The sequence below is a fragment of the Microcoleus sp. B9-D4 genome (genome assembly GCF_036705105.1).
Taxonomy (GTDB): Bacteria; Cyanobacteriota; Cyanobacteriia; order Cyanobacteriales; family Microcoleaceae; genus Microcoleus.
Genome location: NZ_JAUBTS010000020.1, coordinates 57,672 through 114,863, shown reverse-complemented (window position 1 = coordinate 114,863; position 57,192 = coordinate 57,672). Strand labels below are relative to the sequence as shown.

At 45.8% G+C, this 57,192-nt stretch carries 55 protein-coding genes and 1 pseudogene (2 of these 56 running past the window's edge); 29 read left to right on the top strand and 27 right to left on the bottom strand.

Annotation, left to right across the window (positions count from 1 at the left end; translation table 11 throughout):
* Both QUB24_RS14775 and QUB24_RS14770 read right to left on the bottom strand, forming a co-directional pair.
* Positions 1-1,766, bottom strand: partial view of an AAA family ATPase gene (locus tag QUB24_RS14775; RefSeq protein ID WP_333153905.1) — the beginning only. It extends 3,814 nt beyond the left edge of the window; the window shows 1,766 of its 5,580 coding nt (coding positions 1-1,766); its start codon is at positions 1,764-1,766; its stop codon lies off the left edge, out of view.
* A 161-nt stretch (positions 1,767-1,927) separates the two neighbouring features.
* Positions 1,928-2,917 carry an AEC family transporter gene (locus QUB24_RS14770; protein WP_333153904.1) on the bottom strand — a complete coding sequence of 330 codons (990 nt, stop codon included), beginning with the start codon at positions 2,915-2,917 and terminating at the stop codon, positions 1,928-1,930.
* Positions 2,918-3,129: 212 nt separating this feature from the next.
* Here QUB24_RS14770 and QUB24_RS14765 point away from each other — a divergent pair, with 212 nt between their 5' ends.
* The gene (locus QUB24_RS14765; protein WP_333153903.1) at positions 3,130-5,661 is read left to right on the top strand and encodes a vWA domain-containing protein; all 2,532 of its coding nucleotides are present in this window, start codon (positions 3,130-3,132) and stop codon (positions 5,659-5,661) included.
* Positions 5,662-5,764: 103 nt separating this feature from the next.
* Positions 5,765-6,109, top strand: coding sequence for a hypothetical protein (locus QUB24_RS14760; protein ID WP_333153902.1), 345 nt, complete (start codon positions 5,765-5,767; stop codon positions 6,107-6,109).
* 75 nt (positions 6,110-6,184) lie between these two features.
* On the opposite strand, the gene QUB24_RS14755 is transcribed toward QUB24_RS14760, so the two are convergent.
* The 3 genes from QUB24_RS14755 to gyrA form a co-directional block, all read right to left on the bottom strand.
* Positions 6,185-7,477 carry a ribonuclease D gene (locus QUB24_RS14755; RefSeq protein ID WP_333153901.1) on the bottom strand — a complete coding sequence of 431 codons (1,293 nt, stop codon included), beginning with the start codon at positions 7,475-7,477 and terminating at the stop codon, positions 6,185-6,187.
* A 248-nt stretch (positions 7,478-7,725) separates the two neighbouring features.
* Positions 7,726-8,382 (bottom strand): Uma2 family endonuclease, encoded by a 657-nt coding sequence (locus QUB24_RS14750; RefSeq protein ID WP_333153900.1) that lies wholly within the window; start codon positions 8,380-8,382, stop codon positions 7,726-7,728.
* A 118-nt stretch (positions 8,383-8,500) separates the two neighbouring features.
* Entirely contained in the window at positions 8,501-11,212 is a 2,712-nt protein-coding gene (gene gyrA / locus QUB24_RS14745; protein ID WP_333153899.1) for a DNA gyrase subunit A, read from the bottom strand.
* A gap of 395 nt (positions 11,213-11,607) precedes the next feature.
* Between gyrA and QUB24_RS14740 the strand changes: the two genes are divergently transcribed.
* The 3 genes from QUB24_RS14740 to QUB24_RS14730 all read left to right on the top strand — a co-directional run bounded on the left by QUB24_RS14740 (position 11,608) and on the right by QUB24_RS14730 (position 14,786).
* Positions 11,608-12,531: a histone deacetylase gene (locus QUB24_RS14740; RefSeq protein WP_333153898.1), complete on the top strand. Its 924-nt coding sequence runs from the start codon at positions 11,608-11,610 to the stop codon at positions 12,529-12,531.
* A gap of 314 nt (positions 12,532-12,845) precedes the next feature.
* Positions 12,846-13,034 (top strand): hypothetical protein, encoded by a 189-nt coding sequence (locus tag QUB24_RS14735; protein ID WP_015175516.1) that lies wholly within the window; start codon positions 12,846-12,848, stop codon positions 13,032-13,034.
* A gap of 729 nt (positions 13,035-13,763) precedes the next feature.
* Positions 13,764-14,786, top strand: coding sequence for an ATP-binding cassette domain-containing protein (locus tag QUB24_RS14730; RefSeq protein WP_333153897.1), 1,023 nt, complete (start codon positions 13,764-13,766; stop codon positions 14,784-14,786).
* Between the two features lie 262 nt (positions 14,787-15,048).
* Here the strand turns inward: QUB24_RS14730 and QUB24_RS14725 are convergent, their stop codons facing one another.
* Both QUB24_RS14725 and QUB24_RS14720 read right to left on the bottom strand, forming a co-directional pair.
* Positions 15,049-15,636 carry a Uma2 family endonuclease gene (locus tag QUB24_RS14725; protein WP_333153896.1) on the bottom strand — a complete coding sequence of 196 codons (588 nt, stop codon included), beginning with the start codon at positions 15,634-15,636 and terminating at the stop codon, positions 15,049-15,051.
* A 178-nt stretch (positions 15,637-15,814) separates the two neighbouring features.
* Entirely contained in the window at positions 15,815-17,221 is a 1,407-nt protein-coding gene (locus QUB24_RS14720) for an NB-ARC domain-containing protein (RefSeq protein WP_333153895.1), read from the bottom strand.
* 374 nt (positions 17,222-17,595) lie between these two features.
* On the opposite strand from QUB24_RS14720, the gene QUB24_RS14715 reads away from it, so the two are divergent.
* Both QUB24_RS14715 and QUB24_RS14710 read left to right on the top strand, forming a co-directional pair.
* On the top strand, positions 17,596-18,096 hold the full coding sequence (locus QUB24_RS14715; RefSeq protein WP_333153894.1) for a hypothetical protein: 501 nt from the start codon (positions 17,596-17,598) through the stop codon (positions 18,094-18,096).
* A 33-nt stretch (positions 18,097-18,129) separates the two neighbouring features.
* Positions 18,130-18,657 (top strand): hypothetical protein, encoded by a 528-nt coding sequence (locus QUB24_RS14710; RefSeq protein WP_333153893.1) that lies wholly within the window; start codon positions 18,130-18,132, stop codon positions 18,655-18,657.
* 90 nt (positions 18,658-18,747) lie between these two features.
* Here the strand turns inward: QUB24_RS14710 and QUB24_RS14705 are convergent, their stop codons facing one another.
* The 4 genes from QUB24_RS14705 to QUB24_RS14690 form a co-directional block, all read right to left on the bottom strand.
* Positions 18,748-19,110: a type II toxin-antitoxin system PemK/MazF family toxin gene (locus QUB24_RS14705; protein ID WP_333153892.1), complete on the bottom strand. Its 363-nt coding sequence runs from the start codon at positions 19,108-19,110 to the stop codon at positions 18,748-18,750.
* Positions 19,100-19,579 carry a DUF433 domain-containing protein gene (locus tag QUB24_RS14700; protein ID WP_333153891.1) on the bottom strand — a complete coding sequence of 160 codons (480 nt, stop codon included), beginning with the start codon at positions 19,577-19,579 and terminating at the stop codon, positions 19,100-19,102. Before QUB24_RS14700 ends, QUB24_RS14705 begins: the two co-directional genes overlap by 11 nt.
* A gap of 132 nt (positions 19,580-19,711) precedes the next feature.
* Positions 19,712-19,948, bottom strand: a complete 237-nt coding sequence (locus tag QUB24_RS14695) for a hypothetical protein (RefSeq protein ID WP_333153890.1) — start codon at positions 19,946-19,948, stop codon at positions 19,712-19,714.
* An 81-nt stretch (positions 19,949-20,029) separates the two neighbouring features.
* Positions 20,030-20,362, bottom strand: a complete 333-nt coding sequence (locus QUB24_RS14690; protein WP_333142489.1) for a Tse2 family ADP-ribosyltransferase toxin — start codon at positions 20,360-20,362, stop codon at positions 20,030-20,032.
* Positions 20,363-20,651: 289 nt separating this feature from the next.
* On the opposite strand from QUB24_RS14690, the gene QUB24_RS14685 reads away from it, so the two are divergent.
* Positions 20,652-21,542, top strand: coding sequence for an ABC transporter permease (locus QUB24_RS14685; protein WP_333153889.1), 891 nt, complete (start codon positions 20,652-20,654; stop codon positions 21,540-21,542).
* A gap of 436 nt (positions 21,543-21,978) precedes the next feature.
* A complete protein-coding gene (locus QUB24_RS14680) occupies positions 21,979-22,362 on the top strand; it encodes a hypothetical protein (protein WP_333153888.1) in 384 nt (127 codons plus the stop codon).
* A 117-nt stretch (positions 22,363-22,479) separates the two neighbouring features.
* Here the strand turns inward: QUB24_RS14680 and QUB24_RS14675 are convergent, their stop codons facing one another.
* Positions 22,480-23,838: an FAD-binding oxidoreductase gene (locus tag QUB24_RS14675; protein ID WP_333153887.1), complete on the bottom strand. Its 1,359-nt coding sequence runs from the start codon at positions 23,836-23,838 to the stop codon at positions 22,480-22,482.
* A 145-nt stretch (positions 23,839-23,983) separates the two neighbouring features.
* Complete coding sequence (locus QUB24_RS14670) at positions 23,984-24,733, bottom strand: class I SAM-dependent methyltransferase (protein WP_333153886.1); 750 nt, start codon at positions 24,731-24,733, stop codon at positions 23,984-23,986.
* Between the two features lie 398 nt (positions 24,734-25,131).
* Here QUB24_RS14670 and QUB24_RS14665 point away from each other — a divergent pair, with 398 nt between their 5' ends.
* From QUB24_RS14665 to QUB24_RS14640, 6 genes are all read left to right on the top strand, one after another.
* On the top strand, positions 25,132-26,601 hold the full coding sequence (locus tag QUB24_RS14665; protein ID WP_333153885.1) for an adenylate/guanylate cyclase domain-containing protein: 1,470 nt from the start codon (positions 25,132-25,134) through the stop codon (positions 26,599-26,601).
* 381 nt (positions 26,602-26,982) lie between these two features.
* Positions 26,983-28,395: an adenylate/guanylate cyclase domain-containing protein gene (locus QUB24_RS14660; RefSeq protein ID WP_333153884.1), complete on the top strand. Its 1,413-nt coding sequence runs from the start codon at positions 26,983-26,985 to the stop codon at positions 28,393-28,395.
* 224 nt (positions 28,396-28,619) lie between these two features.
* Positions 28,620-29,924: an adenosylmethionine--8-amino-7-oxononanoate transaminase gene (gene bioA, locus QUB24_RS14655; RefSeq protein ID WP_333153883.1), complete on the top strand. Its 1,305-nt coding sequence runs from the start codon at positions 28,620-28,622 to the stop codon at positions 29,922-29,924.
* Between the two features lie 17 nt (positions 29,925-29,941).
* Positions 29,942-30,985, top strand: coding sequence for a biotin synthase BioB (gene bioB, locus QUB24_RS14650; protein ID WP_333153882.1), 1,044 nt, complete (start codon positions 29,942-29,944; stop codon positions 30,983-30,985).
* Between the two features lie 332 nt (positions 30,986-31,317).
* Positions 31,318-31,929 carry a class I SAM-dependent methyltransferase gene (locus QUB24_RS14645; protein ID WP_333153881.1) on the top strand — a complete coding sequence of 204 codons (612 nt, stop codon included), beginning with the start codon at positions 31,318-31,320 and terminating at the stop codon, positions 31,927-31,929.
* A 170-nt stretch (positions 31,930-32,099) separates the two neighbouring features.
* Positions 32,100-32,774 (top strand): SDR family oxidoreductase, encoded by a 675-nt coding sequence (locus tag QUB24_RS14640; protein ID WP_333153880.1) that lies wholly within the window; start codon positions 32,100-32,102, stop codon positions 32,772-32,774.
* A 149-nt stretch (positions 32,775-32,923) separates the two neighbouring features.
* Here QUB24_RS14640 and QUB24_RS14635 read toward each other — a convergent pair whose 3' ends face one another.
* The gene (locus QUB24_RS14635; protein ID WP_333153879.1) at positions 32,924-33,442 is read right to left on the bottom strand and encodes a hypothetical protein; all 519 of its coding nucleotides are present in this window, start codon (positions 33,440-33,442) and stop codon (positions 32,924-32,926) included.
* A gap of 82 nt (positions 33,443-33,524) precedes the next feature.
* On the opposite strand from QUB24_RS14635, the gene petN reads away from it, so the two are divergent.
* The 4 genes from petN (at position 33,525) to QUB24_RS14615 (ending at position 35,108) form a co-directional block, all read left to right on the top strand.
* Positions 33,525-33,614, top strand: coding sequence for a cytochrome b6-f complex subunit PetN (gene petN, locus QUB24_RS14630; protein WP_071883976.1), 90 nt, complete (start codon positions 33,525-33,527; stop codon positions 33,612-33,614).
* Between the two features lie 91 nt (positions 33,615-33,705).
* Positions 33,706-34,305, top strand: a complete 600-nt coding sequence (locus tag QUB24_RS14625) for a DJ-1/PfpI family protein (RefSeq protein ID WP_333048100.1) — start codon at positions 33,706-33,708, stop codon at positions 34,303-34,305.
* On the top strand, positions 34,302-34,550 hold the full coding sequence (locus QUB24_RS14620; protein ID WP_333153878.1) for a DUF167 domain-containing protein: 249 nt from the start codon (positions 34,302-34,304) through the stop codon (positions 34,548-34,550). The genes QUB24_RS14625 and QUB24_RS14620 overlap by 4 nt, the downstream gene beginning before the upstream one ends.
* Positions 34,551-34,919: 369 nt before the next feature.
* Positions 34,920-35,108 carry a CsbD family protein gene (locus tag QUB24_RS14615; protein ID WP_333153877.1) on the top strand — a complete coding sequence of 63 codons (189 nt, stop codon included), beginning with the start codon at positions 34,920-34,922 and terminating at the stop codon, positions 35,106-35,108.
* A gap of 137 nt (positions 35,109-35,245) precedes the next feature.
* Here the strand turns inward: QUB24_RS14615 and QUB24_RS14610 are convergent, their stop codons facing one another.
* The 5 genes from QUB24_RS14610 to QUB24_RS14590 all read right to left on the bottom strand — a co-directional run bounded on the left by QUB24_RS14610 (position 35,246) and on the right by QUB24_RS14590 (position 39,799).
* Positions 35,246-35,500: a DUF4926 domain-containing protein gene (locus QUB24_RS14610; RefSeq protein ID WP_333153876.1), complete on the bottom strand. Its 255-nt coding sequence runs from the start codon at positions 35,498-35,500 to the stop codon at positions 35,246-35,248.
* A 10-nt stretch (positions 35,501-35,510) separates the two neighbouring features.
* A complete protein-coding gene (locus QUB24_RS14605; protein WP_333153875.1) occupies positions 35,511-35,846 on the bottom strand; it encodes a DUF6883 domain-containing protein in 336 nt (111 codons plus the stop codon).
* Between the two features lie 370 nt (positions 35,847-36,216).
* Complete coding sequence (locus QUB24_RS14600) at positions 36,217-38,202, bottom strand: calcium-binding protein (RefSeq protein ID WP_333153874.1); 1,986 nt, start codon at positions 38,200-38,202, stop codon at positions 36,217-36,219.
* A gap of 6 nt (positions 38,203-38,208) precedes the next feature.
* Complete coding sequence (locus QUB24_RS14595; RefSeq protein ID WP_333153873.1) at positions 38,209-38,385, bottom strand: hypothetical protein; 177 nt, start codon at positions 38,383-38,385, stop codon at positions 38,209-38,211.
* Between the two features lie 280 nt (positions 38,386-38,665).
* Positions 38,666-39,799, bottom strand: a complete 1,134-nt coding sequence (locus QUB24_RS14590) for a cob(I)yrinic acid a,c-diamide adenosyltransferase (protein WP_333153872.1) — start codon at positions 39,797-39,799, stop codon at positions 38,666-38,668.
* Between the two features lie 227 nt (positions 39,800-40,026).
* On the opposite strand from QUB24_RS14590, the gene fraC reads away from it, so the two are divergent.
* From fraC to larE, 5 genes are all read left to right on the top strand, one after another.
* Positions 40,027-40,545, top strand: a complete 519-nt coding sequence (gene fraC, locus QUB24_RS14585) for a filament integrity protein FraC (RefSeq protein WP_333153871.1) — start codon at positions 40,027-40,029, stop codon at positions 40,543-40,545.
* 5 nt (positions 40,546-40,550) lie between these two features.
* On the top strand, positions 40,551-41,549 hold the full coding sequence (locus tag QUB24_RS14580) for a DUF5357 family protein (protein ID WP_333153870.1): 999 nt from the start codon (positions 40,551-40,553) through the stop codon (positions 41,547-41,549).
* A gap of 212 nt (positions 41,550-41,761) precedes the next feature.
* Positions 41,762-42,535, top strand: a complete 774-nt coding sequence (locus QUB24_RS14575; RefSeq protein ID WP_333153869.1) for an ABC transporter permease — start codon at positions 41,762-41,764, stop codon at positions 42,533-42,535.
* A 162-nt stretch (positions 42,536-42,697) separates the two neighbouring features.
* Entirely contained in the window at positions 42,698-43,519 is an 822-nt protein-coding gene (locus tag QUB24_RS14570) for a Uma2 family endonuclease (RefSeq protein WP_333153868.1), read from the top strand.
* A 136-nt stretch (positions 43,520-43,655) separates the two neighbouring features.
* Positions 43,656-44,483 (top strand): ATP-dependent sacrificial sulfur transferase LarE, encoded by an 828-nt coding sequence (larE, locus tag QUB24_RS14565; RefSeq protein ID WP_333153867.1) that lies wholly within the window; start codon positions 43,656-43,658, stop codon positions 44,481-44,483.
* A 202-nt stretch (positions 44,484-44,685) separates the two neighbouring features.
* On the opposite strand, the gene QUB24_RS14560 is transcribed toward larE, so the two are convergent.
* Positions 44,686-46,530: a polysaccharide biosynthesis/export family protein gene (locus tag QUB24_RS14560; protein ID WP_333153866.1), complete on the bottom strand. Its 1,845-nt coding sequence runs from the start codon at positions 46,528-46,530 to the stop codon at positions 44,686-44,688.
* Positions 46,531-46,995: 465 nt separating this feature from the next.
* Between QUB24_RS14560 and QUB24_RS14555 the strand changes: the two genes are divergently transcribed.
* Positions 46,996-47,685 (top strand): class I SAM-dependent methyltransferase, encoded by a 690-nt coding sequence (locus tag QUB24_RS14555; protein WP_333153865.1) that lies wholly within the window; start codon positions 46,996-46,998, stop codon positions 47,683-47,685.
* A 71-nt stretch (positions 47,686-47,756) separates the two neighbouring features.
* Here the strand turns inward: QUB24_RS14555 and QUB24_RS14550 are convergent, their stop codons facing one another.
* From QUB24_RS14550 to QUB24_RS14535, 4 genes are all read right to left on the bottom strand, one after another.
* The gene (locus tag QUB24_RS14550) at positions 47,757-48,092 is read right to left on the bottom strand and encodes a type II toxin-antitoxin system RelE/ParE family toxin (RefSeq protein ID WP_333153864.1); all 336 of its coding nucleotides are present in this window, start codon (positions 48,090-48,092) and stop codon (positions 47,757-47,759) included.
* Complete coding sequence (locus tag QUB24_RS14545; protein WP_333153863.1) at positions 48,092-48,346, bottom strand: hypothetical protein; 255 nt, start codon at positions 48,344-48,346, stop codon at positions 48,092-48,094. Before QUB24_RS14545 ends, QUB24_RS14550 begins: the two co-directional genes overlap by 1 nt.
* A gap of 91 nt (positions 48,347-48,437) precedes the next feature.
* Entirely contained in the window at positions 48,438-48,722 is a 285-nt protein-coding gene (locus QUB24_RS14540; protein WP_333153862.1) for a hypothetical protein, read from the bottom strand.
* A gap of 182 nt (positions 48,723-48,904) precedes the next feature.
* Complete coding sequence (locus QUB24_RS14535) at positions 48,905-49,093, bottom strand: hypothetical protein (RefSeq protein WP_333153861.1); 189 nt, start codon at positions 49,091-49,093, stop codon at positions 48,905-48,907.
* Positions 49,094-49,319: 226 nt separating this feature from the next.
* On the opposite strand from QUB24_RS14535, the gene QUB24_RS14530 reads away from it, so the two are divergent.
* The 4 genes and pseudogenes from QUB24_RS14530 to QUB24_RS14515 form a co-directional block, all read left to right on the top strand.
* Complete coding sequence (locus tag QUB24_RS14530) at positions 49,320-49,958, top strand: histidine phosphatase family protein (RefSeq protein ID WP_333153860.1); 639 nt, start codon at positions 49,320-49,322, stop codon at positions 49,956-49,958.
* A gap of 149 nt (positions 49,959-50,107) precedes the next feature.
* A complete protein-coding gene (locus tag QUB24_RS14525) occupies positions 50,108-50,875 on the top strand; it encodes a YebC/PmpR family DNA-binding transcriptional regulator (RefSeq protein WP_333153859.1) in 768 nt (255 codons plus the stop codon).
* Between the two features lie 125 nt (positions 50,876-51,000).
* Positions 51,001-52,602 carry a hypothetical protein gene (locus QUB24_RS14520; RefSeq protein ID WP_333153858.1) on the top strand — a complete coding sequence of 534 codons (1,602 nt, stop codon included), beginning with the start codon at positions 51,001-51,003 and terminating at the stop codon, positions 52,600-52,602.
* 242 nt (positions 52,603-52,844) lie between these two features.
* Positions 52,845-53,039, top strand: a pseudogene (locus QUB24_RS14515) (YebC/PmpR family DNA-binding transcriptional regulator); the annotation flags it as partial.
* Between the two features lie 9 nt (positions 53,040-53,048).
* On the opposite strand, the gene QUB24_RS14510 reads toward QUB24_RS14515, so the two are convergent.
* From QUB24_RS14510 to QUB24_RS14500, 3 genes are all read right to left on the bottom strand, one after another.
* The gene (locus QUB24_RS14510; protein WP_333153857.1) at positions 53,049-53,651 is read right to left on the bottom strand and encodes a Uma2 family endonuclease; all 603 of its coding nucleotides are present in this window, start codon (positions 53,649-53,651) and stop codon (positions 53,049-53,051) included.
* Between the two features lie 120 nt (positions 53,652-53,771).
* Entirely contained in the window at positions 53,772-55,646 is a 1,875-nt protein-coding gene (locus QUB24_RS14505) for an adenylate/guanylate cyclase domain-containing protein (RefSeq protein WP_333153856.1), read from the bottom strand.
* Between the two features lie 159 nt (positions 55,647-55,805).
* Positions 55,806-57,192: the end of a PAS domain S-box protein gene (locus tag QUB24_RS14500; RefSeq protein WP_333153855.1), read on the bottom strand. It continues 1,922 nt past the right edge of the window; the window shows 1,387 of its 3,309 coding nt (coding positions 1,923-3,309); the start codon falls outside the window, past its right edge — the gene reads right to left on this strand; its stop codon occupies positions 55,806-55,808.

Here is a 57,192-nt window from a genome sequence, read left to right as displayed (position 1 = left end):
TGCCAATAACCAGCAAGTCGGTCAAACTCAATCAGCCCATCCTGATGCAGTGCTTTGAGAAACTGCGTTGCAAAAAAGGGATTTCCCTGGGTTTTTTGTGTCACCAAATCCGCCAACGGTCTTGCCGAATGTGGATCACAATTGAGCGTATCAGCAACCAAATGATTTAGACTTTCTGAACTCAACGGTTCCAGCGTAATAGTATTCACTGTTGCCCCAGCTTTGACCGCTGCATCCAGTGTCAGCATCAACGGGTGCGCTGCAAATACTTCATTATCTCGGTAGGCACCAATTACTAATAAATAGCCGGTTGCTGACTCGGAAACCAGCAGTTGCATTAACCGCAGGGAGGCGGAATCGGCCCACTGCAAGTCATCCAAAAACATCACCAGGGGATGTTCTGGTTTTGTGAACACCTTAATAAAATTTTGAAACAGCAAATCCCACCGATTTTGGGCCGCCGTTCCTGATAATTCTAGTGCGGGTGATTGTTGGCCAATAATTTTTTCGAGTTCCGGAATTACTTCAATAATGACTTGTCCGTTATCGCCCAGTGCTTGCAATATTTGAGTTTGCCATTTTTGCAACTGCTCGTCACTTTCGCTCAACAATTGTCCCATTAAGTCTCGAAATGCTTGCACAAAAGCTGAGAAAGGAATGTTGCGGTTAAATTGGTCAAATTTACCTTTGATAAAATAGCCGCGCTGGCGGACAATTGGTTTGTGAACTTCATTCACAATTGCAGTTTTCCCAATCCCAGAAAAACCAGCTACTAGCATCATTTCAGTTGTGCCACTACTCGCGCGATCGAAGGCTTCGAGTAGGGTTTCTACTTCTGTTTCGCGACCGTAGAGTTTTTCGGGTATAATGAATCGATCGCCCACATCCCTCTGGGCGATCGTAAAACTCTCTATCTTACCCTTTTCTTCAAGTTGCTCCAAACAACATTCTAAATCGAATTTCAGCCCCAACGCACTCTGATAGCGGTCTTCGGCATTTTTACCCATTAATTTGCTGACAATCTCCGAAAGTACGGGCGGGATTTCAGGATTGATTTGATGCAGTGATGGTGGTTGCTTGGCAATATGACAGTGTACTAATTCCATCACATCGTTGGATTGAAACGGCAATCGTCCCGCCAGCAATTCGTAAAAAGTTACGCCCAAAGAGTAAAAGTCACTGCGGTAGTCTATGCCGCGATTCATCCTTCCCGTTTGTTCGGGAGACAAATAGCCGAGTGTCCCTTCCAGCAGGTTAGGATTCATCAGGGTTTGAGTTTCCCTTGGTAGCAAAGATGCAATACTAAAGTCAATGAGTTTGACTTGTTTTGTTTGGGGATGAATTAAAATATTGGCGGGTTTAATGTCTTTGTGAATTATCCGGTGGCGGTAGAGTATATCTAATATATTGCTCAGGTCGATTCCCACTTGCAAAAACTCATTCAGAGTCGGCCCCGTTTCTCCTTGTTCCCTCCATTCCTTCAGAGAAATTCCCCCAAAGTCTTCCATTACCAACGCATAGCTGTTTTGGTAGGTTTCCAAGCTGTAGGTTTCGATGATTCCGGGCAAGTTGAGGTTTTTGGCGATGGTGTACTGATTGCGAAAATCCACCAGTTCGCTGAAGCTGGGATACTGACTCCGCAAGACTTTGATGGCGACTGGCTGTTTGTCGCCTATACGGAAAGCTCGATAAACTAGGGTGCGAGTTCCTGAGTAAATGCGATCGAGAATTTGATAACCTGTCAATGTAAAATTTATACTTGCCATACTTTTATTATTTCCGTCCTCAGCGGGCTATTTCCACATTAGCAGAAGCCAATACAGTTTCCCAGTCCAGTGATTGTTAAATTAATGTGGCATAGAGCGCTCAACCTTTGTGATGGGCATCACTGAAATAATACACTTTTTAAACTAACCTAATCCTATTTTTATGAAAAATTAAATAGCCTCATCCATATTGGAATAGTGAATAATAAACTAACGCAGCCGAGGCCGATCGCAGTTACTGCTAATTCGCGATCGAGATTGAAAGCTTCGGCCAACAACGTAGTACCAAAAGCAGGAGGCATCGCCATTTGCAGCACTAGCACAAGTCGCGGCACGCCCGCGATCCCCAAAAATGTTAATCCCGTGCCAATTACCAAGGGAACTAACAGCATTTTAATCACGAGACAAGCCAAAACTTGTTTGAGGTTGTGCAAGGAATTCAACTTGCTCAACTGCATCCCGATCGTAATTAAAGATAAAGTAATTACAGTCCAAGCGCCTGTTGTTAACAATTCTGCGATTTGTGGCGACAGCGGCAAGCTGCGCGAGACAAATCCTAAACCAAAAGCCCACAGTGCCGGATTCTGAAAAATTGCCCGCAGGGGAATTAACCAACTCTGACGCTGCCGGCTTTTACCGCAGTGAGAAGCAATAGCAACTCCCAGTATATTGATTCCCATGGCAGTGCCTAGCAAGTCGTAAAACAACGCCCAGGCAAAGTGTTCCGAGCCTAATAAGGACAAGGTGACGGGAATGCCTAAAAAACCCGTATTACCCACCATCGTTGCCAATAAGAAGCTGCCTTGAGTGGGCAAACTCCAAGCGCTGGTGTACTCCGGGCTATTTTGGGGGCTCCGATTAAGAGTCTTAAAACGTTCCTCACCGACAACAAAAGTTATCAAAATCCAAGCGAGTCCTCCACCTGCTAGAATTGCCGCCCAAGCTGTCAGCGGCGCAATCAAAATAGCGGCAGATAAATTAGCGCTACGGATGAAAGCAACAATGCTCAATGGCGTACCAAAGAAGAAAAGAAACTTGGCTAAATATGTAGAATAGCTTCTCGGTAACAGGTGGCCGAGAAAAAATCCGAACGCCACCCATCCGATCAGATTTAGATAAAGTTTGAGCAGCGGATTTTCTAAATAAAGCATGATTGGCTAAATCTTTACTAAATATTTACGCAGATCCACTACTTTTGCCAAAACTACCCACCTTTACCCTACCGCCGCAGTTTTCCCTGGCACCACGGCGCTAAATATAAATGGTTATTCACCCTCCCAGATAATTTTTCAGACAGGCCTTGACATCCACAGAAGCGCGTGTAATCATAAAGTTGAGGAATAAATCAACATAGGTGACAACTATGGCACGGCAAGCAAAACAATCATCTCAAGTTAAAAGTTCCAGCAGCCAAGCAGCCTCCAATACTCGCACCAAATTTACCCTCTACAATTTTGCCGGAAACGCAAAAGCTTTCTATTTAGTCGATCGCATTAATTTAGAAAGAAAGCCCGGTGATCTCCCAGAAAAATCCGTCGCTCACAGCATCATCATCATCGACCGTTCCGGCTCAATGTATTATGACTTAGAACCGCTGAAAGAAACCCTAATCAAGCTTTTGACCTTAGACGAATACAACAATTACCAGCTAATTGTCAGCCTGATTTCCTATGCTGACAAGGGGGATGTAATTTGTCACTTCCAGCGAATTCCTATTCAAGAAGTGCTGAAGTTTGACTCTCAATACATCAAAGAAATTCAAAAAATCCACACGGCTGGCTATACCTGCATATCGCAGTCGATGGAACTCGCTAAATCTCTGGTTAAAGCGGGAGAAATGACAGCGATCAATTTGCACACAGACGGCTATGCAAATGACCCAAGTGCTAATTCCGAAGCTGCCAAACTAGGGGAAATTTGCGAAGAACTCAAAGACATGGATGTGTTTGCCAACACCATATCCTATGCCTCTGCTGACTTCAAACTTCTCTCCAAAATCGCCAACACATTATCGGGAAATTGCATCCGCGCTGGCGAAGTCAAAATGGTTTATGATGCTCTTTACGACAGCACAAAACTGTTAGGCAGTTCCGTTGCACCTCCGCTGGAAGAACCGTTAATTAAGGAATATGATTATCAAGTTTTTGTTTCCAAAAGTGGCAAGAAAATCAACGGTTCATCGAGCACGCTGAAAATCTGCGGGCTGAAAGCAGAGGATCGGGGACTGTTTTACAAATATCAGAAAGTCGCCAAAGATGAGTATGACAAATTAAATGTTCCCGTTGCTCAAACTGATGAGTCGGTGTTGGCTTTTGCGAAAGCTAACCTCGCTGACGGCAATTTAAATACGGCTAAGTATGCGCTGGCGAGCACCTTCGACGCTACTTTGACTGAAAAACACGCGAAAGCTTTGACAAATGCCCAAATAGCGGAGTTTACGGAAGATTTGGAACAGGCTGTTTTTGCGCCTGATGTGTTGAAAAATCATGAAATTGGCGATCGGGTAAAAGTCAGCGATAAAATTTCCCTGCTGGAGTTAATCAAGATATTGGAGGAAAACAGCAACAGCATCATCATCAACTTGAAACACTTGCAAGAAAATTATCAGCGAAAAGGTTTGAAGCGAATTGAGGGAAAGCGAGACGAAAACGGCAACCTTGTCAAGCCTTGGCTGAAAACTGAATTCTTAGATGGTGGCGAATACGTGCAAATGGGTTCATTTGCCATCAATCAAAATACCGCTACCATCAATATGCTGATTACCCGAAAAGCTAAGCTGGTAAAAGTTGAGGATGAAACTTTAATCGCAGAAGTGGCGGGAATTCTAGTTACAGACCTCAATACTTTCAACAATTATACCATTGTCAGCGACGGCGAAGTTAATATTAAGTCGCTGCGAACCAAAATCAGCAGCAAACCAGTGTTTGATTTGCTCAACAAATGCGGTATCCTGGAAAAAGACGGTTCGCCTGTGCAAGAATTCGAATTCCGTTCAGAGTACGATATTAAGTTAGAGACTTTGCCCCTAGTGCCTTTTGACGGGCGTTACGGCAGCCTTGACGGAGTGTTTGAAGAACTCGCAAACATTAAAATTCTCTCCAGCATTCTCTCGGCTCATTTGAAGGAGGAGTCCGAGGCTTACACTGCGGAACAATTGGAAGAATTGAAACAGCATTATCTGTCAAAAAGCCTTTACATCAACTTTCCGACGACGACGGAATACACAGATTTAAAAAGTGCGATCGCCAACGGTTCAGTAGATTCGCGAGTCAGCTACAAAATCGACATCGGCAGCAAAAACATTCTCAACTTCGGCAAATTGCACTCGGCCAACAAATTTCTCGATCGCCTTTATGAAGTTTACCACAAAAACACGGGCGAAAAGCTAGCAAAACCGACATTTGACATCACCTTAGATGAGCCTGTTGTCTTCGCACACAAAACGCTGTCATCCCGAACAAAAATCACCAAAGTTGACGACTTGATGAAACTGATTTTCGATGAATTTCTGGGATTAGAAAATAACGGAATTGTTAGCGCTACTTTAGCAAAAGTGGGTGCAGATAGTCTGCTGCGGCTTTTGCAAGCGAAATGGCAGGAAGAAGATGTCAAGCGAGAGGAGTTTGTCGCTGCTTTAGCTAATGCGAATGATCGACTGGAAGCTTATGCCGAAAAAGTGTATCGCGAAAAAGTTTCACCGCTGGTTTTCTATATCGGTTCTACCGGACTTATCCCGGATGAAATGGAGGCAAAAGCGGCGACTGCTGAGGAAATTAATTCTAAATACGGCAACTTGCAATTTTCTAAAGATGAGCAAGAGGGGATGTTTTTTGAAGTGGGAGACTGCATTATTAGCGTGTATGCTAAGAATGAGTATTTCACGGTAGGGAAGTAGGAATTCGGGTGGGCAAAAGCCCACCTTGGTTAAATAGTTAAATATGGTTGATTGAAATGAACTGCAAAGGCGCAGCCGATAGTAACAAATCAGGTCAAAAAATATGGATACACCACCACTCCCACAACCAAAACTCGATCGCACACCGATCACTTTCGATCAATATGCAGCCTACACCCCCGAAAAGCTAGAACTGCGGCATGGTTTCTATGGCTATGGAGGGCAAGACTTGACAGGTTTTTATCTTGCAGTATTGGCAAATATGGGGTTACGGGAAGCTGTTCGCCAGGTACCGCTTTCACTATGGCTAGAAGCAATTCAAGAGTTAGCTTTCCAAAATCCTAAACTCAACTTTGATACTGAAACTGGGGAAGCTATGCTTAACAGCTTGAACCGAGGATTGGAAGATTTGCAAGCAGTTGCAGAGTATTTGGAAGAACAAGCTTAGTTGCGGTACACACAGCAAAAATGAAACGCGATTCGTTTATACTGTAAGGGCGGTATCCCGGTACCCGCCCTCTACTTAAAACGGAATTTCCTCATCTTCATCTTCCACAGTCTTAGCCGTCATCCGCCAACTCGTAATATACTCAATTTGGACATCAATTTTGTTAATCGCTTCCCCTAACCGCTTTTGGATGTATTGAGTCAGCGTCACCATAAAATCTAACTCAACCCCTACAGATAGCGCAAGTTTTGCCAACCTAGCAAAATCTACCTTCAAAATCGAGGAACTGGATAACTTAAAATCGGGAGTATTTTCCTTATCTTGCACCAACATTGCTTTTTTAATGCGCTCTTTCAGATGCTCAACTTCTGAATCCAGCAACTTCCATTCAGGCAAAATTTCTTTGTACCTTTCCCCCAATGCTGTTAAATCCTCACTCTCCGGTTCCAGCGCAATTTTCTTAGTGGATTTCCGGCGTTGCTGTACATTAGAATTCAACCGCCAACTAGCAATATCTTCCACTTCCAAAGATGGATCAGCGATGAGGTTGCCTAACTGTTTTTGAATTTCTTTCGTCAGCGTTACCGGAAAATTCAACTCAATTCCCTCAGTTTGCGTCAGTCTCGCCAGTGTCATAAAATCAACTTTCATCGTTATCGAACTGGAAAGCTCAAAATAAGAACTATCTTTGAGATTTTGCGCCAGCATCCCTGCTTTAATGCGTTCTTTCACTTCAGCAATTTCTGAATCTAGCGGCTTCCACCGAGATTCTATTTCCTGATATTTTTCGCCCAATGCTGTCAAGTTTTCCGTTGCGGGTTCGGGGTAACATTGGGCAAGGATTTCTAGCAGGCGGCGATGCACTCCAGCTAAATAAACGGCGTCCATCTTGGCATATTCTAGCTGCTTCTGGGTGAGGGGACGCTTTGCCCAATCGCCGCTTTGTTCTGTTTTATCTACATAAGCAATGCCACAAAGTGTTTCTATTAAAGTTTTGAGTTGTCGGTTAGGTAATGGCAGAATGTAATCTGGAATCTTTCTCGCCATTTTGAATGTGCAAGTGACATTTTGAGCGTCGTCATTGCCTAGAAATCGGATGTCATAGCTGGCGTTGTGCAAGACTTTTTCAATATCGGGATTTACCATGATTTGGTTGATGAAATCTTTGGCCAATTCTGGTTGATCCAAGACATCTAGTAGAAAAGTACCATCTCCCGTGGAATCTGTGGAGTCAGCTAACACCTGAATCAGAGATAATCTGGGGTTGGATTTATAGTCTGCTATTTCTGTATCAACCCACAGGATTTTAGTTTGGGCAAATTTAGCGATGAGTGCTGTGATGTCGTTTGCGGCTGTTAAATAAGGCATTTTTACCGACTTTTGCTATTAACTTTTTGATTCTATTATGCTATAGCAATTATCGGCTCGATTGTCAACGATTCAAGCGCCGGACATGGCTTTTCCGTGTCCTGGACACGCGCAGAAACCCGGTTTCTTACTCGTACCCAGGCTCTGCCTGGGGACGCATATCAGGAGGCTCTGCCTCCAATTTTCCTGGTCACAAGCGCAACCGGGTTTTTAGCCTTCAGTTTAACAAAAGAATGCAGTCGATCGCACTATTGACGATTCTCGCGAACTTCTTCTAAAAACCAGTTGCCTACTTCTGTATTGTCCTTCTGGCGACTGCGGCGCAAACCTTCCTCTAATAAAGCAACTTTTAGCCCCGGCAAAACTTGAGATTCCGTCAGACGTTCGCTTCCCCGGTTAGCAATTATTTTGAAAGCAATAACTTGCGCTTTTTGTACGTCTACTACCCAATATTCAGACACTCCTAATTCTTCATAAATCATTCTTTTTGTCCCCAAATCGTCAACGAGAGAACTGTCGGCAATTTCAATCGCTAAATCTGGGGAAACTAGGCTATCCAAATTCACTACCGAACTGCCGCGAGGTGCCGTTTGTACCCGGTCTCCGATGTAGTAAGAAGCATCAGGTTGAGCGCCTCGGACACCCGTTTTGGCGTAGCTACAGTTGACCAGCAGTCTCATTTTTATACCTTTAGCAATACCAAATAAATTGATTAAGATGACGATAATTCCGTTGTCATCAGCATGATCAGCCCCGACTGCTGCCATTTCAATCCTCAACTGTCCATTGTAGTAGTAGCATTTTGCTCGATCGTACTCCGGCTGTTTAATAATTTCTATATATTCATCCCAAGTCGCTGTAACCCAGGTATCAGTTAGTAGTTGGGTTTGGAGTTGACTCATCATTACCTCACCGGAAAAAATCTTTGACTTTTGAGGGAAAACTTCAGAGTAGGGGCGATCGCATTTTTACCATTCAGCAGTAAGGTACGCAGCGCGCACCTTACAAACTATTAACCTATGACTATTCTGCCACTTCCTCAGATTCCGATTCTTCCGCCGATTCTTCACCAGCAGGCGGCACTAAAGCCACAGCTACGATCGAATCATCCTCATCTAACCGCTGCACCCGCACACCCGTTGCTGTGCGCGATTGGGTAGAAATTGCACTCACAGCCTGACGGATAATAATACCTCGGTTGGTAATGATCATCAATTCGTCATCTTCGTTGACAATTCGCAGCGCAGCTACCTGATCCTTACCCTTTTTCGACTTGAATTTAGTAGCCGTCAATCCCTTGCCAGCCCGTCTTTGTAGGCGGAATTGAGAAACTGGAACCCGCTTGCCATAGCCGTTGGTGGTGATTACCAACACTGAAGGAACTTCGCTGCTAACTGTCGAAATTTCTTCGGTTTCTTCGCCTTCAATTTCCTCGGCTTGCAGTTCTAATTCTTCATCTTCCACCTCCGCATCTTCAGTGTCCAATTCAGCAATTTCTGCCCCTTCAAATTCCGAGTCGCCAGTTTCTAATTGAGCAATATTAGCTGCCTCAAATTCGGAGTCTTCAGTTTCCAATTCAGCAATTTCGGCAACAATTGAACTCGGCAAAATGTCCATGCTAATCAACTCATCGCCCGATCGCAATTTCATCGATTTTACACCCCGCGTCGCGCGGCCGACTGGGCGCAACTGTTCGTGATTGGTGCGGAAATGAATTGCCATGCCTTGGCGCGTACCGATGATGATGCTGTCACCCACTTTTGCTCTCCGTACCCAGCGCAGTTGGTCGCCTTCTTCTAGAGAAATCGCGATTAATCCATTAGTGCGGATGTTGCCAAAAGCGGAAAGTGCGGTTTTCTTAATGTAGCCGCCGCGAGTCAGCATGACCAAGTATTCTTCGCTGGTGAATTCTGTGACTGACACCATAGAAGTGATTTTTTCTTCTATAGGAATCGGCAGCAGTTGCACCACGGGAGTGCCGCGGGCAGTCCGGGAACAGACGGGGATTTGATAAGCTTTGACAGAGTAAACTACGCCCCTGTCGCTGAAGAACAAAACGCTATCGTGATCGCAGCAGGAAAGAAAATGTTCTACTCCGTCGTCTTCTTTCATTTTCGCGCCTGCTTTGCCACGAGTAGCGCGACTTTGGGCCTCGAAAGTGCTGACAGGCATCCGCTTGATGTAGCCTTGCTCTGTGATCAGAATAATTGCTTGTTCGTTGGCAATTAAATCTCTTTCATCGATTTCTCCTTCGGCGTGTTCGATGACGCTGCGTCTAGGAGTGGCGATTTTGGTTTGGATTTCTACTGCTTCAAATTCGGCGATTTCTAAGATGCGTTCCCGGCGCGCTAAGATATCTTCCAAATCGGCGATTTTAGTTCGCAGTTCTTCGTGTTCTTGCTGGATTTTTTGCGCTTCTAATGCTGTCAAACGCCGGAGCTGCATTTGCAGAATTGCGTCTGATTGCTGTTCGGAAAGACCGTAATTATCCATCAATTCTTGTTTGGCTGCTGCAGAGTCGGCAGCAGCGCGAATTAGGTGAATAATTGCATCTAAGTTGTCTAGGGCAATTAATAAGCCTTGCAGAAGGTGGTCGCGTTCTTCTGCTTTGCGGAGCTCATATTGAGTCCGGCGAGTAATTGTCTCAATGCGGAAGTCTAGGAAGACATTGAGGAATTGGGAGAGCGTAAGTAGTTGGGGTTCCCCATTTACTAGCGCTAACATATTGGCTCCAAAGTTGGCTTGGAGGGGTGTTTGTTTATAGAGGTTGTTGAGGACGACGCGGGGATAGGCGTCGCGCTTGAGCTCGATCACGATCCGCATTCCGTCTCTATCGCTTTCGTCGCGAATGTCGGAAATTCCATCTAATCTTTTGTCGTTGACAAGTTCGGCAATTTTCTCAATTAGCGCTGCCTTGTTTGTTTGGTAAGGCAATTCGGTGATAATAATTGCTTCTTTGTCGGGGCGGCCGGGATGTTCGATGGTTTCAATGCCGGCGACTCCGCGCATTGTAATCGAACCGCGCCCGGTGGTGTAAGCATCGCGAATGCCGCTTCTTCCCAGAATTTGCCCTCCGGTGGGAAAGTCCGGGCCGGGGATGTACTGCATCAATTCCAGATCAGTAATTGCTGGATTGTGAATTAGTGCTACTAAACCGTCAATTATTTCGCCTAAATTGTGCGGCGGAATGTTGGTGGCCATCCCTACAGCAATCCCGGAGGAACCGTTGAGCAAAATTTGGGGGATGCGTGCCGGGAGTACGAGGGGTTCTTGCTGGGAACCGTCGAAGTTGTCGCCGAAATCAACTGTTTCCGAGTCGATGTCGCGCAGCATGGAGTCGCTAGTCAAGGCTGTGAGGCGACATTCGGTGTACCGCATGGCAGCGGGCGGGTCGTTGTCAACGGAGCCGAAGTTGCCGTGGCCGTTGATCAGGCGTTCCCGCATGGAGAAATCCTGAGCCATCCGCACCAGGGCGTCGTAAACCGCTGTATCTCCGTGCGGGTGATACTTGCCCAGCACCTCCCCCACGACGCGGGCGCATTTGCGGAAAGGTCGATCGGGAGTCAAGCCCAATTCGTTCATGGCGTACAGAATGCGTCGGTGAACGGGCTTGAGACCGTCCCTGGCATCTGGGAGCGCCCGACCGACAATTACGCTCATGGCGTATTCCAAGTACGATCGGGACATCTCATTACCCAGATCCGTCGGGATTATCCGCGACTCAGAGGTGCTCATAGGTTGAAAAACTCCGTTAAAAATTTAAATTTGACCGCTATAAATCTCAAAAATGCGATAAAATCGGTTTGGATTCAGTAGAGCTGCCAAATATTGCCAATTACTCCTGAAATTATATCACAATTTGCCTTGGACTTTATGGGAAAGTTGCCAGAAAAATTAAGGGACGAAACAAGCACAATTGATAATTTGTCAGTTGGTGATTTTGTCAGGAGTTGGCAAAAGCTAAAAAGGTTTTTTTAGGCTGAACGCTTTGATGGTTTGGTGAGTTTTTTGACGGCCATATAAGAAATTAAAATGGTGACTCGATCGAAATTTTAATTTCACAAAACCGAAGGCCTTCTTAAAGCCAACTAAAAATCTAAAATCTAAAATCTAAAATCTAAAATCAGCCGATGCTACCCGTCATCTACTCCGAAGATTTCTTGCTGCACAAGACTGGAATGCTTCACCCAGAGCGACCAGAACGTTTAACGGCGATCGTCAATGCTCTGAAAGCTGCTCCCTGGGCGGATCAAATTGAATGGCAACTGCCCACCCCAGTGGCGCAGCGCGAACAACAACTGTTCTCGGCTATCAAAAAAGTTCACTCGCAAAGATACATCAAAGAAATCGAACATTTGGCTCATCGGGGAGGCGGCTACCTCGACGGTGATACGCCGATTTCTGCTGAAAGTTACGATGTAGCGCTGCTAGCGGCGAGTGCTTGGCTCGATGGGGTCGATCGAGTGGTGGCTGCGGGGGAACCGGCTTTTGTGCTGGCTAGGCCGCCGGGACACCACGCCGAAAACGCCCGCGCGATGGGTTTTTGCTTGTTTTCCAATGCTGCGATCGCCGCTCACTACGCCTTGGAACAGCCGGGAATCAATCGTGTCGCCATCCTCGACTGGGACGTGCACCACGGCAACGGCACTCAATCTTTGGTGGAAAGCTGCCGGCAAATTGCCTACTGTTCCCTGCATCAATCTCCGTGCTATCCGGGAACGGGGGATGCCGAGGAGCGCGGTGCCTACGACAACGTGCTGAACATTCCCCTCTATCCGGGCGGTGGCATAGCTGAATACCTGAGCGCCTTTGAATCTCTTGTCGTGCCTTTTTTGTCCAAATTTGAACCGGATTTGTTGATTGTCAGCGCTGGTTATGACGCTACTGCGTCCGATCCGCTGGCGAGCATGACTCTGATGCCGTCCGATTTCGGTACTTTCACCGGATACTGCCTGGAACTCACCCGCCGTATAGCTTTTGGTTTGGAGGGGGGTTACGCGCTGAAAGAGTTGGCCGAGTCGGTTGTGGCGACTATTGACCGATGCCTCAATTAGCTGGAAAATTGGCATAGGGGAAAATAAGGTTGAGAAGCCATGAGGACGAGATGGAGAGTTTTTGAGGGCGATCGCGCTGCAAGGGCCTTTTTCCCTCTGACTTCTGACTTTTCCCCTCTGACTTTAGTGACAAGCATCACAAATTTAAGAGATCCAAGTCACTGCCGATCCAAGTCTCGGTCACAGATTTTTAACCGAAAAATCACACCGTGTCAATGTTTTCGATCGCCTGTGAAGTCGCTCCCAGAGTGCATAATACAAATACAACAAGCCTGTTAAAATTTTATCTGTCTCAATCAACTAGGAGGTTTATCATGTCAGTATCCCAAATGACACTCGAAGAGTTATTTGGTCAGGTCATGTTCTCCAGCGTCGTGACTCGCCACGACCGGAGACAGCTCAGATCTGCACTCTTAGAAAGAACACTGAATGAAGATGAGTATGCCATCATCAACCGACTGCTGTACAACGTTCGCCGCGGTTGGGTAAAAATTGTCGATTAAAGACATGGCAGCCACTCTCTGTAAAGGAGTTAATACCATTTTCGATTTGCGATTTGCGATTTGCGATTAAAGAATTGGTGATGACTGATAACTATCGGGGTTGAGAGCACGGGCCTACAGTTACATTTTTTGGGAACTCGTTACAAGTAGAACTTGCCAATTCGGGAAGTTTTTTGTGTTTGATAGTTGGCTCGAAAGTGTGATGTGTTTGACCAGTGTGTTAATTATCAAAATCTCGCTACACATCAGCCTATAGGTAGAGATAATTATAAAATAACAGGTTTCGGGTGCATCTCTACTTGTTGAACAATTGTGAGTTTTGAGTTGTTAACTGCAAAGTTAGAATTAACTCAAAACTCATAATTTTTTGGATTTGATATCATGTCGGATCGATTGACCGCGATTAAAGGCCAGGGCGGGTTTACAGATTTTCCCGTTTCTATTCAATATCTTGGCTCACGGGCCCCTACAGGAATCATGGTTAATTGACCGGACATGATTTGAGATGGGAGATTAAATAGTGGGAAAACTGATGAATATCAGGGTTGAGAACCGCTATAAAGTTAATATTTTATAAACGGGTATTAAAAATCAAAACTAGAATCTGTTTCCGGTTGAGGAGGATTGTGCGATCGTACAAGCACACCGAGTCGCATTGGCGATCGACCCTTCCGGCAATTTGAGCTCAGAAGTGTCAAAATATTAACAACCAGTTCATCCCCAAAATATATGGCTCCCGCCGTTTTAATTGAAAATCTTCAGAAACGCTACGGCACTGTAGAAGCCGTTAAAGATGTTTCCTTCAAGGTAGAACCGGGGGAAATATTTGGTTTGCTAGGCCCCAACGGTGCAGGCAAAACCACAACCCTGCGGGTACTTTGTACTTTGAGTGCGCCCGATAGCGGACGCATTGAAGTGTCTGGCATTTCTGCTGTCAGCCAGCCGAGAATTGCTAGACAAAGACTAGGCTATGTCGCCCAAGAAGTGGCTCTCGATAAGGTGCTGACGGGGCGAGAACTCTTGCAACTGCAAGCAGCGCTTTACCATTTGCCGCGCCCTAGGATTAAAGGGCGGATTGACGAAATGGTGAAACTCCTGGGTTTGGAGGAGTGGGAAAATAAAAAGACGGGTACTTATTCCGGCGGTATCCGCAAACGCCTCGACTTAGCTGCTGGGTTGCTTCACCAGCCGGATGTTTTGGTGTTAGACGAACCGACTGTCGGGCTGGATATTGAAAGCCGGGTGGTGGTGTGGGATTTCCTGCGCCGCTTGCGGGAGGAAGGTACGACGGTTTTGATTACGAGTCACTATCTCGAAGAAGTTGACGCTTTGGCCGATCGCGTGGCGATTATTGACAAGGGTACGGTGATTGCTGAGGGTACGCCGGAGGAGTTGAAAAATCGGGTTGGGGGCGATCGGGTGACTTTGCGGATTCGGGAGTTTTCGCCGATGGAAGAAGCCGAAAAAGCCAAAACTTTAATGCAATCTTTGCCTTTTGTGCAGGAAGTAATTGTCAACGCGGCTCAAGGAAATTCTCTCAATTTAGTAGTAACACCGCAAAGCGATGCGCTGGTGACTATTCAGCAAGCTTTAAAAAATGCGGGATTGCCTACTTTTGGGATTGCTCAATCTCGGCCGAGTTTGGATGATGTGTATTTGGCTGCGACTGGTAAGACGCTGTTGGATGCGGAGTTGGCTGCTGCTAGCAACCGCGATTTGAAGGCGGAGCAAAAACAGGCGATGCGATCGTAGTTTAGTTTAATAAACCTGTCCAATAATTATTGTGGAACAGGCATCTTGCCTGTTCGAGACGCTCTTTCCCTGAGCCCGTCAGGGGTTGAAACCCCTGCCTCAAAGCTAAAGTCCTCTCAAGAGGACTGAAGAAATCATTACTCATTAGTCCTCTTTAGAGGACTTTAGCTATTAGCCAGGGAATTAATTCCCTGGCGGTCTTTCGGTTGAAGCGAAAACCAATGAGCAATGCTTTATCCTTATCTTTTCGGCAGATTTGATATCATACATCCAACACTTGCTCTGCTGTCAATGCTAATTCGGGGAAAGTTCGAGATATAATTCGCTCAGTTCCTCGGTAAGCAGTCATTTGATAAACCCCATTTTCATCGAGCAGGTAAACAAAAACAGTCGGTTCTTTCGGGTTGCCCAAATAGTTTCGGCTACCCAAAGCTAAATAATCGACAATCCAATATTCAGAAATTCCCAGCCGCTGATATTCATCCAGCTTGTCGATATAATCATCTTCCCAATTTGTTGAGACAACTTCTACAACTAATTGTGGTGGTTCAGTTAGGGCTGAATAGGCGAAGGGCTGCGATTCCCAGAGGGTTTTGTCTACTACTGTAACATCAGGATGCCGGCCTTGTTCTTTACCATTGGGGGTTAATGTCCTGACTACAATTCTGCCAGATATTCTGTAATTAAGGTTGAGTCGTTTTACTTCGTCGTAGAACGTATTTTCAATAAAATCAGCTACATTTTCGTGGAGTCTGATTGTTGGTAATATTTTGAGAATTTCTCCATTAGCCAGTTCATAGCGTCCGTCTTCATCTGGAAGTTGCTTGATGAATCGATCGAAAGTGAGCATTAGTTTAGGTTGGGTTTGAGTTGCGATCGTGGTTGGCTCTCATTTAACTAGATTAGGACTTACGCATGGTGGCCCAGAAACCGGGTTTTTTTACGAAATACTTAGTTACATACCGTAAATTAGTTAAAAAACCCGGTTTCTTTAATCGGAGCGCGTCCAGGACTATAGATATTTAAGACTATTCTGCAACCATTTTAACATACTGTTTTAACACAGGTGGAATCGTGAAAACGGTTTCTGTTTCACCGCTCAATTTTTTTATAATTCCCCGTCTGGTTAAAGATAGAATAGCTTTACATAATTCGCCCTGCGAACCTTGACCTTTTGACATGAATTGAGTAAACGAAACAGGTTCTATTTCATTACTAAGTTGCGAAATCGCCTGTTTTTCTATTTCGGACAACCGCTGATAGTGCTGCTGCAATATCGGTGTCAATTCATCGCTTAAAAATACTGGTTGATAGCTTAAATATTGAGAGACTCTACCGCCAAATAAGTTGTTAATGGTTTGAGAGACTAATTTTAACCACAGGGGATTACCTTGATAAAGGTTAATCAATTCTGGCCATGTTTCTTCATCCAACAAACACTTTTGTCTAAGAATTTCGGTTGCTGCTTCACCTAAACCGGTTAACTGCAATAAACGTACTGCTGAATTATCGTCGGTGAATGTGATGATGTCTGAGGGAGGTTCCCAACTATTGAGGATTAAGCAGCTATTATGGGGAATTTCGCCGATGAGTTTAAATAGGGTTCCGTAGTTTTCATATCCGGGTTTGTAATTTCCTGCAAGTTGCCCGCTGCTGAGAATTTGCTGCACGTCATCGAGGATGATTAGACAGCGATTGTCTCGCAATGTTTCTATTAGGATTGACAACTGAGCATCGATGTTGGCGGAAAAGTTAATATCTGTTCTATCTGATAGAAATTGAATAAGATTTTTAAGAGTTGTTTCGAGGGGTGGGGAGGTGCGGAGACTGAGCCAGATGATGCGATCGAATTGAGTTTGAATTTGGGGGATGAGGTGACGGGCGATCGCACTTTTGCCGGTGCCTGCCATGCCTGTGATGGTGAGGAGGCGGCAGTTTTGCTCTAGAATCCAGGTTTCGAGGGCGGTGAGGGGTGAGTTGGGGTAGTTGTAAAAGGTTTTGATCTCCGGTGCATCTCTTAAATCGAGTCGGGGTTTCTGTTGGGTGTTGTCTTCATTTGAGGTTTGTGTAGGGGGTGAGTGTTGTGGAGCTTTTGGAGGGTGTGAGGTTTCTGTGCAAACGTTGATGTTACCTTTGTTTTGTACAAAATTAAAATCACCAAAATTTGAAACTTTAGAAAATTCATACCTCTCCATTGTGGAGCGCAAATTTGATTTCATTACATCTTCATCTAATATTTCTGAAAGAGTTTGCCATAACTTTGAGGCAATATTTCTGACATGGCGTTCAGTACAATGAACCTCTTTAGAAATTTCGGAGTATCTTTTACCTTGCCACGTTCCCCGTACTACTGCCTGTTGCAGATCGTCCAATCGTTTGCCGGTCTTAGCGAACACCAAGCCATCGGCCAACCTTAAGAGTTCTTGAACATCCATTTATTGGGTAAATGTAGGAGGTTTTATCTATTGTATCAGACTTTTTCTGACGTTTTATGGCTAAGAAGGACAAAATATGACTTTTAACGGCTAGCTAATTTTATTAACTCCTGGCAAATTGTGACATTCTCCTACTTTCCAATACATAAAAATTAAATTAAAATTTAATAACGGGCTTGAAAACAATCTTAGGCAACCTAAAAGATTTTAACAATGTAAATCTGACTGGCGCAACTATGCCAGATAGCACCGTCCATCCCTAACGGTTCAAAAAGTTGCTCAAAATGTGGCTGCATCGGTGAGCAATGTCTAGGGGATTTTCGCCTCGTGAAATGTTCGTAAAAATTTGGTAATTTCCACCAGGATAAAAAATTATGTCTAGTGCATTATCCCTACCGCAAGCTAATTTAAAAATGGCTCTCTGGCAAGTCGATGCTGATGCAATGAGTAGCAGCGACTTGTATGTGTGGTTAAATGATATCGGCTTGCCGCATGAAGTCTCGATGCGGCTGCATGAACTCGCCACATACACGAAAAAAGCTGCTAACAAAGTTTTACTTATCGGCAAAATTCTCCTGATTAAAATTATAGAATTTGTCAAAGCGCATCCCAATTTAGTTATAGGGGTTGCTGTTGGTGTCGCTGTAAGAATTTTGGCAAGTTCGATACCATTTGTCGGCCCGTTATTAGAACCTTTGGCAACAGCGCTGGGTATCCCAATTGGTGCAATAGCAGGCCACCGACTCGATCGAGGCAAAGAGGTGTCTGATGGAATTATTGGAATTGTTCAAGAGATTATTGAGATTGCTAAAGCATTTTTTCAATTAATGATAGACGTTTTCAATACAATTTTCTGCAACGTCATCACTGCTTAACTGCCTAAATTAGCAAAAAGATTGAGGTCTAATATGTCGGCAAATAAAACGCCAACCAAAGAGCAAATTCTGAAGTCAATAGAGCAACTGAAAAAAAATCCACATGATAAATTAGGGATTTTAGCAGATATTGGCATTGGTGTGGTGGGGGCTGCCGGTGCTGGTGCGGCGGTGGCAGCTTTCGGTGGTGTACCAGTTCTATTTGGGTTGTGGGTCGTTGCACCTCCCGTAGGATTAGTTGTTGGCGGTGCAGCTTTAGGTGCTGCTGCTCTTGTAGGGATAAAACGAATATTTGATGGTAATTTTGACCAGGGAAAACAAGAAGAAATACTTAAAAACTTAGAAAAACAGCTAACAGATATTGAAGACAAAGAAAGAGCCTATAACCTGAAAGACAGCGATAAAACTAAATTTATTGTTTCCTTGAAAGAACCCGTCAGGCTCGATTTAATTAGCCCGAAAGACGCTCAGGATTTAATTAGGGCCGTAGAAAGCGGTCAAATAGCAATCAAAGAGGCGATTAAAATGGTTGAGGATGTGGTTAAAGCTGCTAAACCATAACTGCCTTCTGACTGCGTAACCTGGGAATGCTAAGTTGTAAGTCTGCGATCGCCCTTACTTAAGCTAAGTGCGATCGCTCTTGATAAATAACTACTGATACTCTACTACAGCCGCGATCGCCCTGACAATTTCCTCCATATCAGTAGTCGAAAGTTCTCCTATTTTACGAATGAATCTTTGTACATCCATACCTCGCAATTGCAATACGTCCACTGCCGAAACTTTCGTTAAACCATTAGCAATATCTGGCTCAATCTTAACGTGCCAGATATTACCAGCATAATATTCTTTCCAATCTGTGATAGGTGCAGCCAGTTTCACTGGTAACTTACCAACATTATCAGAACTTACCACTACAGCCGGACGAATTTTTTTGATTTCGGCTCCCAGTGTTGGGTCAAAATTAGCCAACCAAATATCACCCCGTTTAGGAGAAGGAGAGTTAGTAGTCAATTAAATCTCCTGCTTCTAATTCTTGCCATTCTCTATCTTCCTGGTAATGTTGCAACATTGCCTCAGCTTGTCTTTCTAAAATCCTTCCCCTCTCTTCCAGCGGTAATTTCATAAATTCTCTGCGACTGGGATAGCTGGCTACTGTTGGTATTTCCAAAGCTATATCCGTCGGCTGCTTTTGAATCTTACGCTGAGAATTCAATGCTTCTATTCGATCGCCCTCAGCTTCCTCCGCTGCAATGTCAGCATCAATTTCCTCTCGGTTAGCATGGTAATAAGTCAAAGCTGCATAGACTTGGGTGAGAGTTAAATGCCCGATGCGATCGGCAATTTCTTCTGCACTCAAACTTTGCTTGTACCAAATAGCAATGCGCCGGACTGTAACACCCGTTCCGGCAATAATTGGACAGCCACCATGTATATCAGACTGACGGCTAATTAAAGTTCCTATATCGGTGATAGTTGACAAGATTCTTTCCTCCCTATTCCGATCGCTCTCTTATCTAGCATAGCACTGTCACAGCAAGAGCGATCGCGCTTCCCATCCCCCTATCGCAAAAAAGTGCGTGAAGCGGAGCTATCCCGAAGGGAAGCACCCTCATTAACTTCTTACCTCTTGATACAAACCGTCTGAAGATTCGGCTATTTTCGGCAGACTACCATCCTTAATAGCTTTCATCAAATCTTCGCGCAACGCTTCTAAAAAATAGCGATCGTTGCCGATATCTGATGCTTCATCCTCATCCAATTCTTCATCCTTCAAACGTTCTCGGTATGCCTCGATCCGAAACTCAAGAGCTTCGATAATAAATTGTACATCCTTAAAAGATAGAATCATCTGAAATCTCTTTTTAATCTTTACGCTTACTTGCCACTATGCTAACCTACTCTGTGTCAAAGCTGCTAAAGCTGAAAATCGTTAACTCACTTTGTAGAAAGATGCACTTATCAGTCGAAGAGACTCCTTGTACTCCTCTATCGGCATAATATGACTCGGTTTCCACAACCAATGATCGTTGTGGTCATTAACTAAATCAAGGGCGGCAGGAATTTCACTCTCCGCATCTAACTTCCACCAGTTTTTGTCGCTTCTTTGAGTAGCAAATGTCGAAATCCCACCTCCTAAAGTAGGATCTACCCAGATGCGACCATTTTCTTCATAAGTAGCAACATCTTTGTTCGGTCGGACATTATCCATTCTAGGTGAATTAGCGTTGCCTTGTCGATATAGAGCGATCGGTGTTTCTGCCATGTCTCGATCGAAGATTCCCAGCTATGTAGAATTTATCATAATGACTATACAACCTAATCTGCTGGCTTGTGACGATCGCCCGCCCAACACCACCAATACCTCCAGACTTGCTACTGTAAAGAGAGTTAGATTTAACTCACCCAAGAGCAGCATTCTCAAGAACAGGCAAGATGCCTGTTCCACAAAGAGTCAATTTTCTTCTTGTGGGGTGGGCTTCTAGCCCGCCCTAAAGGGATGATTGCAACTGGTGCAATATCTCAGATTTAATCAAAATCAACAACAAGCAATTATGAGCGGTACTGTTACATCCCCCAACAACCTCAACCAGCAGCGGCCACTCTCCACGGCATCCGCCGACACTTCCACTTCCCTGCTGGCCGACTTCATCCAAGAAACACTCGCCTTAACCAAGCGCCTGTTTATTCAATTGCAGCGTCGCCCCTCCACGCTAGTTGCAGGCATTATTCAGCCGCTGATGTGGTTGGTTTTGTTCGGAGCTCTGTTTGAAAATGCACCCGCAGGCTTGTTCGGCGAAAGCCAGAATTACGGACAATTTCTCGGCGCTGGTGTAATCGTTTTTACTGCTTTTGCCGGGGCGCTGAATGCTGGTTTGCCGATTATGTTCGATCGCGAGTTCGGATTTCTCAACCGCTTATTAGTCGCGCCGTTGGCTTCGAGATTTTCGATCGTCCTCGCTTCGGCTATTTTTATCGTCACCCTCAGCTTTATCCAAACCGGCACAATCGTTACAGCGGGAGCGTTTTTGGGCGCAGGATTCCCCGGAATTGCCGGACTGGGGGCGATCGCCCTGATCGTCCTACTATTAGTTTTGGGCGTCACCGGCTTGAGTCTGGGTTTAGCCTTCGCTCTCCCCGGCCACGTAGAATTAATTGCGGTAATTTTTGTTACTAACCTGCCACTGTTATTTGCCAGCACAGCCCTCGCGCCGCTGTCATTTATGCCAGAGTGGCTGCAAGTTGTGGTGACTCTCAATCCTCTGAGTTACGCGATCGAACCCATCCGCTACCTGTACCTGCACAGCGATTGGTCCCTAGCCAGTGTGGTGATGCAGGCTCCTTGGGGTAATGTTACCTTTGGAGGAGCCCTATTAGTGCTGCTGGCGTTTGATTTGGTGGCGCTGCTGAGCATTCAACCGCTGCTGAGACGCAGGTTTGCTTAGGGCGATCGTTTCACCTGCACCGTCAATTCTAGGATGCCTTTCGTCCTGTCAACTTAAGCTAAAACCGATAGTCAGTCAGGGGTTGAAACAAGACTCTCAAAGCCAAAGTCCTCTTGCATAGGACTAATGACTTCTTCAGTCCTCTTTCAGAGGACTTTAGCTATGAGACAGGGAATTCATTCCCTGGCGGACTGCCGGGTCAGCGGGAGGACTAATGACTTCTTCAGTCCTCTTTCAGAGGACTTTAGCTATGAGACAGGGAATTCATTCCCTGGCGGACTACCGGGTAAGCGAGAGGACTGGCGGACTAAAAGCTTAAGTTGAAACCAATGGGCATTGCCCTATCCTGAGCCCCAGCGAAGTAATATAATATTTAGTCACAAGTCAGAATATTGTTGAGATAGAATTGTTTTTTTGAAGATTCAACTAATAAATTATGAACACCAAAACTTCTAAATCCGGCAAATTGATGATGGGGATTGCTGCAAGCGCGATCGCATCCTGTGCTCTGTTCTCCCCTCAAGCAAGCTTCGCTCAAGCCAGCGGTTTAAATAATGCCCAACCGCTGCAAGACTTTCAAACTCAAGACAATACCGACCCCTTTTCCGGCCGCAGCAGCGGCAGCGGAATATTTGATTTAATTCACCGATCCAAATTGGGAGGCGGCCGCAGCATGGAAGAATTTACTACCGAACAGCGCCAAAATTTAAACGATGCGGCCGCCGAATTTCGGAACAAACAGCGCCTACTACTGGAAAAGCAAGCAGTACCTACACCAGGGGCGATCGCACCTGCAGAAATTACCGCCCCCGTCCCTTAAATTTACCACTGCTGTTTGCTCATTTCTCAGTCCGCGTGAGCGAAGCCAGCGCTTAGGCGGACTTCGTTTGTCTAGCAGCAATTTCAAGATCCGAATCTTATCTAAAAACCATCACCCTTAATCCCGTTCCAACCACGCCCGCATTTTACCCGGATTAAGCAAACCGTAAGGATCGACCAACTCTTTAAACTGCAACTGTTCCACATTAATACTTTTCATCCCTCCATCTTCCAATATATAAGTGTGAGGATTAGCAATCAGTGCGCCTTGCTCTTCGTGATAGCGAATAATTTCATTGAGCCGTGATTCCGTAGTGTAGCGAACTATTTGCAAAGCCGCGGCGATCGCCCTGCCATTCATCCGCAAAAACTCCAAGTGCATCATCACCTCATCCCCATAATAATTATACAGTTCCTCAATCAATTTCAAACCTTTATCTGCGGGAAAAAGCGTCTGCAAATAAGTCAGAGACGGGTCAGCGCTGCGAGCGTGTAGAGTTGTATGATTCCAAGTAAATTCAGCAATTGCTGCACCTTTGCTCGCTGCTTGCGCGTTTTTTTGATAGCAAATTGTGCCGCCATATTCGCGCACCAAATCTTGTAGCGGTTCCAGACAAGATTCAGCTACCATTAACAAAGCGCAGTGCTTACCTTCAGGAATCTCCTCGCGGAAAGCAGCAAAATAAGCAGGAATCGGCCAAGCACAAACACAAATTAGTTTTTTGATAATTCCGTCAGCATCGCCCAAAGCTTGACCGAAGTTGGCCGAGGTCATAAAATCGTCAAAAGCGACGATGATTTCCGCCCAAGGATAAGCAGGGGCGAGGGGAATTTCTAACTCAGTAATAATCCCATTTGTGCCGTAAGCGTGATTGACTTTCTGCACTTCATCGCCGCGCAATTCGATGACGCGGGGATCGTCTTCCATTGTAACGACTCGAACGGCATGAAGATTTCCCCGATCGCGCAATTGCCCGTAAGTTATCGAACCAATTCCCCCGCTACCGCCGCCGATAAATCCCCCAATCGTTGCGGTGCGGTAGGTTGAGGGAACCATCCGCAATTCCCAACCAGTTTCTCGCGCTTGTTTGTCGAAAACCGACATTTTCACCCCTGGTTCTACGCAAGCTAAACCCGGTTTTATCCAGCGGATACTGTTCATTTTGCTGGTATCTAAAATGACGCCGCCCTTGAGGGGAATGCACTGCCCGTAATTGCCCGTTCCTGCACCTCTGACTGTTAGCGGAATTTTGAATTTGACGCAGGCAGCAGCAATCCGCAAAACTTCGGCTTCGCTGGCGGGACGAACTACTAAATCTCCTGTTTTATCACTTAAGAGAGGTTGCAAAACAGGACTGAAGTGATAATAGTCTTGAGATAGCTTGACAACTTGCGCGCGATCGCTAATTATTTCAATTCCCGATAGTTCCGAAGAAAAAGCATCCCAGTCAATACTTTGAATCGCAGTTGCAGTCATTTTGTTTACTCCATGCTGGCAGTATTATATATTTTATCAAGCAGAACTTAGTAACATAAAATACTAACAGCAATGTTTCTTTAAGCAGTAAGGTGCTTATTCGTGCACCCTACACATAGAAGTTCTGCCTGCAAGACTGCTTTTTTCAATTAACAAATCCCCCAAACACTGCCATACCGTAGTATTTCCAAGGAACTGCAACAGTCTTAAACTCAGATGAGGCCAGCATTTCCAACTGTGCCGAAAGTGTAGCTAGGCGATCGGGATTAGAATACCCGTAAGAGACACTCGTTCCCACATTTGCGCGAATTTGTGCTAAGGTTTCTCCCTGATTTAGCGCCCAATCTTCTCGCGCCGCTTGATAAATATCTTTCATTGCTGCTGATTCTGCTACAAGAGGATCGGCATTCCAAAAACAGCCACCAGCATTTAAACTTTCGCGAATGCGTTGAAACAATTTCAACTTCATCTCATCCTCAAGATGGTGAATTGCCAGAGATGAAATGCAAGCATTGAATTTATCGCCCAAGCCTGAGAAATTTGGATTGTTAGCCCATTCTCCAAAATCCATTTCTATGCCAGTCCACCGGGTTGCGTATCCTGCCGACTCTATTTTGGCGCGGGCAAAATCAAGCATTCGTGGCGAGTAATCGACAGCCACTATTTCCGCAGACGGGTAGCGTTGGAGAACTTTTAAAGTGAGTTCCCCCGTACCGCAGCCGAGTTCTAAAATGCGGTGGTTTGCGTTAGCAATGCAGCCTGCTAATACATCCAACATTTCGTCATATTTAGGTAAAAGTCGCCGAATGCCGGTATCAAAATTGGCAGTATTGACGAAAACTTCTCCCGGAAAAATTTCGTGGCGCGCAGGTGAGGCAGTAGAGTCAGAATTCACGATCGCCAACCATAGACTACAATTGCTATCCTAACCGATATAAAGCAAAAATTGCATGAAGTAGGGAGAGGGCACGGCGCCGTGTCCTTACCCGATCATCTGTACTTCACTCAACAGAAAACCACTATAAAGTTATGCGTATTCTTACGGATAAGCGAAACCCTCGCGGTAAACAATAATTAACCGAAAGCATCCACGATACAAGCCCCCGGATTCATCCGTGGGGTCAATACTTCAAATCTAAAATCTAAAATCTAAAATCTAAAATCGATTGACCCTCCGTTACACCCAGAGAGTCTTGCTTTACCCCGGACGCCAGCAAAACAGTCTGAAAAAGCAGTGTTATGTTAGTAGTGCATAAATTCCAATCAAGATTAAACCTCACACTTGAGGATACCATGCGCCAGTTGATTTCTAAAATTCGGGCTGCCATCAGCCAATTAATTTACAAGCGAATTCTGCTTGCGGTGACAATTTTATTTTGTGTAGGTGTAGGAGTAGCAATGGCAAATATGTCTCGTCTTTCCTCCACCCTAATCGAATCGCAAGCCCTCCAAAATGCCACCCTCTATGCCCAAGCAGTTAAAGAAGCCCGCACCCTTTACAGTTCCGATGTTATCAATCCTCTCAACGCCGCTAAAGCAATTAACTTTACCCACGACTACAACCCGACAAAAGTAACAATTCCGGTACCGGCCACTTTCTTAATAGAACTCGGAAAAAATATCACCAAGAAAAATCCCGAAGTATCGCTTCGTCTCTACAGCGACTACCCGTTTCCCTGGCGGCGAGAAGAAGGCGGAGTCCGAGACGATTTTGAACGGCAAGCTATTACGTATTTGACGCAAAATCCGACACAAAAGTTTTTCCGAGTTGATAATTTTCGCGGCAAGCCAGCCTTTCGATATGCCGAGGCAGATATTCTAAGTTCTACCTGCCTTAACTGTCACAATACTCACCGCGACAGTCCTAAAAGTGATTGGAAAGTAGGAGATGTGCGGGGGATATTAGAAATTACTCAACCTCTCGATACCATCACTCAAACTACTCAAAGTGAACTTAAAAACCTGTTTTTACTGTTAGTAGGACTTTCAGCTTTAGGGGTGACAGGATTAACTTTATCTATCAGCAGGTTGCGCCAAAATGCTAAACAATTAGAACAGCGGGTCAGGGAACGGACGGCACAATTGCAAGAAACTAATGTAGAATTGGTAAAAGAACAGGAAAAGTGCGATCGCCTGCTGCTCAATATTTTACCCGAATCCATTGCTGCTAAGCTAAAAAACGGTCAAAGCAGTATTGCTGACGGCTTCGCAGAAGTCACTATTTTGTTTGCAGATATCGTAGGCTTTACCGTGCTTTCAGCACAAATATCTCCCGAAGAATTGCTCAAGTTTCTCAACGAAATTTTTTCAGCCTTCGATGGTTTAACGGAAAAGTATGGGTTGGAAAAAATCAAAACAATTGGAGATGCTTACATGGTAGTCGGAGGTTTGCCCAATCCCAGCACCAACCACGCCGAAAGCATTGCGGAAATGGCTTTAGATATGCAGGAGGAATTAGCAAAATTTAATGCCAAACATCATGCAGGAATTAACATTCGCATCGGTATCAATACCGGGCCTGCAATTGCGGGGGTTATTGGCACTAAAAAATTCATTTACGATCTCTGGGGCGATGCCGTCAATACAGCATCCCGCATGGAATCCCACGGGATTGCCGGCGCGATTCAAGTCACACAATCAACTTACGATATCTTGAGAAATAAGTATCTGTTTGAAGACAGAGGAATTATCCACATCAAAGGCAAGGGCGATATGAATACTTATCTGCTTGCAGGCAGGCTAGTCAGCGCAGTTTCGGTTTAATTTGTTTATTATATTATTAAGGGGTCTGCTAGTTAGTCGAGAGTCATCAGTCATTATATCATGTCCGGTCGATCGACCGCGATTTTCGTAGGTGCCCGTGAGCCAACAATACCTGCCAATAATTGACAATCTGAAAAACCCGCCCCGACCGCGATATTATGGTTAATCAATCGGACATGATATTAGTCAGCAACAAGCAGCCAAAAAGTAACAGTTAATGGCTGCTGGCTGCTGAGTGCTGACAATTACAGGAATTACACAGGGGATGCGAAAAACCCGGTTTCTGCGCGCTTGCTTCGTTGACAAACCCAAAATTGATTACCAGAAACCCGGTTTTTTTTCTTATGTCCTACATTAGCCATTTGCAAAATAGTAAATTTTATGCGATCGCGGATTTTATCATTCTTGAAATTTTTCCAATCTCGCTTGTCTAGGCAAATAGCTTTGTGGGTATTTGCTAGCATTCTTGTCATAGAGGGAATTATTTTAGTTCCCTCTTATTTTCGGCGAGAAAGTGAACTTTTAACTCAACTGGAACAGGTATCTCGGGCGACTGTTGATTCCCTAGAGTTTTTGCTCCAACAAGATATTTCCGATCGCACTTTCTTGCAAGAAGAAGTTAAAAACATTATTAAGGATTCTCAAGTAGTGTTAGGACTGTCTATTTACCAAGCTAACGGTGAGCTAATATATACACTTGGCGAACCGCCAGAAATCCGTTTCGAGCAACTAAAAAAATCTCGTATAGTTCACAATCACAATTTCGATGACAAGAGGTACGATATTGCTTGGACGGAGAGACATTTGGGAGGCGATTATATCTTAATTGTTCGCCACGATGCTTCCACGGTTCAGCCAGAACTATACGCATTTATCGCACGGGTTGCTGTTCTAGTCATCATTATATCAGCCTTTGTCACTTCTGTGACTATGTTCTTTTTAGGGGTGACAGTAATTGCACCTATCTTGAGATTGCGCGATGACTTGATCGCTGCTGGAGACGCTTTGAGCAAAGATCGAAAACAACCTGATTTCTACTCTCTGTCTGTCAAGCGGGATGACGAGTTGGGAGAACTTATGGTCGCATTCAATCAAATGTTTCACCGAGTATACAAGGAAATCGCACAGCGGAAACAAGCTGAAGAAGTATTGCGCGCCGAACAAGAAAAGTCGGAACGTTTATTACTAAATATATTACCGGTAATGATTGCCGATCGCCTAAAACAAGGCCAGATAAATATTGCGGACGGATTTGCCGAGGTTACGGTTTTGTTTGCTGATATTGTGGGCTTTACCGAAATATCTTCGCGCACATCTCCTGAAGAATTAGTGGAGTTGCTTAACAAAATATTTTCATCTTTCGATCGCTTAAGCGAACAATACGGCTTAGAAAAAATTAAGACTATCGGCGACAATTATATGGTAGCAGGCGGTTTGCCGCTTCCCTGTACAAATCACGCCGAATCTATTGCCGAAATGGCTCTGGAAATGCAGCAAGAAATTATGAAATTCCGCGACGAATGCGGTCAACCTCTCAATATCCGCATTGGCATTAATACTGGGCCTGTTGTAGCAGGTGTCATCGGCACTAAAAAGTTTATTTACGATTTGTGGGGAGATGCTGTGAATACAGCAAGCCGCATGGAATCTCAGGGACTTCCGGGTAAAATTCAAGTTAGTAACTCCACTTATGAGTTGCTGTGCGATAAGTATTTGTTGGAAAAACGCGGTAAAATTAATGTTAAAGGCAAAGGATCTATGACAACTTATTTGCTGAAAGGTCGAAAATTGTAACTGACAATTTTAACCATCGCCCGCGAATAAGTGAGATGGCGGCAGACGTTACAGCGCAGCCGCCCTCGACACCAAACTAGATTTTTTTTGAACGAACCGCGAAGACGCGAAGGACACGAAGGACACGAAGGAAGAGAATAAGAAAGAAGACAAAATAAAAAGTTCACATGGGAGTTATTATTGCTATATTAAAAGGCAGGTTAATATTAGTAATCGGGGCAAAAATGACTGCGAATCAGGAACAGAATTATTCAACTTCACCGATTTGGCAGCCCTTCACGCAAATGAAAACGGCGGCCCCGCCGCTGAAGGTAATTCGCGGCAAAGGATCGGTGCTGGAATTAGCAGACGGGCGGCAAATTCTCGACTGCATTTCTAGTTGGTGGGTGACTGTTCACGGGCACAGCCATCCGGTTCTGGCCGAGGCTCTTTACGAACAAGCTCAAAATTTAGAACACGTAATCTTTGCCGGATTTACTCACGAACCGGCCCAGAAACTTGCGAGTAAATTGCTAACTCATACGCCTGCTTCTTTAACGCGTATTTTCTTTTCTGATAACGGCTCGACTGCTGTTGAAGTTGCTCTGAAAATGGCATTTCAATATTGGCAAAATATCGGAGAAACTAATCGCACTAGCTTTATTAGTTTTGAGGGAGGTTATCACGGCGATACTGTGGGCGCGATGTCGGCTGGCAGAAGTTCGCTGTGGTGGGAATCTTTTGCACCTTTAATGTTTGCTGGGGATGTTGTTCCTTTTCCGGCGACTTTTGACGGCGATGATGAGGTGGAAAGCAAGGAGGCGGCGAGTTTAGAGAAATTGGAGTTTTTGTTAAAGCAGGGCAGCTATGCGGGAATTTTTATCGAACCTTTGGTGCAAGGTTCTGGGGGGATGCGAATGTGCCGCCCTGAGTTTTTGCGGGCGATCGCACAACTTGCGGGCCAGTTTAATGTATTGTTGATTTACGATGAAGTAATGACGGGTTTTGGGCGCACGGGTGAACTGTTTGCCTCGGTTAAATCTGGAACTTCACCGGATATCCTGTGTTTGTCTAAAGGATTGTCTGGTGGCTGTTTGCCAATTGCTGTCACAATGGCGTCAGAGGATATTTATCAAGCTTTCTGGCGAGATGAATGGGACAAAGCTTTTTTTCACGGTCATTCTTACACCGGAAATCCCTTAGCTTGTGCGGTGAGTGTAGCATCGATGGAGCTTTTGGAGCAAAACCCAAATGTTTATCAAGGGATGGAAAAACTGCACCGCCAATATCTGAATCAATGGCTGAGAAATCATCCTAAACTAGAACGGATTCGGACTTGTGGCACCATCGCAGCAATGGAGGTGAAAACCGAAAGCGTTTCCGGTTATTTTAATGACATCGGTTCTGTATTGAAAGCCAGATTTCTCGAAGCGGGGTTTTTGCTCCGCCCCTTGGGAAATACGCTTTACTTGATGCCTCCCTACTGCATTTCTCCTGATGAACTAGAATCGATTTATCGGGTAATTCGTCAGGTTTTGGATACTCTGTAAACCCTTTAATTTTAGTAATGAATTTACCCAATTGGAACGATTTGGCTGACGACGCGCTGGCGGGCAAATGTCTCTCTCGCGAGCAATCTTTAGCCGTATTGCGCGCACCGGATGAGGTTTTGCTGGAACAACTAAACGCAGCTTATCGGGTGCGCCGCCACTACTGGGGAAACCGAGTCAGGTTGCACTATTTGTTAAATGCTCAAAGTGGCCTTTGTCCTGAAGATTGCCATTATTGTTCTCAGTCAAAAATTTCGACTGCGGAAATTGAGAAATATCCGCTTTTAGCTAAGGAGAAAATTCTGGATGCCGCCCAACGCGCAGCAGATTTAAAAGCTGGTACGTTTTGTTTGGTGATTTCGGGCCGCCAACCTAGCGCATCTACTTTCGATCGCGTTTTGGATGCTGTCGAGACTGTGAAGGCAAATTATAACCTGAAAATTTGCGCTTGTTTGGGATTGTTGAGCCAGGAGCAAACTCATCGGCTGGCTAAAGCTGGAGTCGATCGCGTAAATCACAATCTCAATACTTCCGAATCATATCACACGGACATTTGCACCACTCACACTTTTGGCGATCGGGTTGAAACCGTCGAACACGTAAAAGCAGCGGGAATCACAACTTGTTCCGGCGGAATTTTGGGGATGGGCGAATCGGATGATGATGCGATCGATTTAGCCCTTTCGCTTCGCAAGTTGGGCGTTACTAGCGTGCCGGTTAACTTTTTTATTCCGATTCCTGGCACGCCATTTGCAGATGTGAACAGGTTAACTCCCCGCCAATGTTTGCGAATTCTTTGTTTGTTCCGATTTTTGCTTCCCAGTCAAGAAATTCGGATTGCTGGGGGACGGGAGGTGCATTTGCGATCGCTGCAACCTCTCGGCCTTTACCCTGCTAATTCTATCTTTGTTGGCGATTATCTGACAACTCCCGGACAAGCTGCCCATCAAGATTGGGACATGATTCGAGATGCGGGATTTGCGATCGAATCCCCCGAAGGTTCTCTCTTAGAAGTTGATTCAGCAGTTACCAAATCCGAACAAAAAACCCTGGTTGTGTAACTCTTATAGCAGTTTTCAATCGGATGAAATAGAGTAGGACACGGCAATGCCCAAAGCGTGTCAAATTAGTACCATCCTGCTGTTTGACTATTAGGGTTCGATCCCCCCTAGCCCCCCTTAAGAAGGGGGGGACAAGAGTTTGATCAAAGTCAACCCCTACTCCCCTTCTTAAGGGGGATTTAGGGGGTTCTAGACTATGGTAAAACCGATATTTATCAATGGTTTTAGCATTAAGTTGATACCAATGGGATCTTGGAGTGTCCCTACGGTTAACATTCTTCAATCTAAAATCTAAAATCTAAAATCTAAAATCATACAAGGGGGGGGAAATTGTGGACAAACGCGAAGAAATTACGATCGCAGAATACCAGCTAACTGCCGAATCTTTCCGATCGGGAACTTGGCATCACGACGTATCCCAAAATCGATCCGCACTGACCGCTGCCATGCCCCGCAATCCCGGTAAAATTCTCGATATAGGATGCGGGCCGGGACGAGATTTAGTAGCCTTCAAGAGCCAAGGACACACAGTTGTAGGCTTAGATGCAACTCCAGCTTTTGTAGAAATAGCAAAAGAGTTGTCAGGATGCGAAGTTTGGCAACAATCTTTTCTGAATCTAGACTTGCCAGAGGCAGAATTTGACGGTATTTTTGCCAATGCTTCCCTGATTCACGTTCCCAGCGACGAGATGGTAAAAGTGCTGCAAAATTTGCACAAAGCCTTAGTTGTTAGCGGTGCAATTGTCATGTCAATGTGCCGGGGAAATTGGGAAGGATACGACGAGAGACCAACGGGAAAACGCTATACAGCCGGATGGGAATATCATACTTTAGCGCCTTGTTTAGAACAAGCGGGATTTGCAATTGTCAATCACTACTATCGCCCCCCCGGCTTACCCCGCGAAGCTCAATCTTGGGTAGTAATAGTGGGCAAAAAACTCTAACGTAAATGGGAAATTGGGAATCGGGAATTGCGAATCTTTCCCCTCTCTTCCTCTGCGCCCTCTGCGCCCTCTGCGGTTAAAAAAACTAATTGAAAAATTTACAGAGGATTGTTGTATAATTATATCCAGTCAAATAAACCACTTTCTGCACCAATTAAATCCCAATTAATATGACAGAGAAATTCCACATTTTTTTAGCAGGTGCTAGTCGAGGAGTCGGCTTAGAAATCGCCAAATGTCTGACAGCACAAAAGATGCAAGTAACTGCACTTTTGCGATCGCCCGCAACCAGCACCGAATTAGAAGCAATGGGCATCAAAGTCGTGACTGGCGATGCTTTGGATGCAGCAGCTATGGAAGCGGCGATGGCTGGCGGTGAGCCAATTCATGCCGTAATCAGCACAATTGGCGGCTTGCCCAAAGATGTAGAATTATCCGATTATTTGGGCAACAAAAACTTGATTGATGCGGCTGTCAAAGCAGGCGTGCAAAAATTTATTTTAGTTTCATCAATCGGCAGCGGTAATAGTGTCGGCGCTTTGCCGCCCCAAGCTTTAGAAACTTTGCGCCCGGTTTTAATTGAGAAAGAAAAAGCCGAAAATCATTTGATAGAAAGCGGGATGATTTATACAGTGATTCGTCCGGGCGGACTCAAATCGGAACCTGCCACAGGCAACGGTATTTTAACAGAAGATTTTCGAGTTTCTGGAACGATTCACCGGGCGGATGTAGCGCTGCTAGTTTGTCAGTGTTTAGTTTCTGAGGCTGCTAACAATAAAGTTTTCTCGGCTGTAGATAAACAAATGCTTTACGGCAATCCAAAATTTGAGGTATTAAATCTTTAGGGGCGGGTTTAGCGCAAAATAAGCTGTCTCGCATCTAAATTTTATTTTTTGGGCGGGCTAGAAGCCCAACCCCTACTCCCCACAAGAAAATTGAACTTTTGTGGAACAGGCATCTTGCCTGTTCCTAAAAATGGTGCAAGATTTTACACTCAAGAATCGAAAGGCTTAATCCACGATCGCCCGATCGCGAAGCCCTCGAAGAAGATCGCCCAATCCAACACAAAACCCGCGATCGCAAACAATACCACACTCTCGACACCGCCAACAGCAAACGGCAATAAGTCTTGTAGTGCGGGCATCTTGCCCGCCTCAAAAGAAAGTCCCGCATCAAAAGACAATCCAGCATCCAACTGTCCAAAAGCCCGCACCAACCCAAAAGCCAACACCACACCAGATTTAAGCTGCGGATTAGTATCGCGACGGATAGCGTAGCGGTAAGTCACGCCGAACAAAAAACCGCCCAAAAGTGTGATCGCCCCTCTGAAGGCAAAATTTAGGTCAATTTCCCTTACCTGCAAACTCGCCAGAGAATCCAACCTATCCGCTAGAATTAAGCTATTACCAAGGGCGATCGCCCCAAAAGCCAGCAAACAAGACAAAGCAGCAACACTCCCTGCCTTCAAAGATTCTACCCGTTCATCCGCACTAAAATTTGACGAGTCCTTCACAGCGCCCTCCTTTCAAAAATGGCTCAAATTGACTTATCATAAGGTTTGGAGTCACTTTGTACAGTTTGTTCAATAAATAGCTATGGATATTTTGTCACTCGGTTGGGTTTCGGTGCTAGTTCTGTTCTCCTTCTCAATTTCAATGGTCATTTGGGGACGCAACGGTTTCTAGATTCCAGAATAGCTTGCGGGGCAAGCTTTTTAACTGCCCCGCATTTTTTTAAATCCTATTTAACCAAATCAAAATAACAGGAGTTGGAAACATGACAGCCAAAAAAATATTAATGTTAGTCGGCGACTTTGTAGAAGACTACGAAGTAATGGTTCCCTTCCAAGCACTGCAAATGGTAGGTCACACCGTCCACGCCATCTGCCCGGACAAAGCCGCGGGTCAAACAATTCGCACTGCAATTCACGACTTTGAAGGCGATCAAACCTACAGCGAAAAACCCGGTCACAACTTCACTTTAAACGCGACTTTTGACGAAATCAACCCGGCAGACTACGACGCTTTGATTATCCCCGGAGGACGCGCCCCAGAATACATCCGCCTCAACGAACAAGTGCTGCAAATTACCCGCTACTTTGCCAACAGCAAAAAGCCGATCGCATCTATTTGTCACGGCTTACAAGTCCTAACTGCCGCCGGCGTACTCGAAGGCAAACGGTGTACCGCATACCCCGCTTGCAGCCCTGACGTACTCCGGGCCGGCGGCAAATATACAGAAGTTCCAGTTACCGAAGCCGTAGTCGATGGCAATTTAGTCACCGCCCCCGCGTGGCCAGCACATCCTAACTGGCTGGCTGAATTTCTGAAAGTTTTGGGAACGAAGATCGAACATTCAGAGAAAGTCGAAGTATGACTATTTTCACAGTCAAAGTTAAACCGAATTCCAAACAGCAAAGCATCGCTGAACAACCCGACGGCACCCTCACAATACATCTCAAGTCGCCGCCTGTGGAGGGTAAAGCCAATCAAGAATTAATCATGCTGTTGGCGAAAAAGTTTAAAGTGCCGAAATCTGCGATCGGCATTAAATCCGGTCTTTCCTCCCGAAATAAACTTGTGGAAATTCCAATGGAACCTGCAACTTATATTTCTCCATAGGGACACGGCAGTGCCTTTCGTCGTGTCAACTTAAGACTAAAACCCTTGAGAAATCTCGCTTATAGTCGAGTCTAGATCCCCCTAAATCCCCCTGATTGTTGGGGAGTAGGGGTTGACTTAAAGAGGCTTCGTGTCCCCCCCCTTCGTAGGGGCGGTGCTAAGAGTGCCCGCCCTAGGCGCCAGGGGATCTGGCCTTAATAGTCAAACAGCAATCTTTAACTGGGTTTGAGCTTAAGTTGACACGAAGAAGGGCACGGTGCCGTCTCCCTACCGGATATCTATAAAGTTAATAACAAATCTATCTAAAGAGAGATACAGACTCAACTTGAAAATCATATATTAAGAGTTGTAGAGTTAGAATAAAAAATTATGAACATTGAAAATAGAGTCGAAGCCACAGCGAAGAATATTGAAGGCAAAATCCAAGAAGCTGTTAGCGAAGTTACAGGCAATCAGAAAGATAAATTAGAAGGTCAAGCCAAGCAGGATGAAGCATCAGCAATTCACCTGAAAGAAGACATCAAAGATAAAGCAAAAGAGATTGTAGACCGAGCTTAGTAATAGTATTCCCTACAAGTTTCCTGCCTACTAAATCCCGCCAACGATATGTTGGCGGGATTTTTTATCATGATCCTAAATTATTTGTATCAATATCTAGGGGCGGGTTTATAAAGATTATTGGTGCGTGGCAAAATTCATCGGCGAACCGCCCCTACAGATTCTAGTAATTCATAATGCAAAAGCATTAATTTTGTGGCCGGAATGGTTTCCATTGCATAAGTTCTACCATCTTGATGAGAAAATTCTACCTCAAAAGCACTGCCATCAAATTCCATCACAACTGTTCCTACTTGTCCTTTATATAATTTAATGATTTGTTTTGTTTCAAAATGGGTGGCTTCTAAATCTTCAGTTAAAGCAACAATATCTAGGTCTTTAATTGTTTTCATTGTTTTTACCTCACTTTTTGACGGGATAACAACTTGTTAATCTGGGGAAACTTTCACCTAAGCGGACGATCCAAGCTGCTAGAATCAGAGATTCACCTACTTCGGTTTTCAGCAAGAATTTCATGTTGTAATGTGTTCCGTATTCATTGTTTTTTTGAATAACAACATCTTCGTTGATAGCAGCTTCTTTTAAAGCCTGTTTGAGCATTTCAGCATTTTTTAGGCTAATGCCTAACTTACTGGCAAACAAAACAGCTTTATTTTTTCCTTCTTGATGATTCGGATTTAGAGAATATTCTTCTATTTTATTGCCTAAATCTGCTAAATGACCATTGGGCAGTTTCACTATTAATAACTGTTTTTGAAGGACAAAAGAGAATATTAGTCGCCTACAATAATCGACTTTTACTCATATGTCAATTATATCGTCTTTGAGTTGGGGGGCGGGTTTATCAAAATTATTGAGGGGTGGCAAAATTCATGGGTGAACCCGCACCTACAGATTCTACTTTTCGACCAGATCCCTCCGCTACCCAGGGCGAAGATGCTGTTTGGCGAAGATGCTTTTTGGCCGATTCCCTGTTTGGCCGATGCCCAATTCCCAATGCCCACAAAAAAGCCGGGGATGGATATCCCCAGCTCGAAACATAGCACAATTAGTTTTGAGAGTTGGTAGGGCGATGTTTCAGAATCGACCCCACCCACTTTGGCCCAAATTAAATCAGGATAATGTCAGTCACCGTCAAGCCTGGTCTGCCGTTGAAGTTTGCCAGTGTAACGGCTGCCTGGGATCCCGAACCGTCAGGATCGAACAACAAGCGACCCGTGTTATCGTTTACGTTCAGTCGATTTTCATAAATAAGGACTGCTTGTCCCGGAGCTTGCGCATTCCCCTGACCATTGTACGTCCCGGTGTCAAGCACTAAGAACTGTGTGGAACCCGGTCGGCTTGGCCCATTCACTTTACCTAAGCCGAAGGCACTGCTATTCAAGAGTATCTTGTCTTGGCCGACCGTAAAATCGCCGATTTGGTCTGGGTTAGTACCAAATGTCCCATCGGCATTGATGGTGACGCCCTCGCCGAAGTTCTGGTAGTAGAAGCTGTCATTACCCGATCCGCCAATCAGGGTGTCAGCATCAGGCCCGCCGCCGAGAGAGTCGTTACCCTCGCCGCCGATCAAATAGTCGTTACCAAACCCGCCCAGGAGCGTGTCGTTTCCGGCGCCGGAATTTAAGGTATCGTCCCCCAATGTTGCGTTGGATGAGTCGCCGAACAGGATGTCATCTCCGCTACCAGTAGTGATGACATCAGTGCCGTTGCCACCAGTAATGAAGTTGCTGCCTAAGGTATCGCTAATCAAGTTTGGCGCTGTAAGACCGGCAAAGTCGACGCCGCTAGCGTAGGAGATGAAGTCGTTACCCGCAACGTTGCCAATCACGCGATCGCGCTCGCTGCCAAAGATGATGCTGTCACTTCCCTCGCCACCGTTCATAAGGTTGGTGACGGTGAAGCTGCTGCCAGTAGGATTGGTGTAGCCAATTAACAGATCGCCGCCGAGTCCGCCTTCGAGAGTAATCAAAGCAGTACCAGTACCAGCAAAAAAGGCCTGGGTAGCATTGATAGTATCGTTGCCATCTCCACCGCCTGCATTAGTAAAGGTACCGCTCAGGCTGTCGTTGCCTTCACCACCGATCATTGTATCAGTCGCAAAAGCTGCAACGATCGTGTCATTGCCTACTCCACCGTCGAGCGAGTTGCGACCCGCGAAGCCGGGAAATGAACTGGAGGCGCCTACGCTCGAAATTACATTCGGCACCGACGCCGAGACGATGAAGTCGTCGCCTGCACCTCCCAAAGCGGTATCCTGCGTGGCAAAAACCGTGATCGTGTCGTTACCGTCGCCGCCCTCAAAGAAGTTTCTGCCGCCGCCAAACTCCCCGATACCGCCGGTGAGAGAATCGTTGCCGCCACCGCCAATCAAGCTGGTTCTCTCAATGCCGATCGTGATGACGGAGGAAGTAAATGGGCTGCTTTGCGTACTGTTGGTAATGACTAAGATGTCGTCGTCAAGATCGCCCGACAGGTAGCTGTTGCTGGCCACACCTTTTAGGGTGTCGTTGCCTTTACCGCCAAAGAGAGTGTCTCTTACATTGATACCTACAACCAAGTCGTCGCCCAAATCACCCAGCAAGTAGTTGCTGCCTTCATTCCCAGCGAAGCCAATACCCAAACCACCCTCTAAAGAGAGGTTGTTGCCACCGCCTGCGATGAAGAAGCCGATCGCGTCATTGTCCTTACCGCCGTAGAGGGAATCTCCTCTCTGCGCCCCTCCCAGCATCGTATCTGCGCCCTCATTACCAAACATGAGGTTAGCTTCGACAGTACCTTGGAGGAAGTCTTCTCCCTCATCGCCGTATATGGTAGCGCGGGCTTCAGCGACTATGGTGTCATTGCCGGAGTCGCCAAACAGCAAAGCCGGAGTCCGCTGGGATCTGATTGAGTCTTCGTCCTCGCCGCCGTACAGTGTATCGTTCGGGCCAACTGAAATCAGAGTATCGTTATCGGCTTGGCCAAATATTAAGCTGCCGCCCAGGGTGGAAGTTCTAACGAAATCCGCCCCGCCTCCGGCGAAGATTGTATCCGGGCCCAGTCCCGGAAGGTTTAAATCTAGTTGATTAGAATCGTCATTTAACGTTGTCATAAAGCTTCACTCCTCTACTTGTTGGTCATCGCTGGTGCGACTACAGACACTGCCTAGAACACCGAATGTTTGGATTCCGCTGTAGTTTAACCTGTTTGCCAGCCGCAAGTCTAGCCTACTGGCGTTAACCCTGTCTAGACTTTCTCCCTCGCGGTTTTTTTGCTTGTAAGCTTTTATTTTCAAAGTCTTCACCCTTTAATAATCCTGGTGCACTGTCTCAGGTGCTCACGCTCTATAAGACGCGGCTCATATTCTTAATGTTCCATTCTGGATTAGCGGTCGGGGATCGCGTCCGGGGGAGGAAATTAAAGATTAAAAAAGGCAGATCTGGGTGATCGGGAAGACGAGGGAAATTGGGAGATTCGTTACTTGCTAACAAGGCTTTGTGGCAATTTCCGGTTTTCCAGGCAGGGCCGTCATTTAATAATTCTGACCCGGATTGAACCGAGTACCGCTCCGGGCTTTAAAAGTCTACGCCCCGCTTTAGTTCTACGCCCCGATCGCCGTAGTGTTTGTGACAGTATACCTCGGAGTGTACGCTTGCCAAGTCAAAGTAAGCGTGGGGTTTGTGGCAGCGCCCGGTGATAATAATTTCTGTATCCCGCGGCTTGCGTAGCAGGGCTTCGACGATCGGCTCTACCGGCAGCAGTTCTAAGTCTACTGTGGGATTGAGTTCGTCGAGAATAATCGTTTTATACCAGCCGCTGGCGATCGCACATTTGGCGATTTCCCAGCCGCGTTCTGCTTCGATGCAGTCTAGCTCTTGCTGTTGCCCCCGCCAAACTATAGCATCTCGGCCGCACCGCTGGTGATCTACTAGCTGCGGGTAGCTTTGCCGCAAAGCTGCGATCGCCGCATCTTCTGTATAACCGGTGCCTCCTTTGAGCCATTGCACGATTAACACCCGGTGAGATTGGTCTTGACTGATACCCCTACCTATTGCCTGCAAAGCTTTGCCCAAAGCGCTCGTAGACTTGCCTTTCCCCGCTCCCGTGTATATTTCGATACCGGAAATATGATGATCTGCCGCAGCCGGGTGATAGTGGGGCTTCATTTCTGAGTGTAAGTCGGCAATCTCCAGCAAAGCTTCGGGTGCCGCTCGGCCTGTGGCGATGACTTCTAAATATTCTGGTTTGTTTTTGAGGGTTTGGACTACTTCGTCAACAGGCAGCAAACCCAAGTCCAATACGGGGTTTAGTTCGTCTAGTACCACGACGGAATAGAGCGAGCTTGCGATCGCTCCTTTGGCGATATCCCAGCCTCGCTGAGCTTCTGCGCGATCGAAGCGGGTGATTGCTTCGGCCCCAAAATATTCGGCTCTGCCGGTACGCACTTGGTCGATCAAGTGCGGAAATGCCCGTTGCAAGGCTTCTATTGCCCCGTCTTCGTCGTAGGAGCGGCCGGGGCCTTTGAGAAAGCGCAGCAACAAGACTCGCGTGGGCGAGTCAGAATTGATACCCAGCCCGATCGAGCGCAACACTACTCCCAAAGCTGCCTGAGACTTGCCTTTACCAGCGCCGTCGTAGACGTGAATCTGACCCGCGGCGCGTTCCGAGCGGGATGAGGCTGTCCGAATACCAATGCCATTCCTTACCATAATCAGCAGTTGTTTGAGTCTGTATCGGGGTGGGTATTCGATCGCGCGCCTTGAATGTTTAATTTTTCCATTCTGTTGGCGGATCTCAACAGATTATACGATAAGTCCTAACCCCCAATCTTTTAAGCAGCGATCTAACGCAATCAGGTGCTCACACCTTCGGTTAAGATTATTCCGTTTGTGCTGTACAATTAAAATTTAACACGGACTGATATACCTAAAGGCTTATGATTGCGAGTGTTTTCCCATTTCGGACTGTTTTGGTGCAAATTTTAATTATGTTTTTGGCGATCGCGATCGAATCGTGGTTTTTGCAAAAACTACTTAAACTAGGCCCCAAAACCAGCATTGAATATACAGCCATCCTCAATCTCTCTTGCACTTGCGTAGGCTGGTTAGTTTTCTTCGGCATTGAAAGCGTTCTTAGCAAAGAATTGCGGGAACAGCTTATCGGTTATATTTTATTAGGACGTGGGGATAATGTTTACGCTCCAATAACTATGATAGCACTCTCCGTATTAGCAGTAACTTTTCTAGCTAAATGGCAGGGATTAGAATTCATAGACAACATGGTTTCCGGCAATAAAAAAGCTTCTAAACCTCAGTTTTTAGGGCCGCCCACCCTCACCCGCCGTCCTCCCAAAAAAACTTTTCAAGTAACTACCCAGTTTGGGGGAATTTTAATCGCCCACACTGTTAGCAATCTCGTTATTTTAACCGTGTTGTTTTTGCAAAGCGTCTATTGAAATTTATGATGAAGCAATTCTTTGATGCCACTCAGCAACTCACTAAGCTGACAAACAACCTTTGGGAAACCAATAAAAAAATCCAAAAGGCGATGATTCCGCCTAAAGTTGTTCACTGGAAGACTCCTTTACTACTCAGCATCTTTTTAGCTTTGCTGACAGTGGCAGCCGTAACTGACTGGCGGACGAGAACTCTGCTTTTTGATATGAGCTGGTTATTATTTACACTTTCAATGGGTTTGCTGACCAGCCAGCAACCTTTTGTGATTAAAGGAGTAAGTCTGAGTCCGTGGGTGACAAGCATCTTAATTGGCTTGTGGTTACTGATAAGATTGCCGTCGGATAGGAAGGAAATAGCATGGATAGCTGGCCCACTTATAGCAGTAGTAATTCTGGCGACAATAGAGATTTGGAATAGTGAGTCAAAACGGGAAGGTATCAGGTCGTTGGTGCGCCCTCAGTTTTTGATGATTACTCTAGTTCACCTGCTGTTTTCCTGTTGGTTTGCTTTTCACTTTTTAATTCAAGGTTGGATACAACAGTATCCCAGCGTTTTATCTCAGGATTTAAGGCAAAGCGATTATGTGGTGACATTTCAACGGCCAACTATTAATCGATCCCGAGGAGTTGTCATCCTCAATGCAATGGAGGGATACCTGCAAAATGAAGCCCGCACAAAACCGTGGGCGCAAGTAGAGCAAATGTTAATAGATATTGACAACGAGCGATTTTTTCTGCGGAATCAAGCCTTAAAAACAACTGGGGTAGTCCCAGAAGATGGGAGGTGGGATGTCAAAACTTCGATCGTCCAAGGAGAGTCTCGCTATCAGTTAGAGATGGAGGCAACTTGGCTGGGAGTGGTTTTTAGACCGGAAATATATTCGTTTACCAAATCTTGCGAGGTGTTCCAGATAGCCAATAGGGCGACTGTAACCTGCGATGCGATAAAACGCTCTCAACCCGGACAGAAAAAAGATGGAACGGCGGGGGACAGTCAAGTTTGATTCTGTCTCTGTTAACTAATTGCGATCGGTATAGCGGGAGAGTGGGAGAGTCTGAGAGTGGGAGATGGAAAAAATCCTCTTTCTTCCTTCTTCTCTCTTTCTTCCGTCTTCCCTCTTCCGTCTTCCCTCTTCCTTCTTCCTTCTTCCTTCTTCCTTCTTCCTTCTTCCTTATACTAAAGTATGGCGAAAGTTTCCAGCGGGTTAATAACTAGATGAATTTGAGAAGAATCTTGACAGTCGCGACCAATGTATTTTGGGAAGTAATTCGCGATCGCATCCTTTACTTAATTATTATTTTTGCTCTGTTGATGGGCGCCTCGGTACGGTTGATACCGGAATTGGCAGCGACAACCGAAAATAAAATTATCTTAGATGTCGGTTTGGCTGCTATGAGCATTCTCGGTCTAATTGCCACAGTCTTTGTCGCTACCGGACTGGTCAACAAAGAAATTGAAAAGCGGACTGTTTATCTGTTAGTGGCCAAGCCGATAAGTCGGGCTGAGTTAATTGTGGGCAAGCACTTAGGGCTGTCGGCGGTGCTGGCGGTGCTTGTAGCAGCAATGACTGTTATCTATCTGGCTATTCTGAGTTTGAGCCGGATTCCTTTCCCTTTGGAAAGCATTTTAATCGCTTCGTTGTTTGTCTGGTTTGAGCTCTGTCTCATGGCCAGTGTCGGGATTTTATTTGGGGTGTTCAGCAGTTCGCTGTTGGCAACTTTACTGACATTGGGCGTTTATTTAATGGGACATTCGACGCGGGATTTAGTGGCTTTGGGCAAGTTAACTAAAAATCCTGGTCTTGAACAATTGATGATGGGACTTTATCTGGTTTTGCCGGATTTAGCCAGATTCAATTTGAGAAACGATGCTGTTTACGGACAAGTTCCTTACTTGGCAGGTTTGATTACAGATGCTGGCTACGGTTTGCTGTATGTGGTGCTGCTGTTGTCAATTGCGATCGCCATATTTTCCCGCCGGGAATTTTAAAAGCCGCCTTCCGTAACTTCAGGCTAATTGTTTGTAGTGAGGACTAAAGTCCTTACTACAAACCAATTTTATTATCGACTTAGCGCGCTAAGATATAGAGAAGGTTATCGATCGCCAATCTTGACTAAAACTCAAACTTTTATTGGTAAAATGAGGTGACTTATGACTACTATAATTCACAAACCGATATCGCAGATCAAGATTACTTGGCCTCTGCTACCCGATGATTTCATCCTACCAGACGACCCGGTGGATGATATAGAACATCCTTTAATCTCTAACGGTTTGCGCCAGTCTGTAGTGGATTCCCCGGAACTAATGCAAGACGCACTCATAGTTTCTAATTTTGCTTTGTGCGCTGCTGTGGACGATCGCACTATTTGCAAAGCCCCAGACTGGATGTACGTGCAGCCGGTTCAAAAGAGGCCTCACAACTATCCCCGCCGCAGTTACACGCCTCATACCGAAGGAACAGTGCCTTTTGTAGTGATGGAATTTCTATCAGCTACTTACGGCGACGAATACTCTGTCGAACACACAGAAGAAATCGGCAAGTGGTTTTTTTACGAACAAGTAATCAAAGTTCCTCGCTATGTCATTTTTCGGCCCCATACAGGCAGAATAGAAGTTTATGCGCTTGAATCCGAGCGTTATGACAATCAAAATCCTGATGAAAACGGCTGTTATTTAATACCTGGATTAAATCTATTTTTGGGAGTTTGGCCGGGAAGTCGCGAAGGTAGAACCGGATATTGGCTGCGCTGGTGGACGGAGGGCGGGGAACCGCTTTTGTGGCCGGAAGAAAGGGCAGAAAATGAACGCCAGCGGGCAGAAGATGAACGCCAGCGAGCCGAAAATGAACGCCAGCGAGCCGATCGCCAACAGCAAGACCAAGAGTTAGCCGAGACGCTGCTGGAACAGGAAAGACAGCGAAATCAAGAACTTTTGGCTCGATTGGCAGCCCTCGGTATCGATCCCGAATAGCATTAGAAGTCCGATGGAAGTCGGAAGAAAGAATAGGTTCGAGGGAAAAAGAGAACCCGATCGAGATATGCTTTCTTCATCCTTCTTTCTTGAGTTGGCTTTCTTACTTATATGTTGGTAAAAAAAAGGTGAAATTATGTTAACAGAAAAACTTGAAGAATTAAAAAATATTTTTGCACAAATGGAACGGGCTTTGATTGCCTACTCCGGCGGAATTGACAGCACTTTGGTGGCAAAAATCGCTTTTGATGTATTGGGCGATCGCGCTTTGGCAGTGACGGCAGTTTCCCCGTCTTTACTGCCAGAAGATTTAGAAGATGCGCGGATTCAAGCAGCAGAAATTGGCATTGCCCACGAGGAAGTAGAAACTCAGGAAATGGCAAATCCCAATTATACTTCTAACCCAATTAACCGCTGCTATTTCTGCAAAAGCGAACTGCACGATACTTTGAAACCCCTAGCACTAGCAAAGGGTTATCCTTATGTGGTTGATGGGGTTAATGGTGACGATTTAAAGGATTACCGTCCGGGGATTCAGGCTGCGAAGGAACGCGGCGCGCGATCGCCCTTAGCAGAAGTAGGAATCACTAAATTTGAAGTGCGGCAATTGGCAAAAGAATTGGGTTTGCCTTGGTGGGACAAACCGGCTCAACCTTGTTTGAGTTCGCGCTTTCCTTACGGCGAAGAAATCACCGTTGGAAAGTTGCAAAGAGTGGGGCGCGCTGAACGGTATTTGCGGCAGTTGGGACTGAAAAATCTGCGAGTGCGATCGGACGGAGATACGGCGCGCATTGAGTTACCGGCAGAGGAGATCCAGGAGTTTGTGCTAAATACGGATTTGCCTGCATTGGTGGCGGTGTTTCAGGAGTTTGGTTTTGTGTACGCGACTTTGGATTTGGAGGGGTTTCGCAGCGGCAAATTAAATCAGGTTTTGCAGCCGGAATTGTTGGGAAGGAAAGGTTGATTAATTGGCGTTGCTGATTTACGGTATGAAACGCCTAGGATGTTTGCCTTACATTTGGGATGTGCCATGTAATAGCAAATCCGGTTTTAATACCCCCTTTATTTCTTAGCCCCCCTTTGCTCGGACGAAAGTTTGACTCTATGCAGCGGTTTCAACCGCCGATTCATAAAGAGGGTGGCTAACTTTCAACGCCCGAGTCTTATCAAGGAGTAGTTGGCTGAATTTGCTGTGGCTGCATTTGCTGCTGCTGATTTTGCTGCTGAAGTTGCTGCTGCTGAATCAGAAGCTGCTGATTCTCAAGATCTATTTGCCGCTGTCTGTCTTCGAGTTGCAAGCGTCTGTCTTCAAGTTGCAGCAATCTGTCTTCAGCTTGCCGCTGTCTGTCTTCACGTTGTAGCTCTCTGTCTAGCAGTCTGTCTTCACGTTGTTCGCGAAGCTGTCTGATCTGATTTCGCCGCTGGAAATCCCCTCCCAAAAATAAGTTTTCAAAAGCGTTGATAGTTGCTTGAAACCCAGTAAAAACGCCGCTAACAGCGCTTATCCCAGTGGCCACTCCGGTGATCGGCTGCAAGAATCTGTTGATATTGTCTGCTACCCTAGCATAGCCCGATCGCGCTACCAGAATCACATCGTTGTTGCGGAGAGTTGGGTTATTATTAGGATTCAACCCTTGAGCAAAATCCACCTCGATCGTGCGACGAGAAACAGTACCGTTGGGGTTCAATCGCAATAGTTCTACCTTGTCTTTTTTAGCCCGCAATTGATTGAAACTGCCTGCTGTCAGTAAAGCTTGGTGCAGGGATGTACTCGGCCGCACCTGCAAAGCCCCGGGCCTAATTACTTCTCCTACAATATTGATGCTAATCGCGTTCGGAGAAAAACTGCTAGTTGCGACTTGAGAAACTTCAGCCAAGTCTACAGTAGCTGCTGTCGGGATAATTACGCTATCTCCTTCTTGCAGCAAAATATCTTGAGTTGCGTCGCCTTTTTGCAGCAAATCCCACAGATTTACCATGATAGTTTGTTCATTGCCACCTCTGACTCGGCGGCGGATTTGCACTCGGCGAATGTCAGCTTCTGTAGTGATACCACCAGCAATTTTCAATGCTCTAGTTATCGTTGGTAAGCCCACAACTGCTCCTTGCTGTTGGTCGATAGATACAAAAGCCAAGTCTGTTTGTTGGTTGCTCGATCGCACATCCGAAGCAAATACAGTATAAGGCCCCGGCCGGTTTACTTCCCCGACAATTACCACGCCAATTGGTTTAGTAATATCAGCGGAAAAATTAGCACTGGCTCTTTGACGAACTTCTTGAGTATTAAGGGCCCTTGCTGTCGGTACAAAAATTGTATCTCCATCTCGAATGGTAACGTCTTGACGCAAATTTCCTGTGTCTAAAAAATCCTGCAAATCAACATTAGTAACTTGCTCCTGCCCGCCTCTGCGGGGACGACGAATTTGGACATTTCGCATATCTCCTGCTGATGTCACCCCTTGTGCAAGTTGCAGCATTTCCATCAAAGTCGGGAATTTTACTCCTCCTCCTTCTCTAGTGGGATTAATCTTGTAGGAACCCGGGCGAGTAACTTCACCTGCAAGACCTATATTTAGGGGGCGAGCGACGATCAGAGTTACGGTAACAACGGGAACATTGATGAAGGGTTCGTATCGCTGGGTAATCACATTAGCAGCTTGTTGCAGCGTCAACCCTTGAATTGAGACGCTGCGAATGATTGGCAAATTGAGCGTCCCGTCAACTAACACTTGATATTCTCTGCTGAATTCAGGGACGCCGAATATCTCTAAAGCAATGCGATCGCCCGATCCTAAAGTATAAGCTGCTTCTTGTGTCAGCGAACCAGAATTTCCGCTCCCCGGCAAACTCGAACCCGGAGGTGGTGGCGGCGGTACTCTCGGCCTGTTTGGGTTAGGAGTGCCTGCAGGAGTTCTGACGGCAGGCAACTGAGCTATACTGGGCAGCGAACTCAATAGCACCAGGAGTGCTGACAAACTCAGACTTGTAGCGGTTTGAATGGTATGTTTCATCTTTCTTTCCTGGTGGCAGCCTGCCATTGAACAAGAGCAATTTAGCTAGTGGATTTTAGTTTATTTTCCCTGCTGTCCAGTGTAGCCTCGCTTCGCTCCAAAATCCACAGGTGCAAGCATAAAAATTGTGCGATCGCACTTAACTATTTTGCCCCTTTTTTGTAAAGAAAGTGTAAAGCCCGCCAACTGTTTTCAGGATTAGGTTCTCGTTTGAGCAAAATTCTTCATATAGCAATCCTCGCATCATTTGTGTAATTCTTGTAGGGGCAAAACCCACGCCCGGTTGCCCTCATGAGGCCGGGGTAGGCAAACAAAGGCACTAACCCTACATCTTTGTACGACTCTTGCAAGGATTGCTATACATAACTCGCGATACAAATCAACCCGCCACAGAAAGGAGATAGGAAAAAACCGCCCTGATTTGAGGTATAATGTTAAATAATTCTCTCTGCAGGACAAAGGCAAGTGTCACTAAAATTGGATAAAGTAATTCCCTGGGGACGCTGTTTGGATGAATACATAGGGATGTTTAGCTTGACATCAAGTGACCTCAAACTAGCAATTCTTGATTGTGCGGGCGGCCCTGCGAGTTTCAATGCCGAAATGACTCGCCAAGGTAAAAAGGTAATTTCTTGCGATCCAGTTTATCAGTTTACTGCGGTGGAAATTGGCGATCGCATCCAAGAAACATATCAAACTGTGATTGATGCTGTTAAAGCCAATGTAGACGGCTACCTGTGGAACAATTTTGAATCCCCGTACCAGCTAGGCGAAGTGCGAATGAAAGCGATGCAGGAATTTTTAGAAGATTTTCCATCTGGCTTGCAGCAAGGCCGCTACATTAATGCTGAGTTGCCAGTTTTGCCTTTCGAGAACGGTCAATTCGATTTAGCTTTGTGCAGCCATTTCTTATTTGCTTATTCTCACCTACTTTCCGAAGAATTTCATCGGTCAGCAATTACAGAAATGTGTCGGGTTGCGAAAGAAGTCCGGGTATTCCCTCTATTGCAGAGTTTTAGCGGGGAGGAATCCGATCACTTAAATCCGATTCTCACAGAATTGAAAAAGAGAAGTTTTAGTGTAGAAATTAAAGAGGCTCCTTATGAGTTTCAAAAAGGTGGGAATAAGATGCTGCGAGTTAGGGGGCGAATGTAATTCGCGGCTGCGGAGGGCATGGCAATTTGCGATCGCTTATTTCAAAAAAATTAGATAAGCTAAGCATAAGGTCATGCCTCATCTTGGGGTTCGCCAATCGCACGCTGGACTGCATGGCGAATGTGGATAATCCTCACCGTTGGTATGGGTTGATCGTCAAAAATAGTGAAGAGTATGCGATACGTGGTTTTACCACTTCCATACAGAAGCTGGCGAATCTCTTGGCTGAAAAACGCGTTTTCACGGGCTAAAACACAACGACGCGGCATTTCTTTAAGTGAGGAAATCGCTTTAATCAAACCCTGATACCATGCTTGAGCGCGTTCGGGAGTCGTGAATTGGGAAAAGTTCAGAAACGCTGCATCAGCTTCAGATTGAGCTGTACTGGAAAAGTCAATGCGATACATTATGCTTCCAAAGAAAGTCCGTATTTCTGGTTTTGTCTATCGACAAACTCTTCCAGAGTAGAAAAATGACCCCGATCGAAGTCATCAAGTCCGCGTTGAATCCCTTCTAATGCCTCGAAGAAATCGCTTTCATCCAAGCTAAGTCCGAACGCGATAACAGCTAGGGTAACACTGGTTATATCTTGTCCTGTACTTTCGGCCCGTTGGCGCAGCAGTGCTTCGATTTGGGGGGGTAAGGTGAGTGTAAGAGTCATAAAAGTTATGATGAATGGTTAACTTTATTTTCTAACTTTATTTTGGCATAGGTAGCCAAAACGATCGCTTCCTAGACTATCTGCCCATTGCTTAACCAGATCGTGCTCTTCGGCCCGTCTTGTTTTTCTGGTAATCTTGCAAGGCTGCGAGACTCTTGGCGATCGTTTCTTCTTCGCTGAGGGGTTGAAACTCATTTGCTGTGTTAATTTCTCCCCACTGATATCCCTCCGTTTCCTCGGCAATTTCTGCGATTAGGCGTTCAAAATCGCTGAGATTACCGTTGGAGTGATTCAGCCATGAAAGCACGATCGCCTTAACCGAATCGCTGGGCATGGCTTGAATTTGGGCGTGGAGTTGCTTTATAGATTGAGCCATTGGACAATAGAGAGTGACTGATTTAATTTTAGCGCAGTGTCAAATAGTTGTGGAACTATAACGCACAGTTTCAGCATATTTTTGATAATTTTTAAATCCATGTTAGAGTGGATGCTTGAAAAAACTGCCGCACGGATAGAGGGACGAGCTTATTTCTCAGACACTACGTTTTCTTTAGTAATTCAAATCAAAAACCGCAGAGCTTCATTCACTGCTTCTGAATCGGGAAACATCTCTGCAACATCTGGTTCTAAACGAATATTTACACCGCCAAAGGTCTTTCGTCCAGCTCCCACCCTTCTTACACGCAACTTCCTCAAATCATACTCCGATCGCAGTTCATCGTTCATCCCTGTTTTATTCTTATTCATAAACTTCAATATCTTTGATAGACAGCATATTCCATGTATATGTTGTACACATAATCTTCTCGTCAGTAAAATTCGTCGCTCTCAAAAATCTGCAAGTTATATCTAAGATATCGCAGCGACGCACCCTATGGATTAACTTGTTTTCATCCCACTCTAATTTCATAAATATCCTAAATCAGCATCTTTGATATAATATTACACCTAGAAGCAAAACTCAAACCAACTCATGCCACAAACAGTCTGGATCGCACGACACGGAAACCGCATCGACTTCGTTAACCCCGACTGGTTTCTCACCGCAGAACACCGTTACGATCCCCACCTTTCCGAAGACGGTCACATTCAAGCCAAACAACTCGCCAATCGCCTCAAAGGTGAAGGAATTTCTCATATTTTTGCTTCCCCTTTTCTGCGAACTGTCCAAACAGCAAATCACGCGGCCGAAGCTCTCGATTTGTCAATTAAACTAGAGTGGGGACTGTGCGAATGGCTGAATCCTGAATGGATGACAGAAATGCCGGAAACTGAGTCCGTCGAAGCTTTGTGCAGGCGTTTTCCCAGGATTGATGCTTCCTACAAAGGCGGTATTGCTAATTATCCCGAAACTGGGGAAGCTTGTCTCAAAAGGGCGGGAGAAACTGCTAAACGCCTCGCGGCTGAGTTTCCCGAAGATATGTTATTGGTAGGTCACGGTGCGTCGGTTTTAGGAACTGCGATCGGGCTGGCTGGCTGTGCTGAAACGGAAATTAATGCTTCTTTGTGCTGTTTGGTGAAAGTGGTGCGGGGTGAGGGAGAATGGTCGATCGCACTTAATGGCGATACTTCTCACCTGACTGACTCTGAAACCGTGATCCGGTTTAATTAAAGTTGAGATTCGTGCCAAAAATCGCATTTTATGCTATGTGTGTAAGGTGCGCTGCAGAAAAGCACCCTACGTTAATCTGAATTAGTCTAAATCTGGGTGTTATTGTTTAATCTCGATCGCACATTTTAAATCGAAAATCTTAAATCGGTATGGCTGGACACAGTAAGTGGGCGAATATTAAACGCCAAAAAGCGAGAGTTGATGCCGTTAAAGGCAAGGTTTTTGCTAGAATATCTCGCGAAATTATTGTCGCGGCCCGCAGCGGAGTTCCCGATCCCGCTGGCAATTTTCAACTGCGGACGGCTATTGAAAAAGCCAAGGCGGCTGATATTCCTAATGAAAACATAGAAAGGGCGATCGCCAAAGGTGCCGGCTTGGCGGGGGGAAGTTCGGAATTAGAAGCTATTCGCTACGAAGGTTACGGCGTTGGCGGGGTTGCTATTCTGATTGAAGCGCTGACAGACAATCGCAACCGCACAGCGGCTGACTTGCGAGAAGCTTTTACTAAAAATGGCGGCAACCTGGGCGAAACTGGTTGTGTGGGCTGGATGTTTGACAACAAAGGAGTTTGTACTGTACGCGGCCCGATTGATGAGGAACAATTGTTTGAAGCGTCGCTAGAGGCGGCTGCGGAATCTTATGATTTGATATTAATTGATGAGGATACTGAAGGTGCAGAGGTATTTACAAGCGTGGCTAATTTGGAACAGTTGGCTGATGTTTTGAAACAAAAAAGTTTTGCAGTTTTGCAGTCGGAAAATCGCTGGATTCCCAGCAATACAGTGGAAATAGACACTCCTGAAAAAGCTCGATCGCTCCTTAAGTTAATGGATGCACTGGAAGATTTGGACGACGTGCAAAGCGTGACGGCTAATTTTGAAATGACCGATGAATTGATGTCTTCGAGTATGGTTTAATGGTTGAAAGATGAGGGATCGGGAGCGTCCTGCTGGCACTGCAAAAAAAGACGAAAACTCGCCAGCGGGACGATCGCGCTACACTATTACCATGAAAGGAATCCCCATCTCTAGGCGAGTGGGGAGTGTCAATCCAACGCATTGCTCAAAAAGCTACATTAAAAATCTCAACCCACAGTAAAGCCATGCTAGATAACAACGAAAGCACAAGAGACAGCACCCACTCAGAAGAAGTTATCTCAGCAACCGAAGTATCAGAAACCAAGGATCGATCCGAATCGGAGGTGCAGGCTGAACCAGGGGATAAATCCAATTGGTTTGGTTCCGTTTTCGGAGCCGTCTCTGCAACGGCGAGTGCGGTAGGGAATGCGGTAGGCAATGCCGGAAGTGCAATTGTTAATACCGCGAGTGCGGTAGGCAATGCAGCAGGCAGTGCTGGAGATGCGATTGTTGTTAATACCGCGAGTGCGGTAGGCAATGCCGGAAGTGCGATTATTAATACCGCGAGTGCGGTAGGCAATGCAGCAGGCAGTGCAGGAGGTGCGATTGTTGTTAATACCGCGAGTGCGGTAGGGAATGCCGGAAGTGCGATTGTTAATACCGCGAGTGCGGTAGGTAATGCGGTAGGTAATGCCGGAAGTGCGATTGTTAATACGGCTAGTGCGGTGGGGAATGCAGCAAGCAGTGCTGGAGGTGAGATTGTTGTTAATACCGCGAGTGCGGTAGGGAATGCGGTAGGGAATGCCGGAAGTGCAGCACTCCAATTTCCCAATTTTTTTGGTTCAGCCCTCGGTTCGATTTCTCAGAGTCCTATCCTAAAAAAACTGACTGAAAATTTCAAAATCGACTGGTTAGTTAATGCGATCAATAAAGTTGATGTTGTGACTGCCGAGGCGCAAGTTCGAGAGTTGCAGCGCCAATATCCTCACGAGAAACCTCAAGAAATCGCACATCGCTTAATGGTGGAAAAAGCCTTGCTAGCTGCAGGAAGTGGCTTGGTTAGCAGTTTAGTTCCGGGCGCAGCTTTGGCATTGGCTGGCATGGATTTAGCGGCAATGACGGTGTTATCCGCCGAGTTGGTTTATCAAATAGCTGCCGCCTATGGAAAGGATTTGCAATCGAGCGATCGCCAAAAAGAAGTTGTAGCTATTTTCGGTTTATCCTTGGGGAGCAATTTAGCGATCGAAGCTGGAGTTACGCTTGTCAGCAATATTCCCTTGGCGGGTGCGGTAATTAATGCTAGCGCCAGTGCGACAATGATTTACGCGCTGGGATACGGTGCTTGTCGGTTTTATGAAGCCGATATCGATTCCTCGAAAATCGAAACCAAGCTCGAAGATTTACAAGAGGTATTGCAAGCGGAAAGTGAGCAATATTTAGAGACAGCGATCGCACAAGAAACGGTGATGGATTGGATTTTGGTGTATGTCGTCTATACCACCCAAAAATTTACCCGATGGGATGAGTTATTACCCCAATTACAAGCGGCGAATTTAAATCCCAAGTCTTTAGCTGAGATTGAAGCTGTGAAAAATAAGTCTAAATTGCCTCCCAAGTTGGATATTTTACTCGCACAACTCGAACTCGACTTTGCCGAACCACTTTTAAAGCGATGCACTGAGATGATCGAGGCTGACGGTGAAATTAATGAACAAGAGGGGAAAATTTTGCTGACAATTCAACGGGCTGTTTTGAGCAAAAGAAAGCAAGCTCAAAAGCAAGCCTAGCCAACTTCGATCGAGGATGGGGTATCGGAAGCCACTGAAGCACAAACTGAAGTCTAAGCTAGATCGCAAACTACTCCGTGCGTTCACGCCCGGAAATGTCAAATCCAATGCTCATAAACTGGCTCAAGCGAATGGGGTAAAACTCTGGGACGATAACAGTTAATTGATTTAGTGATTCGAGCTAAAAAATAAGGGATCTATGAACCAAGAATCCCAGTCTATGAAAGAGTGGGGAGTATCATTTGAAACAAAAAACTTTTGCTGTTGTGCAGTCGGAAACTCGCTGGATTCCCAGCAATACAGTGGAAATAGACACTCCTGAAAAAGCTCGATCGCTCTTGAAGTTAATGGATGCACTGGAAGATTTGGACGACGTGCAAAGCGTGACGGCGAATTTTGAAATGACAGATGAATTGATGTCTTTGAGTATGGTGTAACGCTCTAAATCACCAGATTTTTGCCATCCGCAAGACAAATCCCGGTAACTCTGGATCTGCGCTGACTGTTTCAGGATTATCTAAGATTTCAGGTTCGCGATTGGGACGGTAGATGTAGACTTTTCTGTTTTTGCGATCGAGCAAAAAGCCGAGCGATACACCGTTCTCAATATATTCTTGCATCTTGTTTTGCAATCCCTTGAGAGTGTCACTAGCAGACCGCAATTCAATCACAAAGTCTGGACAAATCGGTGCGAATGAGGCTTTTTGTTCTTCAGTTAAGGCATTCCAGCGCTCTAGTTTAATCCATGAGGCATCGGGGGAGCGGGTTGCTCCATTCGGCAAGGTAAAGCCTGCACTGGAGTCAAACGTTTCACCTGTGCCATCTTGTTCTGCCCAGTTCCCCAATTGTAGGGCAATCTTGAAGTTGCGGTTCCCTGTATCTGAAAAGGCTGGTGACATAATGATAACTTCCCCACTGGCAGTACGCTCAATTCTCAAATCGCGATTAACTATACAGAATTCATAGAACTGTTCAACAGTCATCGATTGGATCGCAGGGAAATTGACCGTCAGTGGGACGCTTTCGGTTTGAATTAGCAGCGTCGTCATGGTTTTTCCTCGGTTGGTGCAGGGGTGATAGAATACCTTGAGCTTACACTATTTTAGCTTGGCGATTGAAAGTCTTAGTCGATCGCGGACTCGGAGGCTTGTATCCGTTTTTGGGCTGAGTTAATAATCTTTTTTCCCAGTCAGTAAATAAGTAACCATGTATCCCTTGCCCTTGATTTGAATGGCGCCGCGCTTCTGAAAAGTATATTTATCTTTTAATCTCTCGTAGGTTTCGGCGGTGACTTGAATGCAGCCGGTAATCCCGTGGGATTCCATGCGCGAAGCAATATTTACTGTGTCGCCCCAGAGGTCGTAAATAAACTTTTTTAAGCCGATCACGCCGGCAACGACAGGCCCACTGCTAATCCCGATCCGAATGCTGAAAGGTTCCGAATGTTCTAAACTGAGGAGCCTAATTTCGTGTAGCATATCGATCGCCATGTTCGCAACCGCCTCGGCATGATCCTCTCTGGCCGTAGGCAAACCGCCGACAACCATGTAAGCGTCACCAATAGTCTTAATTTTCTCCAAACCGTGGCGATCGGCCAAGTGGTCAAAAGCCGAAAAAATATCGTTGAGCACTTCCACCACCGCCGTCGCTGAAATTCTCGACGAAAGCTCTGTAAACCCCACAATGTCGGCAAACATCACAGTTACTTCCGCAAAACTTTCTGCGATATTGTGTTCATTATCCTTCAAACGCAGGGCGATCGCTGCGGGCAAAACGTTCAGCAGCAGTTGCTCGGATTTAGCTTGTTCGAGTTCCAACTGTAGGTAAGCAGCCTGCAACTGTTCGGCTTGGCGAATTCTTTCTCCGGCTAGTTTTTCGATTTGGGCGGTGCGACTCAAAGATGTCAGCATATATGTCACCGGAATCAGAGTCCACAGCATCCCCATCGTCAGAGTTCCCCAAGAGCGCCAGTGCTTGCGAAGCCTGCGAATTTCCGGTGTTGCCGACACGTACATAGACCACTGGCGGCCACTAATTTTCAGCCGCCTTCTGCAAGCTGTATAGTTCGGGCCTGGATTGTCAAGAATCGGGCAGTTTTGCATCAGGGCTCGGTCAGCAGGGGCTGATGCTGGAAGCACTTGTTGGCTCGCGGATTGGAACTGCACCGCAAATTGCTGAATTGGCCTCTCTGCAGGGAGATTTTTGAGAACCGGGTTTGCCCTTTGCGGTAACAGTGGCGCTGCTTCTTGCTTGTCTGGAGCCTCGCTAACGAGATAAATATTGAGGTAGTCGGTATTGCGTCCTTTTAAAGAGGTTTGGAAAATATCTTTGCCTCGAAATACGCCCAGAACAAATCCTTGTAGCAGTTGGCGACGGGATTCCAGGGTAGTCGGGTTACTGCTGTTTTCGTAAATCGGAACTATTGCCAAAAGACCCTGTTCCGGGGAATTGCCCTGAGTTAAGCCGATGTAGTTGGTGACAATCATTTCTCCAGTATCGCGCCCTCGATCGAGCGCGGCGCGGATTTCTGGGTGGGAGGCGAGGTCAAAGCCTAATACTGTCTCGTTTCCGGCTGGTGGTTCGACGTAGAAAGCCGGGAAGTATTCGGAACGCTGGAGGGCCTTGCGGAGTTCTCCTCGCGGGCCGCGCTCTGTAATCTCGAAGCTGGGATCTGTTTCGGTTCTAGCTTTGGTTTCGTAGTTGCGCCGCTCGTCCTGGGGGACGCGGGGGGCCCAAGCCAGGAGTTGCAGGCTGGGGTGGACGGATAGGGGACGGGCGACAAACCGGGCAAAAGAGGAACGCTCGACGGCGCTGAAGGCTTTCATGTAGTCGCTGAGGGCCAGAACAGTATCTAAGTCGGAGTTTAGCTGGCGTTCGATGCCGATCGAAATATCGTCAATGCGGCGGTGCATTTCGTAGTCGCGGCGCTTGTCTTCCCAGTCCCAAACCAAGGCGAATGTCAAAACCGACAGTCCGACACCCAAAGCCAGCGTCAACCCGGCTGGAATGTAGCGAGACCAGGATAAAGGTAGTTTTTTCAGCATATTTGCCTAGCGAATAAGGGCAGCAGATTAGCACACCGCTGAGTGCGATTTGTTCCGGCCTCTGAGTGCGGTTAATTCCAAACCCTGATAACTCAAGTACCGACGGCAATTTGGAATTAAAAGTTAGATATTTAAACTTTTAGATTAATGGACGATCGCTCAGCAGGGGATTTCAATCCAGAATTCCGCTCCCTGTCCGGGCGCTGAGATGCACCGCAGGCTTCCCTTATGTTTTTCTACCACAATCTGATGGCTGATGGATAATCCTAAGCCGGTTCCAGCCCCTACGGGCTTGGTGGTGAAGAACGGGTCAAATAGCCGCTTGCGAACCTCTTCGCTCATTCCCGGCCCACTGTCGGCGATGCAAATTACAATGCGATCGCAATCACTGAGCTGGGTTTTACTGTGGCTTTTCAACCCAGCTTTTTTCATGAGGGTGCGAATCACGATCGTCCGAGGTTCCTGTTGGTTTTCTAGAGCGTCGATCGCATTGCTGATAATATTTAGAAATACCTGGTTTAACTGCCCCGCACAACAGTGTATTTTCGATATTTTTCCGTATTCTTTAATAATTTCAATCCCGCTTTTTATACTTTCATGATGCAATCTGTGCTGCAAAATTAACAGTGTACTGTCAATTCCTTCATGAACGTCTACCAACTTCATTTCTGATTCATCCAGTCGCGAAAAGTTCCGCAGCGACAACACAATATTACTGATTCTTTCTACTCCTACTCTCATGGAATTTAGCATTTTTGGCAAGTCTTCCTTCAGAAAATCCAACTCTAACTCCTTAACTTTTTCAGCAATCTGAGGTACTGGGGACGGATAGCATTCCTGGTAGAGACTTAACAGTTCAATTAAATCGTGAAAATAGTTGTAAGTATGAGAAATATTGCCGTTAATAAAAGTTGCCGGATTGTTGATTTCGTGGGCAATCCCAGCCACCATCTGACCGAGACTCGACATCTTTTCGGATTGAACTAATTGGATTTGAGCGTTTTGTAGCTGTTCGTAGGCTTCTTGCAATTGGGCGGCTTGTTTTCTTAATTGAGATTCGGAAGCTTGGAGTGCGGCGGCGGAAATTTTGCGGTTCGTGATATTTTCAATCATCCCTAAGTTGTAAATAGGTTTTCCTTCGCCGTCTCGAATCAAAGTAGCTGTCACGTTTACCCAAACAATTTTACCTGTGGCGGCAATCTGGCGGAGTTCGATTTGATAGTGAGTAATTTCTCCCCGCTTCAGAGAATCAGCAACTTGGAGATTTTTTGGAGAATCTTCGGGATGCCCAAGTTCAATAAATGTTTTGCCGAGCAATTCTGCTGCACTATATCCCAGCATTTCGCAGTAAGTTTTATTGACTCTCACTAACTTGTTATCATCTAAATTAGCTAAGTAGATAGCGATGGGTGCATCTTCAAAAATTGTGCGAAATAGTTCCTCGCTGGCCCGGACTTTAGCTGCTAGAGAAAGCCTATCGGTGATGTCTTCAAACGTAGACAAAATGCCGACAACATTGCCGGAATTGTCGTGTAAAGGTATTTTA

Excerpts from the sequence above, each read along its gene's own strand:
- QUB24_RS14770 (WP_333153904.1), bottom strand. The coding sequence starts at position 2,917 with ATGCTTTATTTAGAAAATCCGCTGCTCAAACTTTATCTAAATCTGATC.
- QUB24_RS14765 (WP_333153903.1), top strand. The coding sequence starts at position 3,130 with ATGGCACGGCAAGCAAAACAATCATCTCAAGTTAAAAGTTCCAGCAGC.
- QUB24_RS14760 (WP_333153902.1), top strand. The coding sequence starts at position 5,765 with ATGGATACACCACCACTCCCACAACCAAAACTCGATCGCACACCGATC.
- QUB24_RS14755 (WP_333153901.1), bottom strand. The coding sequence starts at position 7,477 with ATGCCTTATTTAACAGCCGCAAACGACATCACAGCACTCATCGCTAAA.
- QUB24_RS14750 (WP_333153900.1), bottom strand. The coding sequence starts at position 8,382 with ATGATGAGTCAACTCCAAACCCAACTACTAACTGATACCTGGGTTACA.
- gyrA (WP_333153899.1), bottom strand. The coding sequence starts at position 11,212 with ATGAGCACCTCTGAGTCGCGGATAATCCCGACGGATCTGGGTAATGAG.
- QUB24_RS14740 (WP_333153898.1), top strand. The coding sequence starts at position 11,608 with ATGCTACCCGTCATCTACTCCGAAGATTTCTTGCTGCACAAGACTGGA.
- QUB24_RS14735 (WP_015175516.1), top strand. The coding sequence starts at position 12,846 with ATGTCAGTATCCCAAATGACACTCGAAGAGTTATTTGGTCAGGTCATG.
- QUB24_RS14730 (WP_333153897.1), top strand. The coding sequence starts at position 13,764 with ATGGCTCCCGCCGTTTTAATTGAAAATCTTCAGAAACGCTACGGCACT.
- QUB24_RS14725 (WP_333153896.1), bottom strand. The coding sequence starts at position 15,636 with ATGCTCACTTTCGATCGATTCATCAAGCAACTTCCAGATGAAGACGGA.
- QUB24_RS14720 (WP_333153895.1), bottom strand. The coding sequence starts at position 17,221 with ATGGATGTTCAAGAACTCTTAAGGTTGGCCGATGGCTTGGTGTTCGCT.
- QUB24_RS14715 (WP_333153894.1), top strand. The coding sequence starts at position 17,596 with ATGTCTAGTGCATTATCCCTACCGCAAGCTAATTTAAAAATGGCTCTC.
- QUB24_RS14710 (WP_333153893.1), top strand. The coding sequence starts at position 18,130 with ATGTCGGCAAATAAAACGCCAACCAAAGAGCAAATTCTGAAGTCAATA.
- QUB24_RS14695 (WP_333153890.1), bottom strand. The coding sequence starts at position 19,948 with ATGATTCTATCTTTTAAGGATGTACAATTTATTATCGAAGCTCTTGAG.
- QUB24_RS14690 (WP_333142489.1), bottom strand. The coding sequence starts at position 20,362 with ATGGCAGAAACACCGATCGCTCTATATCGACAAGGCAACGCTAATTCA.
- QUB24_RS14685 (WP_333153889.1), top strand. The coding sequence starts at position 20,652 with ATGAGCGGTACTGTTACATCCCCCAACAACCTCAACCAGCAGCGGCCA.
- QUB24_RS14680 (WP_333153888.1), top strand. The coding sequence starts at position 21,979 with ATGAACACCAAAACTTCTAAATCCGGCAAATTGATGATGGGGATTGCT.
- QUB24_RS14675 (WP_333153887.1), bottom strand. The coding sequence starts at position 23,838 with ATGACTGCAACTGCGATTCAAAGTATTGACTGGGATGCTTTTTCTTCG.
- QUB24_RS14665 (WP_333153885.1), top strand. The coding sequence starts at position 25,132 with ATGCGCCAGTTGATTTCTAAAATTCGGGCTGCCATCAGCCAATTAATT.
- QUB24_RS14660 (WP_333153884.1), top strand. The coding sequence starts at position 26,983 with ATGCGATCGCGGATTTTATCATTCTTGAAATTTTTCCAATCTCGCTTG.
- bioA (WP_333153883.1), top strand. The coding sequence starts at position 28,620 with ATGACTGCGAATCAGGAACAGAATTATTCAACTTCACCGATTTGGCAG.
- bioB (WP_333153882.1), top strand. The coding sequence starts at position 29,942 with ATGAATTTACCCAATTGGAACGATTTGGCTGACGACGCGCTGGCGGGC.
- QUB24_RS14640 (WP_333153880.1), top strand. The coding sequence starts at position 32,100 with ATGACAGAGAAATTCCACATTTTTTTAGCAGGTGCTAGTCGAGGAGTC.
- petN (WP_071883976.1), top strand. The coding sequence starts at position 33,525 with ATGGATATTTTGTCACTCGGTTGGGTTTCGGTGCTAGTTCTGTTCTCC.
- QUB24_RS14625 (WP_333048100.1), top strand. The coding sequence starts at position 33,706 with ATGACAGCCAAAAAAATATTAATGTTAGTCGGCGACTTTGTAGAAGAC.
- QUB24_RS14620 (WP_333153878.1), top strand. The coding sequence starts at position 34,302 with ATGACTATTTTCACAGTCAAAGTTAAACCGAATTCCAAACAGCAAAGC.
- QUB24_RS14615 (WP_333153877.1), top strand. The coding sequence starts at position 34,920 with ATGAACATTGAAAATAGAGTCGAAGCCACAGCGAAGAATATTGAAGGC.
- QUB24_RS14610 (WP_333153876.1), bottom strand. The coding sequence starts at position 35,500 with ATGAAAACAATTAAAGACCTAGATATTGTTGCTTTAACTGAAGATTTA.
- QUB24_RS14600 (WP_333153874.1), bottom strand. The coding sequence starts at position 38,202 with ATGACAACGTTAAATGACGATTCTAATCAACTAGATTTAAACCTTCCG.
- QUB24_RS14590 (WP_333153872.1), bottom strand. The coding sequence starts at position 39,799 with ATGGTAAGGAATGGCATTGGTATTCGGACAGCCTCATCCCGCTCGGAA.
- fraC (WP_333153871.1), top strand. The coding sequence starts at position 40,027 with ATGATTGCGAGTGTTTTCCCATTTCGGACTGTTTTGGTGCAAATTTTA.
- QUB24_RS14580 (WP_333153870.1), top strand. The coding sequence starts at position 40,551 with ATGATGAAGCAATTCTTTGATGCCACTCAGCAACTCACTAAGCTGACA.
- QUB24_RS14575 (WP_333153869.1), top strand. The coding sequence starts at position 41,762 with ATGAATTTGAGAAGAATCTTGACAGTCGCGACCAATGTATTTTGGGAA.
- QUB24_RS14570 (WP_333153868.1), top strand. The coding sequence starts at position 42,698 with ATGACTACTATAATTCACAAACCGATATCGCAGATCAAGATTACTTGG.
- larE (WP_333153867.1), top strand. The coding sequence starts at position 43,656 with ATGTTAACAGAAAAACTTGAAGAATTAAAAAATATTTTTGCACAAATG.
- QUB24_RS14560 (WP_333153866.1), bottom strand. The coding sequence starts at position 46,530 with ATGAAACATACCATTCAAACCGCTACAAGTCTGAGTTTGTCAGCACTC.
- QUB24_RS14550 (WP_333153864.1), bottom strand. The coding sequence starts at position 48,092 with ATGTATCGCATTGACTTTTCCAGTACAGCTCAATCTGAAGCTGATGCA.
- QUB24_RS14545 (WP_333153863.1), bottom strand. The coding sequence starts at position 48,346 with ATGACTCTTACACTCACCTTACCCCCCCAAATCGAAGCACTGCTGCGC.
- QUB24_RS14540 (WP_333153862.1), bottom strand. The coding sequence starts at position 48,722 with ATGGCTCAATCTATAAAGCAACTCCACGCCCAAATTCAAGCCATGCCC.
- QUB24_RS14535 (WP_333153861.1), bottom strand. The coding sequence starts at position 49,093 with ATGAATAAGAATAAAACAGGGATGAACGATGAACTGCGATCGGAGTAT.
- QUB24_RS14530 (WP_333153860.1), top strand. The coding sequence starts at position 49,320 with ATGCCACAAACAGTCTGGATCGCACGACACGGAAACCGCATCGACTTC.
- QUB24_RS14525 (WP_333153859.1), top strand. The coding sequence starts at position 50,108 with ATGGCTGGACACAGTAAGTGGGCGAATATTAAACGCCAAAAAGCGAGA.
- QUB24_RS14510 (WP_333153857.1), bottom strand. The coding sequence starts at position 53,651 with ATGACGACGCTGCTAATTCAAACCGAAAGCGTCCCACTGACGGTCAAT.
- QUB24_RS14505 (WP_333153856.1), bottom strand. The coding sequence starts at position 55,646 with ATGCTGAAAAAACTACCTTTATCCTGGTCTCGCTACATTCCAGCCGGG.